General features: G+C 47.1%; 46 protein-coding genes, 1 pseudogene and 2 riboswitches (1 of these 49 running past the window's edge). Of the genes and pseudogenes, 30 read left to right on the top strand and 17 right to left on the bottom strand.

The genetic code is table 11. The annotated features are described in order from the left end of the window. Positions 1-255 carry the start of an amino acid permease gene (locus P9687_RS13570; protein WP_017550893.1) on the bottom strand. It extends 1236 nt beyond the left edge of the window, so the window shows 255 of its 1491 coding nt (coding positions 1-255); its start codon is at positions 253-255; its stop codon lies beyond the left edge, outside the window. 99 nt (positions 256-354) lie between these two features. Beyond that, a riboswitch (Lysine riboswitch) is annotated at positions 355-548 on the bottom strand. A 457-nt stretch (positions 549-1005) separates the two neighbouring features. Here P9687_RS13570 and P9687_RS13565 point away from each other — a divergent pair. The 5 genes from P9687_RS13565 to P9687_RS13545 are packed head-to-tail and all read left to right on the top strand — an operon-like array spanning position 1006 to position 5346. Further along, on the top strand, positions 1006-1548 hold the full coding sequence (locus P9687_RS13565; RefSeq protein ID WP_026684611.1) for a helix-turn-helix domain-containing protein: 543 nt from the start codon (positions 1006-1008) through the stop codon (positions 1546-1548). A 26-nt stretch (positions 1549-1574) separates the two neighbouring features. Beyond that, positions 1575-2675: an ABC transporter ATP-binding protein gene (locus P9687_RS13560; protein ID WP_017550890.1), complete on the top strand. Its 1101-nt coding sequence runs from the start codon at positions 1575-1577 to the stop codon at positions 2673-2675. After that, positions 2672-3463 (top strand): ABC transporter permease, encoded by a 792-nt coding sequence (locus P9687_RS13555; protein WP_035182646.1) that lies wholly within the window; start codon positions 2672-2674, stop codon positions 3461-3463. Before P9687_RS13560 ends, P9687_RS13555 begins: the two co-directional genes overlap by 4 nt. Before the next feature lie 3 nt (positions 3464-3466). Continuing rightward, a complete protein-coding gene (locus P9687_RS13550; RefSeq protein WP_017550888.1) occupies positions 3467-4276 on the top strand; it encodes an ABC transporter permease in 810 nt (269 codons plus the stop codon). Then, on the top strand, positions 4273-5346 hold the full coding sequence (locus P9687_RS13545; RefSeq protein ID WP_035182645.1) for an ABC transporter substrate-binding protein: 1074 nt from the start codon (positions 4273-4275) through the stop codon (positions 5344-5346). The genes P9687_RS13550 and P9687_RS13545 overlap by 4 nt, the downstream gene beginning before the upstream one ends. Before the next feature lie 1069 nt (positions 5347-6415). Here P9687_RS13545 and P9687_RS13540 read toward each other — a convergent pair. Beyond that, positions 6416-7807, bottom strand: a complete 1392-nt coding sequence (locus P9687_RS13540; RefSeq protein WP_110133763.1) for a hypothetical protein — start codon at positions 7805-7807, stop codon at positions 6416-6418. A gap of 1260 nt (positions 7808-9067) precedes the next feature. Here P9687_RS13540 and P9687_RS13535 point away from each other — a divergent pair. Beyond that, entirely contained in the window at positions 9068-10477 is a 1410-nt protein-coding gene (locus P9687_RS13535; protein WP_014096311.1) for an amino acid permease, read from the top strand. A gap of 61 nt (positions 10478-10538) precedes the next feature. Here P9687_RS13535 and P9687_RS13530 read toward each other — a convergent pair whose 3' ends face one another. From P9687_RS13530 to P9687_RS13520, 3 genes are read right to left on the bottom strand one after another with little or no spacing between them, the layout of a single operon-like run. Then, on the bottom strand, positions 10539-11258 hold the full coding sequence (locus P9687_RS13530; protein WP_014096310.1) for a LutC/YkgG family protein: 720 nt from the start codon (positions 11256-11258) through the stop codon (positions 10539-10541). Further along, positions 11255-12685 carry a LutB/LldF family L-lactate oxidation iron-sulfur protein gene (locus P9687_RS13525; protein ID WP_017550637.1) on the bottom strand — a complete coding sequence of 477 codons (1431 nt, stop codon included), beginning with the start codon at positions 12683-12685 and terminating at the stop codon, positions 11255-11257. Before P9687_RS13525 ends, P9687_RS13530 begins: the two co-directional genes overlap by 4 nt. Before the next feature lie 23 nt (positions 12686-12708). Then, positions 12709-13428: a (Fe-S)-binding protein gene (locus P9687_RS13520; RefSeq protein WP_017550636.1), complete on the bottom strand. Its 720-nt coding sequence runs from the start codon at positions 13426-13428 to the stop codon at positions 12709-12711. Between the two features lie 488 nt (positions 13429-13916). Between P9687_RS13520 and P9687_RS13515 the strand changes: the two genes are divergently transcribed. Continuing rightward, a complete protein-coding gene (locus tag P9687_RS13515) occupies positions 13917-15320 on the top strand; it encodes an amino acid permease (RefSeq protein ID WP_035189144.1) in 1404 nt (467 codons plus the stop codon). Between the two features lie 556 nt (positions 15321-15876). Here the strand turns inward: P9687_RS13515 and P9687_RS13510 are convergent. Both P9687_RS13510 and P9687_RS13505 read right to left on the bottom strand, forming a co-directional pair. Beyond that, the gene (locus tag P9687_RS13510; RefSeq protein ID WP_268810711.1) at positions 15877-16005 is read right to left on the bottom strand and encodes a hypothetical protein; all 129 of its coding nucleotides are present in this window, start codon (positions 16003-16005) and stop codon (positions 15877-15879) included. Between the two features lie 56 nt (positions 16006-16061). Further along, on the bottom strand, positions 16062-17219 hold the full coding sequence (locus P9687_RS13505) for an iron-containing alcohol dehydrogenase (RefSeq protein ID WP_017550634.1): 1158 nt from the start codon (positions 17217-17219) through the stop codon (positions 16062-16064). 270 nt (positions 17220-17489) lie between these two features. Between P9687_RS13505 and P9687_RS13500 the strand changes: the two genes are divergently transcribed. The 4 genes from P9687_RS13500 (at position 17490) to P9687_RS13485 (ending at position 22809) form a co-directional block, all read left to right on the top strand. Further along, positions 17490-18743 (top strand): ammonium transporter, encoded by a 1254-nt coding sequence (locus tag P9687_RS13500; protein ID WP_328228674.1) that lies wholly within the window; start codon positions 17490-17492, stop codon positions 18741-18743. Between the two features lie 169 nt (positions 18744-18912). Then, the gene (locus P9687_RS13495; RefSeq protein ID WP_061564837.1) at positions 18913-20514 is read left to right on the top strand and encodes an ATP-binding protein; all 1602 of its coding nucleotides are present in this window, start codon (positions 18913-18915) and stop codon (positions 20512-20514) included. Then, positions 20511-21191 (top strand): response regulator, encoded by a 681-nt coding sequence (locus tag P9687_RS13490; protein ID WP_014096293.1) that lies wholly within the window; start codon positions 20511-20513, stop codon positions 21189-21191. The genes P9687_RS13495 and P9687_RS13490 overlap by 4 nt, the downstream gene beginning before the upstream one ends. Positions 21192-21507: 316 nt before the next feature. Then, positions 21508-22809, top strand: coding sequence for a CitMHS family transporter (locus P9687_RS13485; RefSeq protein WP_035189148.1), 1302 nt, complete (start codon positions 21508-21510; stop codon positions 22807-22809). Between the two features lie 274 nt (positions 22810-23083). Here the strand turns inward: P9687_RS13485 and P9687_RS13480 are convergent, their stop codons facing one another. Next, the gene (locus P9687_RS13480) at positions 23084-24091 is read right to left on the bottom strand and encodes a glycosyltransferase family 2 protein (RefSeq protein WP_017550628.1); all 1008 of its coding nucleotides are present in this window, start codon (positions 24089-24091) and stop codon (positions 23084-23086) included. A gap of 550 nt (positions 24092-24641) precedes the next feature. Between P9687_RS13480 and helD the strand changes: the two genes are divergently transcribed. After that, positions 24642-26933 carry an RNA polymerase recycling motor HelD gene (helD, locus tag P9687_RS13475; RefSeq protein WP_328228675.1) on the top strand — a complete coding sequence of 764 codons (2292 nt, stop codon included), beginning with the start codon at positions 24642-24644 and terminating at the stop codon, positions 26931-26933. An 895-nt stretch (positions 26934-27828) separates the two neighbouring features. Here the strand turns inward: helD and P9687_RS13470 are convergent. The 5 genes and pseudogenes from P9687_RS13470 to P9687_RS13450 form a co-directional block, all read right to left on the bottom strand. Next, on the bottom strand, positions 27829-28098 hold the full coding sequence (locus P9687_RS13470) for a hypothetical protein (RefSeq protein WP_035189152.1): 270 nt from the start codon (positions 28096-28098) through the stop codon (positions 27829-27831). 23 nt (positions 28099-28121) lie between these two features. After that, positions 28122-28280, bottom strand: a pseudogene (locus P9687_RS13465) (IS200/IS605 family element RNA-guided endonuclease TnpB); the annotation flags it as partial. A 106-nt stretch (positions 28281-28386) separates the two neighbouring features. Then, positions 28387-28932, bottom strand: a complete 546-nt coding sequence (locus P9687_RS13460) for a hypothetical protein (RefSeq protein ID WP_035189154.1) — start codon at positions 28930-28932, stop codon at positions 28387-28389. Positions 28933-29221: 289 nt separating this feature from the next. Then, positions 29222-29473: a hypothetical protein gene (locus P9687_RS13455; protein WP_071452323.1), complete on the bottom strand. Its 252-nt coding sequence runs from the start codon at positions 29471-29473 to the stop codon at positions 29222-29224. Continuing rightward, positions 29463-29678, bottom strand: coding sequence for a helix-turn-helix transcriptional regulator (locus tag P9687_RS13450; protein WP_014096284.1), 216 nt, complete (start codon positions 29676-29678; stop codon positions 29463-29465). Before P9687_RS13450 ends, P9687_RS13455 begins: the two co-directional genes overlap by 11 nt. A 514-nt stretch (positions 29679-30192) precedes the next feature. Between P9687_RS13450 and P9687_RS13445 the strand changes: the two genes are divergently transcribed. From P9687_RS13445 to P9687_RS13420, 6 genes are all read left to right on the top strand, one after another. Beyond that, on the top strand, positions 30193-30753 hold the full coding sequence (locus P9687_RS13445) for a glycerol-3-phosphate responsive antiterminator (protein WP_014096283.1): 561 nt from the start codon (positions 30193-30195) through the stop codon (positions 30751-30753). A 416-nt stretch (positions 30754-31169) separates the two neighbouring features. Next, positions 31170-31970 carry an MIP/aquaporin family protein gene (locus P9687_RS13440; protein ID WP_046721341.1) on the top strand — a complete coding sequence of 267 codons (801 nt, stop codon included), beginning with the start codon at positions 31170-31172 and terminating at the stop codon, positions 31968-31970. A 12-nt stretch (positions 31971-31982) separates the two neighbouring features. Then, positions 31983-33473, top strand: coding sequence for a glycerol kinase GlpK (glpK, locus tag P9687_RS13435; protein WP_251460352.1), 1491 nt, complete (start codon positions 31983-31985; stop codon positions 33471-33473). A gap of 747 nt (positions 33474-34220) precedes the next feature. Then, positions 34221-35849 carry a glycerol-3-phosphate dehydrogenase/oxidase gene (locus tag P9687_RS13430; protein WP_035182630.1) on the top strand — a complete coding sequence of 543 codons (1629 nt, stop codon included), beginning with the start codon at positions 34221-34223 and terminating at the stop codon, positions 35847-35849. Positions 35850-36119: 270 nt separating this feature from the next. Next, positions 36120-37388, top strand: a complete 1269-nt coding sequence (gene dctA, locus P9687_RS13425; RefSeq protein WP_071452328.1) for a C4-dicarboxylate transporter DctA — start codon at positions 36120-36122, stop codon at positions 37386-37388. Positions 37389-37692: 304 nt separating this feature from the next. Then, complete coding sequence (locus P9687_RS13420; protein ID WP_081355884.1) at positions 37693-38373, top strand: Crp/Fnr family transcriptional regulator; 681 nt, start codon at positions 37693-37695, stop codon at positions 38371-38373. A 1031-nt stretch (positions 38374-39404) separates the two neighbouring features. Here P9687_RS13420 and ric read toward each other — a convergent pair. From ric to P9687_RS13405, 3 genes are all read right to left on the bottom strand, one after another. Beyond that, positions 39405-40109: an iron-sulfur cluster repair di-iron protein gene (gene ric, locus P9687_RS13415; RefSeq protein WP_014096275.1), complete on the bottom strand. Its 705-nt coding sequence runs from the start codon at positions 40107-40109 to the stop codon at positions 39405-39407. 561 nt (positions 40110-40670) lie between these two features. Next, the gene (locus P9687_RS13410) at positions 40671-41207 is read right to left on the bottom strand and encodes a YceI family protein (RefSeq protein ID WP_014096274.1); all 537 of its coding nucleotides are present in this window, start codon (positions 41205-41207) and stop codon (positions 40671-40673) included. A gap of 702 nt (positions 41208-41909) precedes the next feature. Then, positions 41910-43028 (bottom strand): NADH-dependent flavin oxidoreductase, encoded by a 1119-nt coding sequence (locus tag P9687_RS13405; protein ID WP_328228249.1) that lies wholly within the window; start codon positions 43026-43028, stop codon positions 41910-41912. A gap of 143 nt (positions 43029-43171) precedes the next feature. Between P9687_RS13405 and P9687_RS13400 the strand changes: the two genes are divergently transcribed. The 4 genes from P9687_RS13400 (at position 43172) to P9687_RS13385 (ending at position 50097) form a co-directional block, all read left to right on the top strand. Next, positions 43172-43645, top strand: a complete 474-nt coding sequence (locus P9687_RS13400) for a hypothetical protein (RefSeq protein ID WP_035189167.1) — start codon at positions 43172-43174, stop codon at positions 43643-43645. A gap of 555 nt (positions 43646-44200) precedes the next feature. Then, complete coding sequence (locus P9687_RS13395) at positions 44201-45223, top strand: HD-GYP domain-containing protein (protein ID WP_328228676.1); 1023 nt, start codon at positions 44201-44203, stop codon at positions 45221-45223. A 433-nt stretch (positions 45224-45656) separates the two neighbouring features. Beyond that, positions 45657-47039 carry a glycine--tRNA ligase gene (locus P9687_RS13390; protein WP_061577820.1) on the top strand — a complete coding sequence of 461 codons (1383 nt, stop codon included), beginning with the start codon at positions 45657-45659 and terminating at the stop codon, positions 47037-47039. A gap of 978 nt (positions 47040-48017) precedes the next feature. Further along, a riboswitch (cyclic di-AMP (ydaO/yuaA leader) is annotated at positions 48018-48167 on the top strand. Between the two features lie 109 nt (positions 48168-48276). Next, positions 48277-50097, top strand: coding sequence for an APC family permease (locus P9687_RS13385; protein WP_014096266.1), 1821 nt, complete (start codon positions 48277-48279; stop codon positions 50095-50097). 174 nt (positions 50098-50271) lie between these two features. Here P9687_RS13385 and P9687_RS13380 read toward each other — a convergent pair whose 3' ends face one another. Beyond that, positions 50272-51108, bottom strand: a complete 837-nt coding sequence (locus tag P9687_RS13380; protein WP_013858270.1) for an undecaprenyl-diphosphate phosphatase — start codon at positions 51106-51108, stop codon at positions 50272-50274. A 174-nt stretch (positions 51109-51282) separates the two neighbouring features. Between P9687_RS13380 and P9687_RS13375 the strand changes: the two genes are divergently transcribed. The 8 genes from P9687_RS13375 to P9687_RS13340 all read left to right on the top strand — a co-directional run. Next, positions 51283-51468 carry a twin-arginine translocase TatA/TatE family subunit gene (locus tag P9687_RS13375; RefSeq protein ID WP_017551739.1) on the top strand — a complete coding sequence of 62 codons (186 nt, stop codon included), beginning with the start codon at positions 51283-51285 and terminating at the stop codon, positions 51466-51468. Positions 51469-52091: 623 nt separating this feature from the next. Beyond that, entirely contained in the window at positions 52092-53117 is a 1026-nt protein-coding gene (locus P9687_RS13370; RefSeq protein ID WP_061087122.1) for an AI-2E family transporter, read from the top strand. 240 nt (positions 53118-53357) lie between these two features. Then, positions 53358-54158 (top strand): amino acid ABC transporter ATP-binding protein, encoded by an 801-nt coding sequence (locus P9687_RS13365; protein ID WP_372510097.1) that lies wholly within the window; start codon positions 53358-53360, stop codon positions 54156-54158. A gap of 57 nt (positions 54159-54215) precedes the next feature. Further along, positions 54216-54530, top strand: coding sequence for a hypothetical protein (locus P9687_RS13360; protein ID WP_061087123.1), 315 nt, complete (start codon positions 54216-54218; stop codon positions 54528-54530). Positions 54531-54837: 307 nt separating this feature from the next. Next, on the top strand, positions 54838-55653 hold the full coding sequence (locus tag P9687_RS13355) for a transporter substrate-binding domain-containing protein (RefSeq protein ID WP_014096261.1): 816 nt from the start codon (positions 54838-54840) through the stop codon (positions 55651-55653). 65 nt (positions 55654-55718) lie between these two features. Continuing rightward, positions 55719-56372, top strand: a complete 654-nt coding sequence (locus P9687_RS13350) for an amino acid ABC transporter permease (RefSeq protein WP_014096260.1) — start codon at positions 55719-55721, stop codon at positions 56370-56372. Between the two features lie 25 nt (positions 56373-56397). Next, positions 56398-57105, top strand: coding sequence for an amino acid ABC transporter permease (locus tag P9687_RS13345; protein WP_014096259.1), 708 nt, complete (start codon positions 56398-56400; stop codon positions 57103-57105). Positions 57106-57279: 174 nt separating this feature from the next. Continuing rightward, positions 57280-57671 (top strand): GntR family transcriptional regulator (locus P9687_RS13340; RefSeq protein WP_328228905.1); only part of this gene is annotated, 392 nt, incomplete at its 3' end.

Genomic DNA, 57671 nt, shown 5'->3' with positions numbered 1-57671 from the left:
CATTTCCGCAAGACTTGTCATTAAAAAGTACACCATGACGCCTATTAAGGCATAAGCGAGAAGCGCCCCGCCCGGCCCCGCGCTGTGGATTGCCCCGCCGCTTGCCAGAAAAAGCCCGGTTCCGATTGATCCGCCGAGGGAAATCATGGTCAGGTGGCGGGATTTTAATTTTCGCTTTAGTTTTGTCACTTCACCCTTTTTCGTAACGGGAACCGCTCCAGCTGTAGTGCTTTGCCCATGATAGAAGTCATCCATCCTTGATACACTCCTTTTTATATAGGAAGGAGCAGGGAATAAACAAAAATGCCGCAGTCGTGGAGACGCGGCATCAAAGCGTATACCCTCCATCAACCTTCCGAAGATAGCTCAACACATATGCGAGGGGGAATCGCATATGTGACAGTTCTGTTCCTGTTCGGAAACAGCCCCAACATGGCACCGCGGGATCCGGCACCACATTTCGGCAGCTTTTCCTTTCAACCGGAGTCTTAAACTTTACCCGTGTCTCGTCCGATTTACTCATAAAAGCTGCGACCTCTACCTCACCGGATTTGATGAGGATTTTTTTATTCAATTTGATTTACATATTATTATAGTTATGTTTTTAGGGAAAATCAATAGAAAAGGCAGCAGAACGGGGTGGCAAAAATAGGTGTTATATAAAATGGATTTCAGTTTTTACGTCAAGCCCGGCGCCAGTTTGCATGATTGACTTTTTGCAGCAGGCAACAGCGCGGCCATATTTTATATGCGGGCTTATTTTTACAAACATCTGCCTCTCTGTAAGAAAACGCCCGAGTGGGATTGTTCGTTTTCATAAACCGGCTGGAAAGGAGGGGAGCCGAGACAGCAGGGGGACAGCCATGATTTGTGTTTTTTTCAAAAAAACCTTTACATCTGCCTGCTTTTTTGTATAATACATATGAAAGTAAACTTAAAGTTTAACAAAACAAAACTTCCTTGCCTTTGAGTTTACAAATGCTAAACAAAATGGAAGGTTTTATGATGGAGATCGGGAAAAAAATTAAAAACTTAAGGTTAAAAAAAGGACTCACCCAGGAGGAACTTGGAGAGCGTACGGATTTAAGCAAAGGCTATATTTCCCAGCTTGAGCGGGATTTAAGCTCCCCTTCGATTGACACGTTTTTTAATATATTGGAAGTACTCGGCTGCACGCCGAAAGAATTTTTTGATGAAGAAGAGCGTGAACAAAAGGTCGTATACGGGGAAGAAGACCAGACCGATTATCTCGATGAAGAGCGCGGTTATAAAATCCAGTGGCTCGTCCCGGAATCGAATGAAAAGGAAATGGAACCGATCCTGCTTACGCTTGAGGAAAAAGGGGAGTTTAAAACGTTTGAACCTTCTTTATCGGAAACCTTTGCCTATGTACTGGAAGGCCGGATTGCGGTGCGGCTTGGCAAACGCCTGTACCGTGCGAAAGCCGGAGAAGCCATTTATTATCATGCATCCGATGAGCATCAGATCCTGAATGACGCGGAAGGCCGGTCCAGGCTTGTACTGGTTGCCACGGAATCGTATCTGTAAGCTGAACATAGAAGAGGAGGACAGCAATGAACAGCGATATCATCATTCGTTTTGAACATGTCACAAAACAATACGACGATGACCCTGCTATTTTGGATGACGTCAGTTTTGAAATAGAACGCGGAAAATTTTACACTCTGCTCGGACCGTCGGGTTGCGGAAAAACAACGATTTTGCGCCTGATTGCGGGATTTATTGCGCCGACAAAAGGAAATATTTACATCAATGGAAAAATCGTGAATGACGTGCCAGCCAACCGGCGCCAGGTCAATACCGTTTTCCAGGATTATGCGCTATTTCCTCATTTAAATGTGTATGAAAACGTCGCATTTGGGCTGCGCATTAAAAAAATGAAGGCAGCTGTGATTGAACAAAAAGTAAAAGAAGCCTTGAAGTTTGTGAATCTGGAAGGCTATGAAAACCGGGAAATCAGCGAAATGTCAGGCGGGCAGCGGCAGCGTGTTGCGATTGCGCGCGCGATTGTCAATGAACCGGAAGTGATTTTGCTGGACGAACCGCTTTCCGCGCTTGATTTGAAGCTAAGGACAGAGATGCAGTATGAACTGCGTGAACTGCAGCGCCGCCTTGGCATTACGTTTATTTTTGTCACGCACGACCAGGAAGAAGCGCTTGCGATGAGCGATGAAATTTTTGTCATCAATAACGGGAAAATCCAGCAGAGCGGTACGCCGACCGATATTTACGATGAACCGATCAACCGCTTTGTCGCGGACTTTATCGGCGAGTCCAATATCCTTCCGGGAAAAATGATCAAGGATTTTGTTGTGGAATTTAACGGCCGTGCGTTCGAATGCGTTGACCGCGGCTTTCATCCGAACGAGCCGGTTGAAATTGTCATCCGCCCGGAAGATTTAGAAATCACGACACCGGAAAAAGGGAACTTGAAAGTGCGGGTGGATACGCAGCTGTTCCGCGGCGTCCATTATGAAATTTGTTGCTACGATGAAGAGGGAAATGAATGGCTTGTCCACTCGACAAAAAAAGCAAAAGTCGGGGATACGATCGGCCTTTATTTTGAACCGGAAGCGATCCACGTGATGAGATTCGGCGAAACAGAAGAGGAATTCGACCGGCGCCTGGAAGCGTACGATGAGGTCCGGCCATGAAAGTAAATGCACGCACTTTTTATCTCGTTCCGTATTTGCTGTGGATCCTTCTTTTTGTAATCGCGCCGATTTTGCTCATTCTCTATTATTCTTTTTTTGATATTGAAGGGCATTTGTCGCTTGTCAACTATGAAAAATTTTTTACGCCTGTTTATTTGAAAATGGCGCTGAGCTCTTTTTGGTATGCGTTTTTGATTACGGCGTTTACGCTTTTGATTTCGTATCCGACGGCCTATCTTTTGACAAGATCGCGGCATAAGCAGCTCTGGCTCTTATTAATCATTTTGCCGACATGGATCAATTTGTTGTTAAAAGCGTATGCGTTTCTTGGGATTTTCGGCACATTCGGCCCGGCCAACTCGTTTCTTGAATGGATGGGCATTGGGCAAAAGCAGATTTTATTTACAGACTTCAGCTTTTTGTTTGTGTCTACTTATATTTTTATCCCGTTTATGATTTTGCCGATTTATAACGCGCTTGAAGAACTGAACCCGGTCTTTATGGATGCGGCGCGCGATCTTGGCGCCTCGAAATGGACCACGTTCCGCCGCGTTGTGTTTCCGCTCACGCTGGACGGTGTCAAATCAGGGTGCCAGGCTGTCTTTATTCCGTCTCTGTCACTCTTTATGATTACGCGCCTGATTGCGGGAAACCGCGTCATTACGCTCGGTACGGCAATTGAGGAGCATTTCCTTGTCACACAGGATTGGGGCATGGGGTCTACGATCGCCGTCTTTTTGATCATTGCCATGGTCGTCATTATGATTGTGACTGGCAACCGGAAGTGAGGGATGAAGTTGAAAAAAAGATGGAAATGGTCAAACTTATATCTGATATTTGTGTTTATCGTCCTTTACGCACCGATCTTTTATTTAATGTATTATTCGTTCAACAAAGCAGGGAACATGCATGAATTTAGCGGTTTTACATGGGAATGGTACAAGGAAGTGTTCCAGGACACGCGCCTTATGATCATTGTCATCAACACGCTTGTGATTGCGCTACTCGCATCCGCGATTTCAACGGTGATCGGTGTGATGGGGGCGCTCGCGATCCGGTTTGTGAAAAGAAGAAGAACGAAAAATGCGCTGCTTTCGCTCAATAATGTGCTGATCGTAAGCCCTGACGTTATTATCGGTGCATCGTTCCTGATTTTATTTACGATTGCAGGGATCAAGCTCGGGTTTACATCCGTTCTCGTTTCGCACATCGCTTTTTGCATTCCGATTGTTGTGCTGATGGTGCTGCCGAAACTGCAGGAAATGAGCCCGACTTTGATTGATGCGGCGCGCGACCTTGGGGCAAGCCAGTGGGATGTGTTGTCGAAGGTGATTCTCCCGTATATTACGCCCGGTATTTTTGCCGGTTTTTTCATGGCGCTCACGTATTCGCTCGATGATTTTGCCGTCACCTTTTTTGTCACCGGCAACGGCTATTCGACGCTTTCCGTTGAAATTTATTCGCGGGCACGCCAGGGGATTTCACTCACGATTAACGCGCTGTCAACGCTGCTCTTCTTCTTCTCTATTATCCTTGTGATCGGGTACTACCTCGTGAACCAGCGCCAGGCCCGTACGAACGGAATGGGGGTTAAAAGATGAAACAGCTGCTGCGTGTTTTTATTGCGATAATCGTTGTCGCCCTTGCCCTGCAATTTCTCGCTGGGCGCATGAACCAAACGGAAGGCTATGCAGGCGGAAATACGCTCACGATTTACAACTGGGGGGATTATATCGATCCCGCCTTGATTAAGAAATTTGAAAAGCAGACCGGCATCAAAGTCATTTATCAAACTTTCGATTCGAACGAAGCCATGATGACCAAAATTTCCCAGGGTGGTACAACGTTTGATGTTGCGGTTCCATCCGAGTATATGATCGAAAAGATGAAAAAGGAGAACTTGCTGATTCCGCTTGATCATTCGAAGCTGCCGAACTTGAAATATATCGATTCGCGCTTTATGGATTTGCCGTTTGACCCGAAAAATCAATACTCAGTGCCTTATTTCTGGGGGACGGTCGGGATTGTGTATAATTCAAGTATGCTCGGTGGCAAAAAAATTACAAGCTGGGACGACCTGTGGGATCCCGATTTGAAAAATCAGATTCTGCTTGTGGACGGCGCCCGCGAAGTGATGGGGATGGGGCTCAACAGCCTGCATTACTCGCTGAATGATACGAATGAAAAACATTTGCAGCAGGCAAAAGCAAAACTTGACCGGCTGATGCCGAATGTGAAAGCGATCGTCGGCGATGAAATCAAGATGCTACTGGCCAATGAAGAAGCTTCGCTCGGGGTTGTCTGGTCGGGGGATGCGGCTGAGATCATGTCAGAGAATAAAAAGCTGAACTATGTTGTGCCGAGCGAAGGCTCCAATCTCTGGTTCGACAACATGGTCATCCCGAAAACAGCGAAAAACGTGGATGGCGCCCTGAAGTTTATCAATTTTATGCTCGATCCGAAAAACGCCGCGCAAAACGCCGAGTATGTCGGTTATTCAACGCCGAACAAAGCGGCTCTGAAGATTTTGCCAAAATCGATTTCCGGCGACCGCCGTTTTTATCCGGATGCTGCACTCACAAAGAAACTGGAAGTATATAAAAACCTTGGCAAGAAAAAACTCGCCCGCTATAATGAGCTATTTTTGGAATTTAAAATGCATACCAAATAACGAAAGCCGTCCCGGATGCGCGGGGCGGCTTTCAAGTTGATCACGGGCGAAAATAACCGGCGGAATGTCTTTTGAAGCGGACACAGACATCACTCGGGTGGTGATTGAGATATTTTTTGGAGGTTTGAAAAGGCCAAAAGCGGCTTGGTTGGTGTTCGAAATGTCCTTTTGGGGGTTTGAAAAGGCCAAAAGCGGCTTGGTTGGTGTTCGAAATGTCTTTTTGGAGGTTACAAAAGGCCAAAAGTGGCTTGGGTAGTGGTCGAAATGTCTTTTTGGAGAGCTCAAAAAGACAAAAGGAACCCGGGCAGTGATCGAAATGTCCTTTTGGAGGGCTCAAAAGGACAAAAGGAATCCGGGTAGCGATCGAAATGTCCTTTTGGAGGGTTCAAAAGGACAAAAGTGGCTTGGGTAGTGGTCGAAATGTCTTTTTGGAGGTTTGAAAAGGACAAAAGTGGCCTGGTTGGTGTTCGGAATGTCCTTTTGGAGGCTTCAAAAGGCCAAAAGCGGCTTGGGTAGTGTTCGAAATGTCTTTTTTGAGAGTTCAAAAGGACAAAAGGAATCCGGGCAGCGATTGAAATGTCCTTTTGGAGGCTTCAAAAAGACAAAAGGACCCCGGGTAGCGATCGAAATGTCCTTTTGGAGGTTTCAAAAAGACAAAAGTGGCCTGGTTGGTGTTCAAAATGTCTTTTTGGAGGTTTCAAAAGGCCAAAAGCGGCTTGGGTAGTGTTCGAAATGTCTTTTTGGAGAGTTCAAAAGGACAAAAGGGACCCGCCCACCAATAGAAATCCTTCATCGAGATTATGAAAGACAAAAGAGAGACGGCAGCCCTCGGAAATGTCCTTCATCCCGCGCATGAAGGACAAAAGGGGATCCGCCCGCCCTCGGAAATGTCCTTGATCGCGGGCATGAAAGACAAAAGGGACCCCGCCCGCCCCCAGAAATGTCCTTCATCACAGGCATGAAAGACAAAAGGGGATCCGTCCGCCCGCAGAAATGTCCTTCATCGCAGCCATTTGGGCGACCTGCGTACTCGGCCATAAAAAAAGCAGGGTCTGGCCCCACTTTCGCCTTACGCTCTTCGCTTTTCCATATCAATATACAAATTTCGGTATGCGTTCGATTCCGCTTGCATGCCGAGTTCGTGATAAATTTTTGACAACCATTTGACCGGGGCGGGGTCGTTTTCCCGCAACTCCATTTCCCAGCTGAAACAGTCAAGCGCTCTGTCGTACTGCCCGAATTCAAAATACAATTCCCCGAGCAGGGATTGCTTGTCGGGATCGTCCGCCATTTGGTGCATTTGCTCCACTTTGCGGATGGCCGGCAAATGCCCGGCTGCTTTCTTGAACGGAAGCAGCCATTCCAGTATATAGGAAGTGTCCCGGTGCTGTAACAAATAGGAAATGCATTTTACCACGAATTTCTCTGCCTGTGCCGGATGCCCGGAAAAGAGCGGGGCAAGCCGGTTCAGTGCTTCTACATCTGTTTCACCATCATCCGGGCTCCATGATTCAAGCATCTTTTCCACTTTTTCCGCCTGTTTCGCACTCAACTGAATCTGTTCCTCAAGCATCATCGGGATCATTTTTTCCAGTTGTTTTGTCTCAATATAAAACTTAAGTAAATCCTGCTGCAGCGGTTCAAACTGCCGGATGCGGGCATAGAGATTTTCCAAAATGGCCATTTTTTCCGCCTCTTCGAAATGCGCGTCCAGCCGTTCAAGGAGCGCTTTGTAACCGGTATCGGTCGGCGACGATTCCATTTGCTCAAGGCTTAACGCGATTTCGTCCGCCCACCGGTTTTGCGCACGCAGCAGGTCGCAAAGTTTTGCAAAAGCTTCGGCATCCGGCATTTTCTCATATAAAAGTTTTTCGGCATAAAGGGGGTCTTTCCGGATCAGTTCGGGTGAATAGGATTGAAAGAGTTTGTCGTACTTAATCAGATTTAAATCGCGGGACATTTGCTTGACCCAGCTTTGCTTCGGCGCAAAATCTTTTAAAATGCGGAGGATGCGCGCGCACTGCAATAGCTGGCCATTGCGGCGGTATTCATAAAAGATGGATTGGATATATTCAAAGAGCTTCCGTTTCGGGACAAACGATTCGAAAAACGTGGCAATCCAGGCGGCTTCAAGTGGCGGGAACAGTTTCTCCATTTTGCCGGTAAGCTGGGCAAAATGAATGGTTTTAAATGAGCAACCCGGCTGGAAAAGCAAATCAATCAGCGGATGGGGAGGTTCGAGCACAATGCAGTCACGGAAAGCCTGTGCCACTTTGGACCCCCGTTTGATTTTGGTTGCGGGTATCGCGTTCAAATAATGGTCCTTGTAAAAAAACACATACCACAGGCGGCCATCATCACCGGTTGCCTCGACAAATTTGCCCTGCAAAAAAACGGCCATCCTTTCTATATCCGCGTGAACCACATGTTTGCGGTCTGTAATGGTCAATTGGGCTGCCATAAAATCCCCTCCTTGATAGTTTGATTATACCATACGAGAGCGGGATTGCGACCATCGGATATTTCGGAACAGGTTTACGATGTTGAAGGATCGCGGGCCGTTCTAAGAAAGATTTTAGACCCGGTTTTGGCTCTGAACCACAAGTAAAAGGTCCGTGGTCTCTCATCTGTGCAAAGTAAAAAAACCGCTGCATGTGGGGGAAATGCCAATTTTTAAATGAACAGGATTAAATTGCAAAACGAATTGATATGCGTTCCGGCCCCGGGTCAGCATTTCAGTACCTTCACGAAAAACTTCACGTACGTCCTTTTATTTAGGGTTTGCTGAACAAATCCGATTCTGAGTTGGTACCCAATTTGTCAACAAGATCTGTCTCAAATATAGCCTTTCTTCACATAGAACGCGTCTAAGTTAAGGAAGCGCAGAAAAAAGGAGGTCTTTCTTAACGTCTACGTGAAGGAAGCGAGGAAAAAGGAGGCCTTTCTTCACATAGAACGCGTCTAAGTTAAGGAAGCGCGAAAAAAGGAGGTCTTCCTTAACATAGAGCCTGTCTGAGTGAAGGAAGCGCAGAAAAAAGGAGGTCTTCCTTCACGTAGAGCCCGTCTAAGTTAAGGAAGCAAGCAAAAATAAAGGCCCTTCTTAACATAGAGCCCGTCTAAGTTAAGGAAGCGAGGAAAAAAGAAGGTCTTCCTTCACGTAGAGCCCGTCTAAGTGAAGGAAGCGTGGAAAAAAGACGGCCTTTCTTCACATAGAACGCGTCTAAGTTAAGGAAGCGCAGAAAAAAGGAGGTCTTCCTTCACATAGAACGCGTCTAAGTTAAGGAAGCGCGGAAAAAAGGAGGTCTTCTTTAACATAGAACCCATCTAAGTTAAGAAAGCGCGAAAAACGAAGGTCAATCTTAACATATTCTAATCATTGAAACAGCTTTCAATCACAAAGTTTTCCTATATTTTGCATTTAAAGTTTCACAAAATCCTCAGCATCCCTTGCCGATTCTGTAGGTTTTGCTTATTCAGCAAGCCCTATTTCATGTGCAAATTTTTACTCTGCCGTGTTCCATGACGAAGCAAACAAAACAGTTTCTGCAGCCGCCAAGCAGATGCAGGCATATCCGGGAAGGATGGAAAAGAACGATAAGAGTTACAATTTCTTACAATCCAAATTTTTTCTTAATTTGTTATATTTCTATATTGATAAATTTTCAATGAAAAGTATAATAGAATTATGCAATTATCCAAAAATTCTTGGGGAGGATGAGAAATGAGCATCTTTCAGACAAAAGCAATCGCAAACCTTGTAGAAGGGACCCAGGGCAAGCAAGGGCTGAAAAAAGCGCTTGGTGCACTCGATCTCACTTTGCTCGGGATCGGCGCCATTATCGGCACAGGGATATTCGTGCTGACAGGTGTGGCTGCAGCAAACTATTCCGGCCCTGCACTCGTTATTTCCTTTATCCTGTCGGGGCTCGCATGTGGATTTGCTGCCTTGTGTTATGCAGAATTTGCATCAATGGTGCCGGTTGCCGGAAGTGCTTATACTTACGGGTATGCGGCGCTGGGTGAATTTTGGGCATGGATTATCGGCTGGGATTTGATTTTGGAATACGGCCTGGCTGTTTCAACCGTTGCGATCGGCTGGTCCGGATACGCCGTGAACTTGCTTGGAAATCTCGGAGTTCATCTGCCAAAAGCGCTGACGCTTGCACCGATGGACGGTGGCATTGTCAACCTGCCGGCCATTCTCATTATCGCTCTAGTTGCCTGGCTGTTGTATTCAGGGGTCCAGCAGACATCTCGCCTGAACGGCATCATCGTAGCCATAAAAGTAGCCGTTGTCCTGCTGTTTGTGGTGCTTGCTGTCGCACATGTGAAACCGGTCAACTGGCATCCGTTTATGCCGTTCGGATTTAAAGGCGTGCTTTCGGGCGCAGCGGTTATTTTCTTTGCTTACATCGGCTTTGATGCTGTATCGACAGCTGCAGAAGAAACGCGCCGCCCGCAAAAAGACGTGCCGCGCGGAATTTTGTTCTCCTTGTTAATTTGTACCGTGTTGTATATCATCGTTTCCGCCATTTTGACAGGCGTTGTCAAATTCAGCATTTTCAGCAGGCCGGAAGCTGCTTCTGCTCCCGTTGCGTATGCATTGCAGCAAATTGGCATTCACTGGGGTGCGGCACTGGTTTCCGTTGGGGCCATTTGCGGGATTACTTCCGTATTGGTTGTTATGGCATACGGGCAGACGCGTGTATTGTTTGCCATGTCGCGTGACGGACTTTTGCCTAAAATTTTTTCAAAAGTCAGTGAAAAGAGAAAAACTCCAGCGACTTCAACTGTTTTGGTCGGAATCGTCACCGCGATCACAGCCGGGTTCCTCCCGATCAATATTGTGGCTGAGATGACCAATATTGGGACGCTTGCTGCATTTGTGATTGTATGCGTGGCAGTCATTGTGCTCCGCTATAAACGCCCGGATCTGGAACGTCCGTTTAAAACACCGCTTGCCCCGGTTATACCGGCTCTCGGTGCAATTACTTGCGGCATATTGATCGCAAGCCTACAGCCGGCAACCCTGATCCGCTTCGTTGTCTGGTTCGCAATCGGCATGGTGATCTACTTCGGATACAGCATCCGCCACAGTGAGCTGCAACAAGAAGCGAAAAAAACAGCGTAAAACCAAAAATAGATGGCCTGTTTCAACAGGTCATCTATTTTTTTGAATTTTTTGCGTTTTATTATTTATCGTTCACAACAATGTAAGCCGCTTTGACTGGCCCGTGCACGCCGACGATCAAGTTCATTTCAATGTCAGCAGAGTTGCTTGGGCCGGTAATAAAATTGATGCATGACGGGACGGTTTCCCCGTTTTTGATCTTTTCGCGGATCTGTAAGGCGGCCTGCGTCATGCGCGGGACAATCGTGCTTTTCGGTACAATCGCGATATACGTCTTCGGCAGCAGGCTGACCGACCGGCCGCGTTCTTTGCTGCTGAACAAAACCACTGTGCCGGATTCCGCCAATGTGATATCACTGAACGTAATCCCGACATTCGCTTTTTCGCACAGCGCAATATTTTTTTCGCCGATTTCGGGATCCCAGACATGGGTTTCGATTCCCATTTCCGGCCAGCCTTCCTCAATCAGCGGGGTTAAGCCGAATTCCCCGAACCGCTTGTCATTCCAAAGCGAGACAGGCCCGCCGCCGTACAGTTCTACGACTTCGTTTAATTTTCCGGGCAAAGTTTTTGCATCCGTTTCAAAAAAATCAACATGGACACTGAGCGACTGCTGGCGCAATACTTCCAGCAGTTCCTCCTGGTTTGCATTTGGCAGTACATCATATTGCGGCTTATGCTTGTAATCCGGACGGGCAACGCCGGATACAACCGGTTTGCGGCCGAGCCTGCCGGCAATATTATTTAAAAATGCATCCCGGTTTTGGATGGCTCCGTTCATTTTTTCTGCCCCCTGTCTTTCTCCCGCTTTTCAAACCAGTCACGGAAAGGTTCTTTGTTCGGCGCAGGGAAATCGCGCACATCCGTCCACGGTTTCATCGGCCCCGGTCCTTTATGGATCAAATCGTCTTTTAAAAACGGACGGACGACTTTGGAAGCCATTTTTGCCCCGGCCCCGTAAAGTCCAGGTTTTGAAGCGCCGACGCCGAACGCTTTCATCAACAGCCGTTCTGCTACCGGTGAGCGTTTTTCTTTTTCCGCGATCACTTGGCGGTGCTTAATCAAAAGCTCATGCAGCGGAATTTTCACCGGGCAGGCTTCTGTGCAGGCTCCGCAAAGCGAAGAGGCGTACGGGAGTTCTTTGTATTTGTCGTATCCGCCTAAAAGTGGGCTTAATACCGCGCCGATCGGTCCTGGGTAAATGGAGCCGTACGAATGGCCGCCGATATTCCGGTAAACCGGGCATACATTGATGCAGGCTGCACAGCGGATGCACTGCAGCACCTGTTGGAATTCCGTCCCGAGAATATCGGAACGCCCGTTGTCGACAATCACGAGGTGGAATTCTTCCGGCCCGTCGACTTCGCCTGCTTCTTTCGGGCCGGTCACAGTTGTAATATAGCTCGTCAGCCGCTGACCGACCGCGCTCCTCGTTAACAGGCTCACCAAAACTTCGAACTCTTCGTAAGTCGGGACAAGCCGTTCCATCCCCATCACAGCGATCTGTGTTTTCGGAAGGGTTGTGACCATGTCGGCATTCCCTTCATTTGTGACAAGGCCGACCGAACCGCTTTCGGCAATGGCAAAGTTACAGCCGGTAATCCCAATTTCCGCCGATAAAAATTCTTCGCGCAAAACTTTACGTGCAAACGCGGCCAGTTCCTCCGGTTTTTCCGTGCCGGTATAGCCGAGACGGTCGCGAAACACGTCGCGGATTTGATCTTTGTTTTTATGCAAAGCCGGCGCGACGATATGGGAAGGATGGTCGCCGGCCACCTGTAAAATGTACTCGCCGAGGTCGGACTCGACAACAGTGCTGCCCGCTTCCATCAGGGCTTCATTCATGCCGATTTCTTCCGTCACCATCGATTTCGATTTAATCACTTTTTTCGCGTTTTTTTTCTGCACGACTTCCTTAATATACTGGCTCGCTTCTTCAGCGGTCTGGGCAAAGAAGACATGGCCGCCGCGTTTTGATACATTTTCGCTTAATTGATATAGATAATAGTCCAGATTGTTTAAAACGTGTTGGCGAATTTCTTCACCGAGCGAACGCCATTCTTCCCAGTTTCCGAGTTCATTGGCTGCCGCCAGCCGGTTGGTTTGCAGCCGTTCCTGGGCACTGCGGACGGCACCACGCATAAAATCATCGTTGATGCCTTCTTCGACCCTGCCTTTAAATTTTTCATCACTAATCGATAAACCCATTTTTTTCACCCCTTTGCCGTTTTTTAATCTCTGCTGTTCAAAACTTCTGCAATATGCATAATTTTCATCGGTTTGCCTTTACGCGTCATCCGGCCGCCAATATTCATTAAACAGCCGCAGTCGCCGCCGATTAAAACGTCAGCACCGGTTTCTTCGACGTGCTCCACTTTTTCGTCCACCATTTGCTCGGAGATTTCGCTCATTTTCACGGAGAACGTGCCGCCGAACCCGCAGCATGACAATGCATTAGGCAGTGGCACAAATTCAAGGCCGTCCACATGTTTTAACAGTTTCATAGGCGCGTCTTTTACTCCGAGCAGGCGCGTCATATGGCATGATGGATGGTAGGTGGCCTTTGCGTGCAGGCTTGCCCCGACGTCTTCCACTTTTAATACATCCACGAGAAATTGTGTAAATTCGTATGTTTTCGCAGCGAGCGCTTTTGCTTTTGGTTCCCACACCGGGTCGCCTGCAAAAATTTCCGGGTATTCTTTAAACATGTATGCGCATGAGCCGGAAGGAGATACGACGTAATCTGCGTTTTCGAACGCTTTCATCATTTGTTTCATCGCAGGTTTTGTATCTTCCAGATAACCGCTGTTATAGGACGGCTGCCCGCAGCAAATCTGGCCTTTTGGAAGATCAACTTCACAGCCCTGCCGCTCCAGCACTTCCACCATTGCTTTCCCGACATCCGCTTTGAACATGTCGACAAGGCAAGTGATGAACAAACTCACTCTCACAATATTCACCTTCTTAAAGTATTAGGTCAATCATCAGATGACCGGATTACAGTTATTATACTCCTTATAGTGAAAACTTGGCAATGAAAGAAATATAGGTTTTAAAACTTTTGCCCTACGAAACGGCAGTTCTGATTGGTTTCCATTCCGGAATCGAAAAGTTAATTCCATTCTATATATTTATTTTAATGGAAAGATACAAATAAAACACCTGATTTACCGCTTTTTTTCGGTACGGTCGCAAACTTGGAGATCAGGTTTTACCCTGGATTGGTTAGCATTTCCTTTTCTCTCCATCCGGCAGCATTGCCTGATTGATCTTGTCCTGACATCCCCGGTTTTGGTTTGTGCACTTGTAGGCTTCCCATCAAATTCCAAATCATTGTTTTACCACATTAGTAATTTATCACTTTACCAAGATAAAGAAATGCGTTAAAATAATGACATAAAATGAAGCGAAACCAAACCAACACAGAGGGTGAACATATATGAATAAAAAATGGGGACTTTGGACTTTAACCACGTTCGTTGTCGGCAATATGGTGGGCGGCGGGGTCTTCATGCTGCCGGCTAATCTCGCAAATAAGGCAGGGGCGCTCGGTTCAACACTTGCGTGGGTGCTGACCGGCTTTGGTGTTTTGATGATTGCGCTCGTGTTCGGAAACTTGGCCATCCGGAAACCGGAACTGAAAGCAGGACCGCAAAGCTACGCACAGTCGCTTTTTAAATCGAAACAGGCAGGCCGGGTCGCCGGCTACAGCATGGCATGGGGCTACTGGGCAGCGAACTGGGCGGCAACGGCTTCCGTCATTATTTCGTTTGCGGGTTATTTAACGACATTTTTCCCGATTATGCAAAGCACGAAAATCCTGTTTACGCTCGGATCTTTCCAAATGGAGACCGGAAAATTTTTGACATTTGCTGTGTGTACAGTCATGCTTTGGGGGATTCAATCGATTCTGTCGCATAGCTTTAACAGCGGCGGAAAAATGAATCTTGTCGCGACGGTCACAAAAGTACTCGGCTTTATGATGTTTATCGTCATTACCGTTTTTGCATTCGATGCCGCGAACTTCGGCAATGCGAAAGCTTTTACCGATGCGGACGGCCACGCTGTTTCTCTCTTCGGGCAAATTAACGGCGGCGCCATCTCCACATTGTGGGCGTTTATCGGCATAGAATCGGCAGTAATGCTGTCAAATCGCGCGAAATCACAAAAAGATGTGAAAAAGGCAACGCTTCTTGGCCTGTTGATCTCGATCCTGATTTATGTCGGCATTACCCTGCTGACAATGGGCGCTTTGTCGCAGGCTGAACTGCGCGTTTCACATAAGCCGCTTGTCGATGCGCTCGGTCAGGTGCTCGGTGCAAACGGCCAGTATATTTTAGCCACACTGGCGCTCATTTCCTTGTTCGGTTCAACTGTCGGTTGGATTATCGTCAGCTCCGAAGTGCCGTACCAAGCGGCAAAGGCCGGCCTTTTTCCGGCATTTTTCGGGAAAACGAACAGAAAAGGATCACCGTCCCGTTCGCTATTGGTAACAAATATCATGACGCAAATCTTTTTATTCTCCACTGTGTCGGACACCATTTCGGAAGCGTATGATTTTGCCATTGTCGTGGCAACACTGGCTTATTTGATCCCGTATCTTGTATCGGTTATTTACCAGTTGAAGCTGGTGGCAGCCGGTGAAACTTATACGTCGCTAGGCGCTCGCACAACAGACGGTATCATTACCGGTATTGCGCTAGTGTATTCGGTATGGGTCATCATTACCGGCACTGCCGATTTAAAAACGTTCTTCCTCGGCATCGGGCTGTTTGTCATCGGCCTGGTTTTATACCCGGTTTTGATGCGGGAAAATAAAGTATATAAAGAGGTGCTGGAGTAACTGCGACCCGTTGGGAAAACTGCTTCCTGACGGGGCTCCTTTGCTTAGGCTAGTCACCCGGCCACAGCTACGGCGAGATGACTCAGAAGTGGAGGCGGGTTGTAACCCCATTTCTTAGGTTCCTTTCTTGGCCGGTTTCCAACGGTCCGCCACTATGACCAGTTGATTCAAGTGGAGGCGGGTTGTAACCCCGTTTCGCAGTCTCCGTTCTTGTGCCGGTTTCCAAGGGATCGACACTATGGCGAGATGATTCAGAGGTGGAGGCGGATTGTAACCCCATTTCGATTCTTGTGCCAGTTTCCAATGGTCGGTCCGCCGCTATGGCGAGATGATTCGGACGGAGACGGGTTGTAACCCCCATTTCGCAGTCTCCGTTCTTGTGCCGGTTTCCAACGGTCCGCCACTATGACCAGTTGATTCAAGTGGAGGTGGGTTGTAACCCCATTTCGATTCTTGTGCCAGTTTCCAATGGGCTGCCACTATGCCCGAGATGATTCGGACGGAGACGGGTTCAACCCCCATTTCGATTCTTGTACCGGATTCCAATGGATCTACACTATGGCCAGATGATTGGAACAGAGGCGGTTTTCAATCCCCGTTTCGCAGTCTCCATTCTTGTGCCGATTTTCAACGGTCCGCTATGGTCAGATGGTTCGGAAGCGGAGGCGGGTTTTAATCCTCTCATTTCGCAGGCTCCCATCAAAAAGAAAAGGATGCCCTATAAAGGACATCCTTTTCTTTTTACAAACTCATCTTCAAAATTTCCCGCACATCTTCCTTGCCCAGTTTTTTAAAGTTGCCGATCGGGCCGAATGGCAAAGCTTTTTCTGCCATGACGTCGAGCTTGTCATCGCCGATATTGTAATCTGCAAGCCGGCTTGGCGCGCCGATTTCGTTAAAGAAAGCGCGGACTGCATCAATGCCAGCAAGTGCAATTTCCTCATCCGTTTTCCCTGCAGGATCCACGCCCCATACCTCAACGGCAAACCGTTTGAAACGCGGGATATTTTCTTTATAGACGTACTTCATCCAGTTCGGGAAGATGATCGCAAGCCCGCCGCCGTGCGGGATATCGTAAACAGCGCTGACGGCGTGCTCGATCGAGTGCGTTGCCCAGTCGGTTTCCACGCCGGTCGCAAGCAGGCCGTTGAGCGCAAAAGTGGAGCTCAGCATTAAGTTTGCGCGCGCATCATAGTCCTCAAGGTTTTGCAGCACTTTACGCGCATTTTCGATCACTGTTTTCATAATCGTTTCTGCAAAACCGGTTTGCAGCGGAATTTCTTTTGTATGCGAAAAATATTGCTCAAATACGTGCGAGAGCGTATCCGAAATGCCGTAAACAGTCTGGTTACGCGGCACGGTAAACGTATTTTCCGGGTCTAAAATCGAGAACGTCGGGAAAGTCATGCTTGCTCCGTGTTTTTGTTGCGTTTCCCAGTTCGTAATCACCGAGCCTTTATTCATCTCTGAACCCGTCGCAGCCAGCGTCAGCACAGTGCCAAGCGGCAGCGCTTTTTCCACTTTCGCCTTTCTTTCGTAAAAATCCCATACATCGCCGTCATACAGGGCACCGCCTGCGATTGCTTTCGAACAGTCGATGACGCTGCCGCCGCCGACAGCAAGAATCCAGTCGAGTTCATTTTCGCGGATCAGGGAGATGCCTTTTTTAACGGTGGACAGGCGCGGATTCGGTTCAACGCCCGCAAGTTCGCGCACATGGCAGCCTTTCTTCTCAAAAATTGCCTGCAATTTGTCATACAAGCCGGAACGTTTGATGCTGCCGCCGCCATATACAAGCAAGATCCGTTTTCCGAGCTGGTCGATTTTTTCATCGAGCTTTTCGAGCTGCCCTTTTCCGAAAATCAGTTCAGTCGGGTTGTAAAACGTAAACGGGTTCATCCAATTCCCTTCTTTCTTTGGAGTTTTACAGACAGATTGTACCACATTTTAGGATGCGCCAATCATTTTAAAAGCTTGCATGAGGAAAACAGTCCTTTTCGTTTAAAATTTGAAAGCGCGTTCTGACCGGTATGTAAGAAAACCTGACAACAAATATAAAAATTTTAAAAAAATTAACGAAAAAGTATTGAAAAAATGGCTGACATCACATATGATAATTTATATAACAAAGATGCGTTATAAAATCTAACATCAGAAAGGAAGAGGCAAATGGTTCCTGCAGATTCGGTCTTTATGTTTGTATCGACGGCGCTTGTTTGGGTCATGACACCTGCGATTGCGCTGTTTTACGGGGGGATGGTGAAAAGCAAAAACGTTTTAAGCACCGCGATGTACAGCTTCGGTTCGCTTGGGATTGTATCGGTATTATGGATTCTTGTTGGTTATTCGCTGGCGTTTTCAACCGGCGGCAACGCGATTCTCGGCGATTTAAGCTGGGCGGGGCTGCACGATGTCACGTTTAAACCGAATGCAGATTACAGTGCGACGATTCCGCATAACTTATTCATGATGTTCCAAATGACGTTTGCGGTTTTAACCATTGCCATTATTTCAGGCGGTTTTGTCGGACGGATGCGGTTTTCGGCATACTTGATTTTCATTTCCTTATGGTGCGTGCTCGTCTATGCGCCTGTTGCCCACTGGGTATGGGGCGTTGGCGGCTGGATCCGCAACCTTGGCGCACTCGACTTTGCAGGCGGCAATGTGGTTCATATTTCTTCCGGCGTGGCGGCCCTCATCCTCGCGCTTGTGCTCGGAAAACGGAAAGAATCCGAGACCGGACGGCATAACTTAATGCTTGTCCTGATCGGCGGCAGTCTCCTTTGGCTCGGGTGGTTCGGATTTAACGTTGGAAGTGCCTTATCGTTAAATGAAGTTGCTATGTATGCTTTCATCAATACCAATACTGCGGCGGCTTGCGGGTTAATCGGCTGGGCCGCGGTGGAATGGATTGTCAATAAAAAGCCGACATTGTCAGGCGCGATCTCGGGCGGCATTGCAGGGCTTGTAGCGATCACGCCGGCAGCCGGGTTTGTAACGCCAATGGCTTCGATCCTGATCGGCCTGGTTGGCGGCATCGTCTGCTTCTGGGACGTCACGTATTTGAAATCGAAACTCGGCTATGATGATACGCTGGATGCATTCGGCATTCACGGCATCGGTGGCACATGGGGCGGCATTGCAACCGGCCTGTTCGCCTCTAAAGCGGTCAATTCTGCTGGCGCGAACGGTTTGTTCTACGGTGATCCGTCGCTCGTCTGGAAACAGCTCGTCGCCATTGTGTCCACCTATATTTTCGTTGGTATTGTCTCCTTTATTATCATCAAAGCGATCCAATTGTTTATGCCGATCCGTGTTGATGAAGAAGCGGAAAAAAGAGGTCTTGATATTACGTTGCACGGCGAACATGCTTACGGCCAGCCGTACGAAGATGCGGTTTACGAACAGGCTGCAGCAAAATAATAGAAGAAAAGAGCAGGTATATCCGCTTTTTCCAGGCTGCCGGGACATTCCCGGCGGCTTTTATTTTGCTTGGATTGGGAACGCGGTTTAGCACATCATGCCGTTTTCGCCGCAACATTTCCAAAAATCATGTAAAATGGAGATAAATCCTGTTTGGCGGGGGATGGGGATGCGTAAAAGAAAGGTTTCATTGCAGACAAAAATACTGGGGCTTGTGCTGCTTCTGTCTTTTTTGATCATCGGTGCGCTTTCCGGTTATTTTATGGTGCTGGAGCAACGCCAAATCGAACAACAGGAAGGGCGCCTAGCGTTAAATATTGCCAAAACGGTGGCGGCCATGCCGGCTGTTGTGAATGCTTTCCAAAGCAAAGATCCGTCCAAAACGATTCAGCCGCTTGCGGAAAAAATCCGCAAAGAAACCGGCGCCGAGTTTATCGTTGTCGGCAACAGGGAAGGGATCCGCTACTCCCATCCACTCCCGGGTCGGATTGGCAAAAAGATGGTCGGCGGTGACAATGAACGGGCTATTTTGAAAGGGGAATCCTATATCTCAAGCGCAAAAGGATCACTTGGCCCGTCATTAAGAGGGAAAACACCGGTACGCGACCGGAACGGAAACATTATTGGCATTGTATCGGTCGGGTTCATGTTAAGTGATGTGAACCGGCAGACCAACATGCACATGATGAAAGTGGCTGGAGTCGCGTTGCTTGCTTTTTTCGGGGCCATCATCGGAAGCGTGCTGCTTGCCCGGGATATCCGTAAAGACACAATGGGGCTTGAACCGTTCGAAATCGCGTCGCTTTATAAAGAAAAGCGGGCCATTTTACATGCGGTTAAAGAAGGGATTATTGCTGTGGATCGGGAAGGGTTTGTCACTACCATGAACCAGCCGGCGAAAAAAATGCTGCACATTGACGGATCGGTCAGGCGTACAAAGATTGACAAGCTGATACCGCCTTCCATTTTTTACGCCGTGTTAAAATCCGGCAAGCCGCAAATGGACCGGGAAATGGTATGGAAAGACCGGACGCTCATTGTAAACAGTACCCCGATTCTGAATGAACGAGGGAAAGTGCAGGGGGTGGTTGCTTCTTTTCGCGACCGTTCGGAAATTGAACGAATGGCCAATACATTGAGCGAAGTCCGCCAGTACTCGGAAGATTTGCGGGCCCAGTCCCATGAATACGCAAATAAGCTGCATGTCCTTTCCGGGTTGCTTCAGCTTGGAGCTTATGAAGACGCAATTGAATTTATCCGGGAAGAGACGGCATCTTTGAAAAACCAGCACGCCCGTGTTTTTGAGAAGATAAAAGACATGAAAGTTCAGGCGGTTTTGCTCGGCAAACTTGGCAAAGCATCCGAAAAAAAGATTCATTTTGATATTGATCCGAACAGTTCTTTAGAAAGGTTGCCAAAGCAAATCGATGTGATGCGGCTGATTGTCATGCTTGGCAATCTGCTCGACAATGCTTTTGAAGCAGCAGGGAAAACCGATCACCCGACTGTCTTGTTTTTTGCGACAGATATGGGGGATGACATTGTATTTGAAATCAGCGATAACGGGCCTGGCATGGAAGAAGCGGTCCTCGCACATATATTTGAAAGGGGTTTTTCAACAAAAACAAAAGAAACGAACAGAGGGTTTGGCTTATCCAATGCCGCTCATGCTGTGTCCGAACTCGGGGGTTTTATCGAAGTCCACAGCCACCCCGGGGAAGGAACGGTTTTTACGGTTTATTTGCCGAAAAGGGAGGGTGTCGACAGTTGAAAACAATAAAAGCGGTGATCGCCGAGGATGATTTCCGCGTGGCGCTTGTCCATGAAAAATTTCTGGCGGAGTTCCCTTGTTTCGAAGTGGTTGGCAAAGCCTTGAATGCAAAAGAAACGCTGGCGCTTGTGGAGGAAAAGTCTCCGGATTTTTTGCTTCTGGATGTATATTTTCCCGACCGGCTCGGTGTTGATCTACTTCCTGACCTGCGGGCATTGTCGCCGCATCTCGATATTATGATGATTACAGCCGCTGCGGAAAAGGATTTTATCGAAAAGGCGCTTCATTATGGGGTGGAACACTATTTAATCAAGCCGGTTTCACTTAAGCAGTTTAAGGAGGCGGTCGAAAAGTATCTGGATAAAAAGCGCCTCCTGGAAACAGCGGGTACGGTGGATCAGGCCTGGGTTGATTCGCTGTTCGGGTCGCCACGCCGGGAAGCGGGGACGCAGGAAACGGAGCTGCCGAAAGGAATTGATGCGATTACGCTGAGCAAAGTAAAAGCAGTGCTAATTCCGGACCAGGGGCAGTCCGCCGAACAGGTCGCTGAAAAAATCGGCGCCTCCCGGACAACCGCCCGCCGCTATTTGGAATACCTGGTTTCCATCCGGACGTGCAGAGCAGAAGTCGAATACGGCATCGTCGGCAGGCCGGAGCGGAAATATTATCTTGTTTAAACGCCTGTACGGCAGGTTGTGAAAACGAGGGTTACAAAAAATGGAAATCGGGTTTTCCATAAGTGTTGGGACCGTGACGGGATACTGGGGAGTACTGGGTACGTGTTGCTCTTGCACGAGGCTCACCGACCATTAGATCGGCCGGCTTCGTTAGCGAGTACTGGGCACATGTTGCTTTTGCACCCTTCCCCCTTTTCTGTTCGTGAACAAAATGAACAAAATAGTCAAAATAGATTTTATACCAAATATGTTGAAAACGCTTACAATGGTTGGTTCATTGGGTAAACTGAAAGAAATGAACGAAGGGGTGGCTGTTTTGTTGGCGTTCATGGGTTTTTTGATGATTATTGTTTTCATGTTTTTGATCATGACGAAGCGGCTTTCCGCCATGATTGCGTTGATGTTGGTGCCGGTCATTTTTGCGGTTATCGGCGGGTTTTGGAAAGGAATCGGGAAGATGGCGATCGAGGGGGTTACAAGCGTCGCGCCGACCGGCATTATGATTTTATTTGCCATTCTTTATTTTGGACTCATGATCGACGCGGGGTTATTTGACCCGGTGATCTCGCAAATATTAAAACTCGTAAAAGGGGATCCGCTCAAAATTGCGATCGGGACAGCGGTTTTAGCCGTTTTGGTATCGCTTGACGGGGACGGCACGACCACCTATATGATTACTATATCCGCGATGCTGCCGCTTTACCAGCGGATCGGCATGAAACCGCTCGTGCTTGCGGGCATTGCCGTTTCCGGATCGGGCGTGATGAACCTGCTGCCATGGGGAGGCCCGACAGCCAGGGCAATGAGCGCGCTCGGCCTCGAGACGTCAGATCTGTTCACGCCGGTGATTCCGTCTATGATCGGCGGCTTGCTATTTGTCTTTCTCCTTGCTTTTTATCTCGGGCGTAAAGAAAGAAAACGGCTGGGGATCATCAGCTCAGAAAATGAAGCAATTTTGGAACAGGCTGCAGCAGTTGCAGTCGGTGAGGGGAATGAATTAAAGCGCCCGAAACTCATTTGGTTCAACGGCCTTTTGACGATTGCGCTGCTTGTTGGGCTCATTATGGAAGTGCTGCCGACAGCGGTTTTGTTTATGCTCGGTTTTGCCATTGCGGCGATGGTCAACTATCCGAATATGGATGTCCAGAAAGAAAGGGTTGCAGCCTATGCTGGAAATGCGATGTCGGTTGTGGGGATGATTTTTGCAGCCGGGATTTTTACAGGCATTTTGTCCGGGACAAAAATGGTTGATGCAATGGCAAACACATTGATTACCCACGTTCCAGCAGCCTGGGGACCGCATTTTGCCGTCATCACGGCAGTCATCAGTGCACCGTTTACCTTTTTCATGTCCAATGATGCATTTTATTACGGCGTTCTCCCGCTCGTTGCAAAAGCAGCAGCAGCGTACGGCATTAGTGCGGAGGCAATTGGCAGGGCATCATTGCTCGGGCTTCCGGTCCATTTGCTGAGCCCGCTCGTCCCATCCACCTATCTGCTGGTCGGCATGGTCGGTGCCGAGTTTGGTGATTTGCAACGTGCTTTCTTAAAATGGGCGTGCGTATCGGCACTCGTTATGATCATTGTGGCATTGGTGATTGGCGTGATTCCATTTTGAAGCAGGAAAAGCGAAAGGATGATGTGTGCCTTTCGCTTTTTTGCACTTGAGGGAGCCTAGGTTTGGTTCCGGTTCTTACAGGCTGGTCTGTGATTTTCGCGGCTCTTTTCGTAAAATGACCTGAAAGAAAAGAAGCCCGTGTTTACGCGTTCACCGAGGTGATTTGCTGCATACGAAAACACGGCTTCCCAAAAAAGCGAGATAGAAGGAAGCGGCGGGGTGGAACAAGCCAACCACTGCTTCTGATACGACGTAAAAAGCGACAACAGGCTTGTCAATTAATCCTTTTTGCCGAATCCTGCTGTGTCCGCAACAATTGCTGGCTGATTGTCTCCTGCTGTGCATCCTGCGCAATCGTGTAGCGCGGACGCCTTTTTGTTTCCTGGTAAATTTTACCGATATACTCGCCGATTAACCCCATACTCATTAACATAAAGCCGCCTAAAAACCAAATGGAGATGATAATCGAAGCCCAGCCGTCATCCGCATGGCCGGAAATTTTTACAAAAAGTGCATACAAGCCGGCGATGGTGCTTGATAAAAAAGTAAACAAACCGACAAGGGTAATAAAGTGAATCGGCACCACACTAAAAGAAGTAAGGCCGTCAAAGGCAAACGCCAGCATTTTTTTGAGCGGATACTTGCTCTCGCCGGCTGCCCGTTCTTTCCGGTCGTAAAGCACTTCGGCCGTTTGCAAGCCGATTAACGGCACCACACCGCGCAAAAATAAATTTTGCTCAGGGAAGCGGGAAAGCTCCTCCAGCGCACGCTTACTCATCAGCCGGTAATCCGCATGATTGTATACGAGATCAACGCCGAGTTTTTTCATTGCCCGGTAATACCCCTGGGCAGTCGCTCTTTTAAAAAAGGTATCTTTCTCCCGCTTTTTCCGCACGCCGTACACAATGTCACAGCCGTCGTGAAACTTCAATAGAAATTCGCGCATAACCGAGATGTCATCCTGCAAATCAGCATCGATGGAAATGACACAGTCAGCCTCTTCTTTTGCTGTTTCGAGCCCGGCAAGCAGCGCTTTTTGGTGCCCGAAATTGCGCGAAAGCTTCAATCCTTTGACAAGCCGGTTTTTCCTTACAATTTCCTCGATCATCGTCCATGTCTGGTCACGGCTGCCGTCATCGACAAACAAAATACTGCTTTTCGGGCTGATCAGGCCTTCGTTCATCAAGGAATACACCATTTCCGTCAGCTGGCGTTCCGTTTCGTATAAAACAGCTTCTTCGTTGTAACAGGGAACGACAATGGTCAGTACTGGATTTTCCACGTTAGCAACCTCCAACAAACAGTATTACGGATAGGTTTTGCCAGCGTGCATCACTTTATGCTTGAAAAAGGGAAATGAAGAAAAAGAATGGCAAGATGAGAGATTATGCGGTCTTCTCTATAAAATAACTTAAGTTTTTACATCAACCCCGAGCACCCATTTGGCATGAGTACTACTTTTTGTGGCAGGCAACAGAACGGAAAAAAACATGGAATGGCAAAAGAGAACAGACCAGACATTGGAAAATCAGGTGGAAACGTGGTATACTAAGATGCGGAGTGCAACGGATGGGGAATATATATTTTACCATCTTAATTATATCATCTCCTCATCCCATTGTCAAATTTATTGGCTTGCGGTGCTACATTTTTCCCTACTGGTTGGGATGCCGGGGTATACCGCTTCATGCCATATAAAATGAACTTATGTTTTGACATCAAGCCAATTTGCATGATGACTACTTTTACAGCAGGCAACAGAGCTAAGATAGTTTGTTCATTTTTTTAAGAAAAATTTTCTATACTCTTACTGTCAGGAAGGGGCCGGTTCTATGCCACACGATGAAGAATGGTTAAAGGAACAAAAACGCGTTGATGATACAATTGAAAAAATGAAGCACGAAAAGGATACACTGCTCTCCAAAGTAAGGGCTGTCCGCGGCGAGGCACAGGAAATCCGCAATACGTTCTGGGAAGACGTAACGGTGAACCTCGATGAGCCGGATGATGTCGTAGAAACATCGGCGAGCGTCCGCCAGCAGGCAGAACTCCTTGCTGAACGCGAACGAAGCTATGGGCATATGGAAAAAGATGTGAAAAAACTTGATCGCCTCATTTATTCTCCATATTTTGCCCGCGTCGATTTTCATGAAGAAGGGGAACCTTCCGAGCCCATTTACATCGGCATTGCTTCCTACCGGGATGAGGATGAGTATCTCGTTTACGATTGGCGTGCGCCAATTTCCAGTATTTATTATGACGGAGTGCCCGGCCCGGTTTCGTACCAGGCGCCGGACGGCAGGCGCGAAGGCATCATGGATTTGAAACGGCAGTTTTTAATCCGGCGTGGCCATATTGAAGCGATGTTTGATACCGGTGTCTCGATTGGCGATGAAATGTTGCAGGAAATGCTTGGAGCAAATGCAAATACCCATATGAAAAATATTGTGGCGACGATTCAGAAAGAACAGAACCGGATTATCCGTGGTGTTTCCAGCAATCTTCTGTTCGTGCAAGGGGCCGCCGGAAGCGGAAAAACATCGGTTGCCCTGCAGCGGATTGCGTATTTGCTGTACCGTTACCGCGATTCGCTCCATTCCGAGCAAATGGTTTTATTTTCGCCGAACCAGCTATTTAATCATTATGTGTCAAAAGTGCTCCCGGAGCTCGGGGAAAACAATATGCAGCAGACGACTTTCCTGGAATTTGCCCAGGCACGTGCCGGCAAAAAGCTAAAAGTCGAAAGCCTGCTCGAACAAATGGAAGAAGCGCTCGAAGGCAAAGCCGAAAATAGGAAAGAAGCACAAATCAAAGGCAGCCTTGCCTTTTTCCATGCAGTTCGGGATTATGTGGAAAAACTTTTAAACGGCGGCATCCTTTTCCGCGATATCCGTTTTAAAGGCGAGACGATCGTGGCAAAGGAAAAAATTGCTGAGATGTTTTATGCCTATGATAAAAGTTACTCGCTGTCGAACCGGTTTCAGCTTGTCAGCAAAAAGCTGCTGAAAGAACTGGAACAGATTGCAAAAGAAGAGCGGAAAAAGCCATGGGTGGAAGAAGAAATGGAACTGCTCGGGACGGAAGCTTTCCTTGCCGCTCATCAATATGCCGAGCGCAAATCGCGCAAGAGCAATGATGCGTTCAGCGAGTCCAATTATGAGAAAGAATTTCTGGCGCGTAAAATTGTCAACCGCCGCTTCAGCTCGATCCGAAAACAAATTAAAACGTTTCATTATCTCCATATCCGTGCCCAGTATCTGGACTTTTTACGGCGCGCACCAGAATTTGTTCCCGGTGCGGAAGAACGGCTTGATGTAAAAACGCGCGCCGCTTTCCGTGATGGCTGGTTGCCCTATGAAGATACCGTGCCGTTTTTGTATCTCTTTGACCTTTTGACAGGCAAAGCTACGAGCAGTTCGATCAAATATGTGTTTATTGATGAAATCCAGGATTATTCGCCGGTCCAGCTTGCCTATTTGCGCTATTTGTTCCCGTACAGCAAGTTTACGATGCTCGGTGACTTGAACCAGTCCATATTCGGCACAAGCGGCCGTTCGCAGATGGAGCTGATTAAGGAAATTTTCGGTGAAGAAAAAGCGCAGGTCGTATACTTGACGAAAAGCTACCGTTCGACTGCCCAGATCACCCGCTTTACGAAAGAAATTTTAGCGGGCGGGGAGAAGATTGAATGGTTTGAACGCGAAGGCGATTTGCCGGTTGTTGCGGTGGCCCGCGGCAAGGAAGAAGCTTTGGCAAAAGTTGTACGGTTTGCGAAAAAGTACGCAAAAGATAGCAATACCGTTGCGATCATCGGCAAGTCACGGAAACAGTGTGCCGAAGCGTATGAAACATTGCGGGAAGAACTGGATCTGACCTTTATTGAAAAAGAATACAGCGATCTTCCGGAAGGCATCATCCTGATCCCGTCTTATCTTGCGAAGGGGCTGGAATTTGACAGCGTCATCGTGCTCGATGCTTCCGCGTCTGTGTATAAAGATGAAGCAGAACGCACCCTGCTATATACAGTCGGGACGCGGGCAATGCACCACCTTGCCCTTGTCAGCAACGGTCCGGTGACCCCGCTTTTAGATAAAGTGCCCGAGACGCTATACGTAAAGGAATAAGAAACAGGATAACAACGGCCGGCTGCCAAACGCATCAGCCGGCCGTGATCTTTTCCAGTAAGTAAATCGGAACCCACGTTCTATCATGTTTGCGATGCGGAAGCAAATGGCGGGGACCTTTCCACCTGTTTTACGGCTTTCAAAGGGGGGGCTTGTTTTTTTTTTAAAATCAGTGATGGTGTGGCGAAACAGACATCCTTGTTCGCGAAATTTAGCAGGAGTTTTGGGATGGGGTGCAGAAACATTAGAAAAAAGGAAATACCTTTTATATAGGGGGAACTTATGGAAAAGTTTATTAAAATATGGAGGAGTACTTATATTTGGCTTTTGATCTTTCTACCGGTTCTTTTATTCGCAACTTTCGATCATGTCCATATTTCTTTTTTCATCTTAGCCTTTTATTTCTTTGTTCACCTTATCATAGAATTTTATAAAAAAGTTGCAGCCAGGCAAAAAATTGGCACTGTCTGCTTGATCTTGATTTTTCTTTATTTTAGCTTTGTTTATTGAGACCACCAAGGCAGTTGCCCGGGGGATTTCGTGTATGGAGTCACAGCCACAAAACTTTGACATCTATAGACCGGGTAACGGCTTTTGTTATCGACGGTTCTCTTTACGCTCGAAACCTTAGTAAATCTGTTGAACTTCTGGCTAAAGTATTCCCATCACTGCTTTATGGGAGATTCCAAATACTGACAAGGAATTGAATAGACAGCTCTTCATTTATACCTGTTGACTCTGTTTTAATGTGCTCTGCCTAAAAGGAAAACGGATCCCAATCTGGATAAACGCACTTTCGGTTTCAAACACCAGCAAGCGCCCTCCAACCTCGTGGTTTGCGATGCTAATAAAAAAGCGACATGGTTTTGGCCATGTTGCTTTTTAATTCAGTTCGCTATGGTTGATTCCAAAAAAATGTAGTAACGATGACCGGCACAATAACAGCAATCATTAGAACAGCAAGATTCCCGATAATGCTAATTACTTTCATGAAGCCGCCACCTTTGCTACTAAAGGCAAGAATTAATCCAATAATAGGGAACACAGTTAAAATGATGATTGTTATTTGCCCAGGAAATAAGTCCACACCTCCATAAATAGAAATTAAATAAACCAATGCCAAAAAAATGAAGAGCACAAAGGATATTCCTTCGTATTTTTTCACAAAATTTTCTCCCTTTTTTAATATTAGCAGGCGATCCCCGCCATTCCTACGGTTAGAAGCCTTATGACTTCATTTTTAAGATTGATTCTTGCGTTTAAATCTCGGTTTGTATGGCGGGAATGGCAATTCGAGCATTCCCATTCCCGTACTGCCAGGTTTTTAACGTCTTTATTTTGGTAGCTTGTAGCATAACCGAAGTTGGAAACTAGGAAAATTTAGGATACAGCTACTTGGTCCATATTGAACGGAATTTTAGAGGCGTGACGAATATATCACACCTCATATTTTTCAATCATTTTTAAATTTATCAAGCAGAATATGAGATCCATTCATTGGATGATCGTGGATCGTAATAAAGTAATGCTGATCAGAATATATTTTCCGCTCTTTAGGCCCCTCATCAAAGATAATTTCCAAAAAAATATCGCCATCATATTTTTTGTTATTTGCAGCTAATTTCTCGTAAACATAGGGTACCCATACTTCTCCCTGCAATTCTAAGCTTCGATATCCGATTTCCCCAAACCAACAATTAAAAGTCCTTCGCAACAACCGATAATTCCTTTCACCATAATCGTTTTTGGAAAATAAACCTCGAAAATCAAATTTTTCCGCTAGCCAATATTGAATATCTTCTTCCTGTATATCAGAGCGCAAACATTCCCTCCATATTTCTTTACCCTTTTCTAAAAAAGACTTCCTATCAATAAAACCTTCGCTTTCAAGAGGCAGATAGGGAAACTTATTACCTTCATTTTCCAAATTGGTATAAGCGTTATGAATATAGATTAAAAAATTAAAGTTATAATTAATGACATCTCCTACGTTGATCACAATATTACCCTTTTCTGTATGGTGTTGGGGCACCGATACTTCAGCATTGGATACGATCCCAATTTTATAAGCTAAAGGTATCACCGCTTATCTTTTACTATTTTCTTTTGGATATAACCAGCCTGACAATTAAGTAACCGGGTTCTTATTTTTTTCTGGATAGATAGCTGGTAAGAGTAAAACCACCAAGCAATAGAATGCATAGAGCTAAGATCATATTCTCAATTGAAACAGACTTTATACCAAGTACAGCCATTACTCCTAAAGCAGCTATTACAAAAATCATAATCTAAAAAAGAAATATTCTGTTATATTTTTTTCTATTTTCGATAGTACGTTCATCTTCTACTACCTCATCATCGTCCTCTTGTTTTTTTAAATCCCTATTATATTCCCAGACTCCAAAGATTGCAATTACATCACCAACAAGTGACCAAATTGGGAAGGGATGCTCAAATATAGCAACAAATATATTAATTACAATTACAGTAGCAATACATAACCAAATATTTAGTGGCTTTCTTTTATAATTAGACGGCACTGTCTTCACCCTCCTCTAAAAAGAATATTTCTTCTACATTTTTGCCGAAAAACTTAGCAATTTTAAGCGCAAGCTCAAGACTGGGATTATAACGGTGATTTTCAATCGTAATGACTGTTTGCCGCGTAATTTTTAATTCTTTTGCAAGCTGTTCTTGCGTTATCCCGATTTCTTTTCTTAGTAACTTAATGTTGTTTTTAACCATAGCTGAGTAGCTCCTGATATGTATAAGTTTAAATGATTTTTCCTTTCCTCAATAAAGTAAGAGTATCTTTACAACCAGTATATCCGGTTTATTCAAAAATGTAAACATATTTTTACGTAAAAACATCTTTACATCAATGTCTTTACCGTTTTTGTTTGAAAACTCAATTTTGGGGATGCAAAATTACCTATAAAAAAAACCTATTTCAAAATATGTTGCTTTTAAAACCCGATCCTATACAATATACACGTGGAAAATGGCCTAAACTGAATAAAAAGAGAGCTGGCTTTTATGCAACCAAATGAGCCACTTGGTCTGATTCATATGCCCTTAGCTGCGCGAAACATTCACTCATCTTTTTCACGATGACAGCAGAAAATGAAAAATTCCCGGGGACAGTCCCCTCAAAAGACACGATTCACACACAGCCGGGAAAATCTTGACATATACACAATGCGTACCGGCCCATCGTACGTGGTAAACTAAATTTGCATAAACATAAGGAGGAGAAAAAATGGCCTTTTCTCAAAGAATTCTTCCGGCTTCTGTCAACATGAAGGAGTTTGAAAGGTTTTTAAAAAGTGATTATGAAATCGGGATTTTTCTGGAGCTTCACATTTCACAGCTCAAATATGTCGCGGCAATGGCAAAGGCGGAAGGCAAAAAAATGATTTACCATGTGGACTTGATCCAGGGCTTGAAGAGTGATGATTACGCAACGGAATATTTATGCCAGGAGTATCAACCTTTCGGGCTAATTTCCACGAAAGCCAATGTCATACAAAAAGCAAAGCAAAAGGGAGTCGTGTCGATCCAAAGAATGTTCCTGATTGATTCGCATGCGCTTGAGAAAAGTTACAAATTAATTGAACGGACGAAACCTGATTATATTGAAGTTTTGCCGGGAATCGCGCCATGGATGATCACCGAAGTAAAAGAACGGCTTGGCATTCCAATTTTTGCAGGCGGGTTGATCCGTACGCGGGAAGATGTGGAAAAAGCATTGAAAGCCGGAGCGGAAGGCATCACTACCTCGGACACGGAATTGTGGGAAGCCTTTTTGGAAAAGAAATAAAGATAAGCGGCTGTTCCGGGCGGCCGCAGTGGTTTTTTTGCATGGGACGGCACCCGGGTGTACAGCGGGCATATTGACAAGCCGACTCCTAACCAGAAGTGGAAGCGATGTGAAACATTCTCCCATTGGAGCCGAATGCAGCCCAGCGGAATCCTAAGTCTGCTGGCAAGGATGTCCGCTTCTTTCAACAAAATCTGGAAAAATCCGGTATATATTTTTTGTGAACATGGATTGACAAAATTTAAAGTAAGCGTTATCATCATACATAAGTTAATAAACTTGGCAGGAGAACAAAGAGATCCACTCCATTCGCAACAAATTTGCGGGCGTCGTGGGTTTTTTTGTTCTTTTTTTGATGAAAGGGACCGGATTATTGCCGGATCAGCTTTTAATTCATTCGAAATGGAGGAAGGGCTATGAATTCATATTTAGCAGAATTGGTTGGCACAGCCATCCTGATTATTTTTGGTGGCGGTGTTTGTGCCAATGTCAATTTGAAAAAGTCATTTGCCTACCAGAGCGGCTGGATTGTCATTTCGTTCGGGTGGGGACTTGGCGTCGCCATGGCGGCTTATGCAGTCGGAAAATACAGCGGTGCCCACTTAAATCCCGCACTTACCGTCGGGCTTGCATTTAACGGGGATTTTCCATGGTCGAAAGTGGCCGGGTATATTTTGGCGCAAATGGTCGGAGCCATGATCGGCGCTGCCGTCGTATTTTTTCACTTTTTGCCGCACTGGAAGGAGACGGACGATCCGGGAGCCAAACTTGGCGTATTTTCGACCGGGCCGGCCATTCCAAACTATTTTGCGAATCTTATCAGTGAAATGATTGGGACCTTTGTTCTTGTGCTCGGTGTTCTTACGATCGGGGCAAATAAGTTTACAGACGGGCTGAACCCGTTCATCGTTGGCATGCTGATTGTAGCGATCGGGGTTTCACTTGGCGGGACGACGGGTTATGCGATCAACCCTGCCCGCGACCTTGGCCCGAGAATTGCCCATTTTCTGCTCCCGATTGCAGGGAAAGGGCCTTCGAATTGGGGTTATGCGTGGGTGCCGGTTGCCGGTCCGTTGCTCGGGGGTTCTCTCGGGGGCGTTTTTTACCGGGCTGTGTTTAAAAATGATTGGACGCCCGCGTTTTGGTGTGTTTTGCTAACGTGTTTACTTGTATTATTGATAGTATGGATGATAGAAAACAAGAAAAAGAGAGCGTAAGGAGGAAACGGGATGGAGAAATTTATTTTATCCATTGACCAGGGGACAACAAGTTCAAGAGCTATTCTTTTTAACCAAAAAGGGGAAATTGTGCATACAGCCCAGCAGGAATTTCATCAGTATTTTCCACAGCCTGGCTGGGTGGAACATAATGCGAATGAAGTGTGGGCATCGGTGCTCGCGGTTACGACGACCGTTTTAACAGAAGCAGATGTAGAGCCGAAGCAGATTGCCGCGATTGGGATTACCAACCAGCGTGAGACAACGGTCGTCTGGGATAAAAAGACGGGTCATCCGATTTACAATGCGATTGTCTGGCAGTCGCGGCAGACAGCGGATATTTGCGCTGACTTAAAAGAAAAAGGCTATGCTGATATGGTCCGTGAAAAAACAGGGCTCCTCATCGACCCGTATTTCAGCGGGACAAAAATCAAATGGATCCTTGACCATGTTGACGGAGCAAGAGAACGCGCTGAAAAAGGCGAGCTCCTGTTTGGCACAATCGACACTTGGCTGATCTGGAAATTTTCAGGCGGCAAAGCCCATGTTACCGATTATTCAAACGCGTCCCGGACACTTTTGTACAATATTTACGATTTGAAATGGGATCCCGAGCTGCTTGAAATGCTGGACGTTCCTGCTGCGATGCTCCCGGAAGTGAAGCCTTCCTCCCATGTTTATGCACGGACTGCGCCGTACCATTTCTTCGGTGAGGAAATTCCGATTGCAGGCGTGGCGGGCGACCAGCAGGCAGCGCTGTTCGGGCAGGCTTGCTATGAAGAAGGGATGGCGAAAAATACGTACGGCACCGGTTGCTTTATGCTGATGAATACCGGCGAAAAAGCTGTTTCTTCCAAGCATGGCTTGCTGACGACGCTCGCATGGGGTATTGATGGAAAAGTCGAGTATGCCCTTGAAGGCAGCATCTTTGTGGCAGGGTCAGCGATTCAATGGCTGCGTGACGGGATGCGCATGATCAAAGACAGCGCTCAAAGTGAATCGTATGCAGAGCGGGTTGATTCAACAGATGGTGTGTATGTCGTGCCGGCATTTGTCGGGCTTGGGACACCGTACTGGGAAAGCGATGTGCGCGGCTCGGTGTTCGGGCTGACACGGGGCACCACGAAAGAACATTTTATCCGGGCCACGCTTGAATCGCTCGCCTATCAGACGAAAGATGTGCTTGCTGCAATGGAGGCAGATTCCGGACTGCCGCTTAAAACATTGCGTGCGGACGGCGGCGCAGTGAAAAACAATTTTCTCATGCAGTTCCAAAGCGACATGTTAGGCGTGCCGGTTGAGCGCCCGGTTGTGAGCGAGACCACTGCACTTGGCGCCGCATACTTGGCGGGGCTTGCGGTCGGTTACTGGGAATCGCGTGAAGAAATTGCCCGCCAGTGGAAAGTGGAACGCAAATTTGAACCGTCACTCGCGGAAAAAGAACGCGAAGCCTTATATGACGGATGGAAAAAAGCAATCCGTGCAACCATTGCCTTTAAATAGATTTGCAGATTGCTGCAGGCAGCGCGGTAATCTGGCTTAGCCTGCGACCAAATTGGGCAGTCATACGGAAGTGGGCATGCAGTAGGCAACGTGGTTTATCTGGGTTAACCTGCGACCCAAATTGAGCAGCTGTACGGAACCGGGCATGTAGTAGGCAACACGGGTAATCTGGCTTACCCTGCGACCGAACTGGGCAGCCATACGGAAGCGGGTATGCAGTAGGCAACGTGGTTTATGTGGCTTACCCTGCGCTAGCATTGCTGTTGCAGGCGGCCCCTGCTTTTAAAAAGCTTGCAGGGATACCATGGCAATAACACCTTGGATTCTGGGTAGCTGCAATACTAGCAGGCAACTAATAGTTTTGCGTAAGCTTTTACGTAGCCAGCTATTGCGTTGTTATCGCTCATCGTTCTGGCGCCATTGCGTCTATGTTTTAGCCGCAATACTAGCAGGCAATCAATAGTTTTGCGCCAGCTTAACCTGTGAGTTGATGTGGCCAGCTATTGCTATTCGGGCGGCGTTGCCTTCCATGTTTTTCCGGCGCTGCCTTATCTAACGGGGCAACGGCAAGAAACGGGGATTACTACATTTTCCCGGTGCATAACAGCTGAAAATCAGCGGAAGGTCTGTTATAATAAAAACAAGTTCATAAAATGTCAAGAGATGCAGAGAGACCTGGCTTGTTTTATGGGAGTTTTCCATAATGCATGGTTCAGGTCTCTTTTTATTTTATAGGAGGGGACAAAAATGGAATTTTCAGGAAAAGAGCGTGGGGCAGTTTTACAAAACATGAAGGATAAAACGTTCGATCTGCTTGTGATCGGTGGCGGCATTACAGGGGCCGGCATTGCGCTTGACGCAGTGTCGCGCGGCATGTCTGTAGCGCTTGTCGAGATGCAGGATTTCGCGGCGGGCACATCAAGCCGGTCAACCAAACTTGTCCACGGGGGCCTGCGGTACTTGAAACAATTTGAAGTAAAAATGGTGGCGGAAGTCGGAAAAGAGCGCGCCATCGTTTATGAAAACGGCCCGCATGTGACAACGCCGGAATGGATGCTGCTGCCGTTCCATAAGGGCGGGACGTTCGGCGCATTTACAACGAATATCGGCTTGCGGCTGTACGACTTTTTAGCCGGCGTGAAAAAAACGGAACGCCGGAAAATGCTGTCGGCTTCGGAAACCTTAAACAAGGAACCGCTGATCAAAAAAGATGGGCTGAAAGGCGGCGGTTATTATGTCGAATACCGGACGGACGACGCGCGGCTGACCATTGAAGTGATGAAAGCAGCAGTCGCACACGGGGCGCTGGCTGTCAACTATACAAAAGCGGAAGAGTATTTATATGAAAACGGCCGCATCTCGGGGGCCACTGTTCGTGACCAGATCAGCGGGGAAACCGTAAACGTGCGGGCGAAAATGGTCGTCAATGCGACCGGGCCGTGGAGTGACAAAATGCGCAATAAAGACGGGAAAGGGAGCAAAAGCCTCCGCCTCACAAAGGGCGTGCATATTGTGTTTGACCAAAGTATCTTTCCGCTCCGGCAGGCCGTGTATTTTGATACGCCGGACGGCCGCATGGTGTTTGCCATTCCGCGCGGCGACAAAACGTACGTCGGCACAACGGATACATTTTACGACAAAGACCCGATTCACCCGAAACCGCTCCCGAAAGATATTGATTACTTATTAAAAGCGATCCACTTTATGTTTCCAAAAGTCAAAGTGACAGCCCGTGATGTCGAATCAAGCTGGGCCGGCGTCCGTCCATTGATTTACGAAGAAGGAAAAGACGCCTCCGAAATTTCGCGTAAAGATGAAATTTGGGAATCCGACAGCGGCCTCGTGACAATCGCAGGCGGCAAACTGACCGGTTACCGGAAAATGGCGGAAACGGTTGTAGATCTTGTAGCACGCAGGCTTGGCGGCAATTTTCAGCCGTGCCAAACGAAGCACTTGCCGATTTCCGGCGGTGATGTGGGCGGCTCTGAAAATTTGCCGGCGTTTGTCAAAGCAAAAACAAAAGAAGGCGAAGCAAGCGGCCTGTCTGCGGAAGCAAGCCGGGCGATTGCGGAAAAATACGGCACGAACGCGGATCACGTATATGCATATGCGAAAAGCTGGAAAGACGACTATCCGCTACCGCGAGAAGTGTACGCCGTATTGAAATATGCAGTGGAACAAGAAATGGTGGTAAAACCGGTCGATTTCTTCATTCGCCGTACCGGTGCCCTTTTCTTCGATATCAACTGGGTCCGCAAATGGAAAGAGCCGGTTATAACATGGATGGCCGCTGAATTTTCCTGGGATGAAGAGACAGAACAGGCGTACAGGAAAGAATTGGAAGAAGCATTGCGGGAAGCGGTCCCGGAAGTGTAAACTTGTTCCGGGAAAGAGCACAGACCCTGGTTGCGAAAAAGGATTGGTTGACTATTCATATTGGAAGCATACGTCTCAGCGTTCTTGCAAAGACAGCTGGAAAAAGGCAGCGGGCACTGTTCCGCTGCTTTTTTGCGCTTTGCTTGCACCGATATTTTTTAAAAGCAAAATTTTTTTAATATAAAAATAGTGAAAACAGGATAAACCTGTACTATAATAGAAATATAGTTCGTGACACTAAAATGTAAGCGCAAACAGAGGGGATGACAAATGAGGATCAACTTTCGGAATCTTACAGTACAAGTCATTATCGGCATCATTCTGGGGATTATTGTAGGGCTTGTTTCACCTAAATTCGGCGCGGAACTGAATATTCTCGCGCAATGGTTTATTAAACTGATCAAAATGCTCGTCCCGCCGATTATCTTCTTTACGGTCATTATCGGGATCGGCGGCATGGGAGATTTGAAAAAAGTCGGTCGGATCGGCGGCAAGGCGCTTATCTATTTTGAAGTCGTCAGCACGGTTGCGCTCGCCATCGGTCTGATTATCGTGAATTTGATCCAGCCCGGCCATGGCATAGATACAAGCCATGCGAAAACAAGCCAGGTTTCACAATTCGTCACGCAGGCAAAAGACAGCGAACACGGTTTCATCGGTTTTATTTCCGGCATTATTCCGGAAAGCATCGCCGGGGCTTTTGTCAAGGGAGATCTTTTACCAATTTTATTTTTTGCGGTACTGTTCGGGGTTGCTGCCGCATCCCTCGGGGAGAGGGCAAAACCGGTTATCCGCTTTTTTGAAGATATGACGGAAGTTTTCTTTAAAATTGTCGGTATTGTCATGAAAGTGTCACCGATCGCTGCATTCGGGGCAATGGCCTATACAGTCGGCCAGTTTGGCGCAAGCTCGCTGATCAATCTCGGCGAATTAATGGGGTCTGTCTACCTGACAATGATCATTTTTATCGTGCTTGTCCTCGGTGGGATTGCAAAAGCGTTCGGTTTCAACATTTTCAAGTTCATCGCTTATATAAAGGAAGAACTTTTACTCGTGCTCGGGACTTCTTCATCGGAATCGGCGATGCCTTCCCTGATGAGAAAACTCGAAAACTTTGGTTGCTCAAAATCCGTTGTCGGCCTTGTCGTTCCAACCGGATACTCGTTTAACCTTGACGGCACCGCCATCTATTTGTCGATGGCATCCATTTTCATTGCGCAGGCGTATAATGTGCACCTGACGATCGGGCACCAAATTATGCTGCTGCTGATTTTAATGCTGACATCGAAAGGGGCGGCCGGCGTGACCGGTTCCGGTTTCATTACCCTTGCTGCGACTTTGTCTGCGTTCCCGGTTATCCCGGTTGCAGGGATTGCGCTGTTGATCGGCGTGGACCGGTTCATGTCTGAATCACGCGCGCTCACAAATATTATCGGGAATGCCGTCGCGACGGTCGTCATCTCCAAAACGGAAAAAGAATTTGACAAAAATGAAGCACTGGAAACGGCTGCCCATCCTACAGAATCGATTCCTTCTTAATAAGAGGCGCTCCGATTGGGGCCCTCTTCTTTTTTAACATTGGCTTTGGAGAATACGCGGGGTAATTGAGAGATAGTTGCACTTTATTGAAGGAAGGATAAGAGGCGTTCCGAGGGGGGACACTCTTATTTTTTTAACATTGACTTTGACTTTGGGCGGTGTGCTTATTTTTGTGTACAATAGGGTGTGTTGAGGGATTTGTCCAGCAGGCCGCCTGCAGCTACGTAATGATATCTATGAAATTTGGAGAATACCGAGTAATTGAGGGATAATTGCACTTTATTGAAGAAGGGAAGTGAGCGCTTTGGAAAACCTGCGTAAAATGCCGCTTTTTAAAGGACTCGGGGACGCGGATCTGGCTGTGATCGCCGATATATCTGTTAAAAAGCATGCAGAAAAGGATGCGCATATTTTTTTCCAGGGGGACCCGCAGGAAGCCGTTTATTTTATTGAAAGCGGGGAAGTGAAAATTTACCGCACCGATGCGAACGGCAAAGAGCAAGTTGTCACACTGCTTCGCGATGGCGACATGTTCCCGCATGTTGGTTTTTTCCGTAAAATAAGCTACCCGGCGAATGCGATGGCGGTTGTAGACACGAATCTCGTTGCGATCCGGATTACTGATTTTGAAAACGTGTTGCTCAACAATCCGCAGCTGACCATGACTTTATACGGTGTGATGAGTGATGAAATCCTTGACTTGCAGGACCGGCTCGAAGCCCAGATTTTAAACAACGCTTACGAGCAAGTAGTCAAACTTTTTCTGCGCCTCACCCGCACACATGGCGTTCAGGAAAAAGACGGGTTTGTCCTCGTGAAAACCCCGCTCAACAACTCCGACCTCGCCAACATGATCGGCGTCACCCGTGAAACGGTCAGCCGCACGATCCGCCAGCTTAAAGAAAAAAACCTCATCCTCCCGCAGGAAAAAGGCACATACCTCATTCACCAGGAAAAACTGACGGAGGAACTGCTCAGGGTATAAAGATTTTCCCGCCGGTAAGAATTAAAGCAAAGAAAGACAAGGGGGCGTCGTGGGAGCGAAATGTCTTTCATCGGGGTGATGAAGGACAAAAGTAAAGTGCCCGTGCAGCGAAATGTCTTTCATCGAGGTGATGAAGGACAAAAGAGGAGCGCCCGGGTCAGCGAAATGTCTTTCATCGGGGTGATGAAGGACAAAAGAGAGGCGTTCGGGCAGCGAAATGTCTTTCATCGGGGTGATGAAGGACAAAAGAGAGGCGTCCAGGCAGCGAAATGTCTTTCATTGGGGTGATGAAGGACAAAAGAGGGGCGTCCGGGCAGTGAAATGTTCTTCATCAGAGCTATGAAAGACAAAAGTGAAGTGCCCGCGCAGCGAATTGTCTTTCATCAAGGTGATGAAAGACAAAAGGGGGTTGCCCACGCAGCAAAATGTCTTTCATCGGAGTTATGAAAGACAAAAGAGAGCTGGAATCCGAGCAAATTGTCCTTTTGGGGGATTCAAAAAGACAAAAGAAAGCCGGACCCGGGGTGAATTGTCCTTTTGGAGGTCTCAAAAAGACAAAAGAAAGCTGGGATCCGGGCAAATTGTCTTTTTGGGGGATTCAAAAAGACAAAAGAGAGCTGGAATCCGAGCAAATTGTCCTTTTGGAGGTCTCAAAAAGACAAAAGAAAGCCGGACCCGGGGCAAATTGTCCTTTTGAAGGTCTCAAAAAGACAAAAGAGAGCTGGGATCCGTACAAATTGTCCTTTTGAAGGTCTCAAAAAGACAAAAGAGAGCTGGAATCCGGGCAAACTGTCCTTTTGGAGGTTTCAAAAAGACAAAAGAAAGCCGGACCCGGGGCAAATTGTCCTTTTGGGGGGTTCAAAAAGACAAAAGAGAGCTGGAATCCGAGCAAACTGTTCTTTTGGAGGTCTCAAAACGACAAAAGAGGAACGCACGCGCAACGAGTTGTCTTTCCCCGGGGCCAGGAAAGAAAAATAAAAAGCAAACCGCCCCTTTTTAAAAGGCTGCCTGGGAGGACAGCCTTTTAAAAGTCAAACGGCTTCTTCGAGCAACCGCTTAAATAGAATATTATTCTCCAGGTGAATGTGCTGGAATGTATCATTTTCAAAATTTTCAAGGCGGTGGTATACGAGCTGGAATGTACGGCATGCCCCTTCCGGCAACGTATAGTCATTCGTAATTTCGCGGAGCCGGTGCAAAATTTCCCCGACAGCAGCATGTTCTGTTTCAAGATCGGTCAAACCGGCTGTCGCGGCTTTCAGGTTAGCGGCAGTTGGAAGGCTTTCGTATGCACGAATGGCCGGGAATTGTTCGGTATCTTCTTTTTCAGTATGCTCCAGCAGTTCTGTTTTTAATTGGTTAAACAGTTTATGCACTTCGATGAGATGCGGGTGGTTGCCGCCGTGGACACGCATCACTTTTGTTACATACGGGCTCAAGTTTGGCAGTTCCTCGCGCAAAAACGCGTGATGGGTGGCCTGAATATAGTTGACAATTTCCGTATAGCCCGCTTCATTCCAATTTTGCTCAGTGCCTTTTCCGGCATATTGGCCATAAAGGTTGCAAATAGCATCAAGTAGTTCATCTGCTGATAGGTTGCGCTTTTCCGCAGCTTCTTTCACAGACACATTGCCGCCGCAACAAAAATCGATACGATTTGCTTTAAACAGATCCGCCGCTTTTGGGAATAAGGTTACGATTTCCCCGACAGTCTGGCTCGTTGTAAAACGTTCCATCGAATTCACTCCTCCATTTCATTGCTGCCTTCATCATAAACCATCAGCACCTGCTTATTTGTGATGCACATCACAGCAATTGAGGAAAGTTCTTATTTATGTTAAGGAAGCGCGAAAAAACGAAGGCCTTCCTTCATATAGAGTGCGTTTACATTAAGGAAGCGTGGAAAAAAGAAAGCCTTTCTTCACATAGAGTGCGTCTATGTTAAGGAAGCGTGGAAAAACGAAGGTCTTCCTTCACCTAGAGTGCGTCTATGTTAAGGAAGCGCGGAAAAAAGACGGTCTTCCTTCACCTAGAGTGCGTCTATGTTAAGGAAGCGTGAAAAAAAGACGGCCTTCCTTCACCTAGAACCCGTCTACGTTAAGGAAACACAAAAAAAAGACTTCCTTTCTTCACATAGGGCGCGTCTATGTTAAGGAAGCACGCAAAAATGAAGTCCTTTCTTCACCTAGAGTCCGGCTATGTTATTTATATAGAAAAAAAGCATCCCAAAACCTTGGCCATAAGAAGCATGATCTGCCCAAAGAAAAAAGCGCCAATCTAAATTGGCGCCTCCGCAATTATTCCGCTTTGCTTGCTTCTAATTCCACCGTAAATTTGATTTCATCGCCAACGAGGACACCGCCTGTTTCAAGGGCTGCGTTCCAAGTAAGGCCGTAATTGCTCCGTTTTACGGTCCCTTCTGCACTAAAGCCGGCTGTTTCCGCGCCGCTCATCGGGTTTTTCGAAATCCCTTCAAATGTGACTTTAAATGTTTCTTCTTTTGTCACGCCATGAATCGTTAAATCACCGGTAACGTTATAATCATTGTCCCCTGCCTTTGTAACCGACTTGGAAACAAATGTAATATTCGGATATTGTTCAACATCTAAGAAATCTGCAGAACGAAGATGATTATCGCGGTCATCATTTTTCGTATGAATGCTGCTGGCATCAACAATAAAAGAAACTTTTGCATCCGTTAAATCTTGGGGATCAGCTTCGATTTCGGCTTCGAATTTTTGAAAAGACCCTTTTACTTTTGAAATCATCATATGTTTTACTGTGAAATCAATGGTGCTATGTGCATAGTCAACTGCCCATTTTGTTTTTGTCATCCTAAATTCCTCCTGTTTTTAAAACTTACTTTTCGTAACTTAGTTTAATATTGTAAGTGAAAAAAGTCAAGAAAACCGAACCCATTTTTTTAAAAGGGTTCGGTTTCTAAATCTGCAGGTAGGCAGAACCCTGCATGTTAACAGTGTTTTTGCACTTTCTTTCGCAGTATAGTGGTTCTTACACCAGGCAGAATCCTGCATGTTAACGGTGTTTGCGGGAACCAATCCGGGTACGCCGTAAGTCGCGCAAAAGCCGCGTGCTGAAAACCCGCATCAATGCGTGCCAGTCAATAACTGGAGAAGGCAGGTAATCCCAGCCCAAAAATTGCATGCCAACTTATATATAATGATGCCCATTCCATCGCATCTATATACTCCGGCTTTAGCTCTAGGCCAGATTGGACAGGTGCAGCCATTCATTCCTTGACCATTACATATGCTTCAATTCAGTTGTCAACCGAGCTTCGCGGCGCAGCCATTCATTCCTTGGTCATTACATATGCTTCAATTCGATCGCCAACCGAGCTCCGCGGCAAAGCCATTCATTTCTTGACAATTGCGTATGCTCAATTCGATCGCCAACCGAGCTTCGCGGCAAAGCCATTCATTCCTTGGCCATTACGTAAACTTCAATTCGTGTATCAACCGAGCCTCGCAAGCGCAGCCATTCATTCTTTGACAATGCCGTGCAACATGCAGATGTCATTCTGCAAACGGGAACCAGCCCGGCGTTGAGATGATCATCTTCCACAGCGGTTCCGGAATAACGAGCCGTTCGCGGTCGTCTTTTCTTAACGCGGTTTGAATTGCATCCTCCTGGCCGGCTTTAATTTTTTCCACCCAATGCGGCTCCATGACAAGCTCACGGCCGAGGGCAATAAGCGGTACATCGGTTTCCATTGCCTTCAAAACCTCGTCTCCTGTGTGCAGGGAGCCGACGCCGATCAAAGGCACGCGGCCTGCGACATGTTCCACGATCTGTTCCATGCGCGGACGGCCGGGTTCACCGCCGCGGCGGGCTTTAGACCAGAAGTGCTGCAGGGAAATATGCACATAGTCGAGCTCTTTTTCCATCAGCGCATCCAAAAGCGCGAACGTGTCATCCATCGTAATCCCCGGTTCGTACGGTTCTTCCGGGGATAAGCGGTATCCGACTAAAAACGGCCGGTCCGCATATTCCGTCACCGTTTTTTTCACAGCATCGACGACAGCAAGCGGGAATGCAAGCCGTTTTTCCAGACTGCCGCCCCACTCGTCTTCACGCCGGTTCGTATAAGGGGAGAAAAATTGCTGAATCAGATAGCCGTTTGCGCCGTGAATTTCAACGCCATCAAAACCAGCTTCGATCACGCGGCGTGTTGCTTCGCCGAATGCTTTCACAATTTCAGCGGTTTCTTCTCCCGTCAACGCGCGTGCATGGACGCTGCCGTCTGACGAATCTGTTTCACTTGCGCTCACAACATCCCCGCCCGGCACGAGTTCAGCCGGGCATTCGCGGCCACCATGGTGGATTTGCACAACCGCTTTTGCACCGTTTTGCTGAATCGTTTGTGCTAGTTTTTTCATGCTCTCAACCATTTCGTCTGTATGCGCGCCAGGTTGCCCGGTAAACGCTTTGCCGTTTTCCGTAACATTGGCACATGCCGTCACGACCATCCCCGGCCCTTTGGCACGTTCTTCATAATAACGCAGCTCGGCAGCGGAAATCGTGCCGTCATCATTCGAGGAATAATGGGTCATCGGCGCCATCACGATGCGGTTTTCCGCCCTGACGCCGCTTTTAAACGTAATGGGTTCAAACAGTTTATCGTATTTGCTCATGGTCATGCTCCTTTCCTGGTTGCTTTCGCTTTTTTATTATGTTCCAATCTGTAAAAAAACGAAAATGAAAAGCACCGATCAAACCATGCAGGCATATCATATAGGAAAGTATTTTTTACATCATGAATTGGGAGACGTGAATGATGAGTGATGTCCTTTTACTGCTTCAAATGGTGGCAAAAAGGTTGAGTATCCTTTCGTTGATTACAGCGGTATTGCTGTTGTTGTCCCATTTATGGCTGTACGCTGTATTCACGTTCATCATAATGGGCGGGCTGATTTGCGTTGACAGGATCATCAGTGAAAAAGGCAATTCACGGGCAGCGGAAAACCAGCGCTATTATACTTTGATCGTTGTGACAGATGAAGATTGGCATGAAGAAGAGCATGTGCCGTTTCTTGAAATGGATCATGTCTCCTTAGAGCTGCATTATCAATATGAAGATATCCGTCGCATCAATCCGTTGATCCAGCTGCAGGCGTTTCCCGGATTTGTTCTCGTCGAAACGGATGATACAAAAAGAATAGAGGAATCGTTGCAAAACCCGGCGCTCGTTACAGGAAACTATGCGGAAGTCATCCGTTTTCTGAAACAGGAAAGCGCGGCGGAAAGCTGAAAAAGAAACAGGAATCCAAGCAAAGCCTGATCCCCCGTTTGTCTCGAAAATTGCGTGGGAGCAGTCTTTTTCCGAAACAGGAAGTGTGACGGGAAAGCTAAAATAGATGCGGGAATCCAAGTAAAGCAAAGCCGATGCCCGTTTGTCTCGAAAATTGCGTGGGAGCGGTCTGTTTTCTGAAACAGAAAGCGCGGCGGGAAGCTGAAAAAACTGAATATCAAGCAACCATGCAAAGCCCGATGTCTGTCCGGAGAGGATTTTGTTTTTTGAAGTAGGAAACCCGCGCCAAAAATTGAAGTAGAACGGGATATTGCGTGGGCTTGATCTTCTGAAACGCGGGAAAGTACGAGAAATTTGAAATGAGGTGGAAATTCAAAAAAGCAAAGTTGCTCCCCGTTTGAGAATTGTGCGGAGATGGTCCGTTGTTTGAAGTCGAAAATCATGGCAGGCAGCGGAACATAAATGAACTTTTTAAGAAAAATCGGAAAGGCTCCTTTTCACTAACATTTCCTGTGTTAAAATGTAAAAAAAGTACGTTCAAGGGGAGCTTTTTCAATGGTGTTTCAAAAAGGGGAAAAGTTAGAAGAAGATTTGTACTCCAATAGCGGTGTCCTGTTGCTGCGGAAAGGGACGTTTCTTACAGAAAGGCTCGCTGCCATTTTAAATAAATATGAAGTCCTGCGCGATCCGGAATTGGACGGCAGGCGCATTGCCACCGAAGTGCCCGGGATCTTCCATGACCTATTATATGAGAGTATTTACCATGAAATGGAAGAACTCCAGCGCATCATTCAAGTGAAAACAACCCTTTGTGATGCAGAAGTGGAGAGTATGGAAAAAAATTTTCGCAAGTTTTACAAAGAAGTGTTTACGACCCGGACGTCTATTTTGGAACTAATGGAGCATTTCTCTGCTGACGAATATTTGTTCAAACACTGTATCCATGTCGGGCTGATCGCTGCTAATATTGGGAAAATTTTGAAGTTGCATCCCGAAAAGCAAAGCCTACTGGCGCAAATGGGGCTTTTCCACGATATTGGCAAGTTCACCATTGACCCGCAAATTCTCAATAAACCGGGAAGACTAACAGATGCAGAGTTTGCCTTGATCAAGAAGCATCCGGAAGCGGGTTACCGGCTGCTTGAGAAAACATCGCTCGACCCGATGATTTTAAAAGGGACCCTAATGCACCATGAACGGCTGGACGGCTCAGGCTATCCGGATGGCAGGAAAACCATTCCTTTTCTTGTCAGAATTTTATCGGTGGCGGATACGTTTGACGCCATTTGTTCCAACCGCGCATACCGCAGGAGGCAGCCGGTGTTTTTTGCAATTGACGAGTTAATGGCGGACGCCGATGCTGGCCGGCTCGATCGGGAAATTGTCCTCCCGTTTGCCAACTTTCTGATGGAAAATTACCGGAAACAGCCGATTACACTGCGTAACGGGGTGAAAGGGAGCATTCTCCGGATTCATCCGCTTCATCCAAACCAGCCTGTTCTTAAAGTCGAAGGTTATCCGGTTTTAAACCTGATGGAACAAAACCTGACCTTGTTTCAAATTGCCAATCCCTATTAACCGGGGATTCTTATGTACGTACCCAATGTAAAAAAGACAAAGCGTATCTTTATGGAGACGAAGAGCGAAGGGTGAGACAAAACGCCACAATAACGGATTACAACATTCATACCCAAGCCGGGCATTGACTTGTCCTGCCCGGTTTTGGTATAGTATTTCTATTCAAATAGCGACGATGAAGGATCAATAGTAGCCGGAACTTTTCCTTTTAAAGCGAGCCGGGGGCGGTGGAAGCTCGGCAAGGAACCCGGTGAAACGGCAGTCCGGAGTTTTTTTCATGGAAAGTGGGTGCGAAAATTTCGCATCAACTGGGGTGGAACCGCGGGAATTCAAGCTCTCGTCCCCAGGCTGTTGCCTGGAGCCGGGAGCTTTTTATATGGAAACATTCCCGTCCCCAGGGGAAACCATTTCAATGAAAAAAGGAGAGATGACAATGAGCGTCACGATGGATCAAATCGTCTCGCACGCGAAACACCGCGGGTTTATTTTCCCGGGTTCGGAAATTTACGGAGGACTTGCCAACACTTGGGATTATGGCCCGCTCGGCGTCGAATTCAAAAACAACGTCAAAAAAGCCTGGTGGAAAAAATTCATCCAGGAGTCGCCGTACAATGTCGGCCTTGATGCTGCCATTCTGATGAACCCGCGCACATGGGAAGCAAGCGGCCACCTCGGCAATTTTAATGACCCGATGATCGACTGCAAACACTGTAAAGCCCGGCACCGTGCCGACAAACTGATCGAAAATGCCCTGCATGAAAAAGGGATCGACATGATTGTTGACGGCCTGCCGTTTGAAAAAATGGAAGCGCTGATTAAAGAGCATGACATCGCCTGCCCGGATTGCGGCAGCAAAGACTGGACCGGCATCCGCCAGTTTAATCTGATGTTCAAAACGTACCAGGGTGTAACCGAAGACAGCACGAATGAATTGTATTTGCGCCCGGAAACCGCACAAGGCATTTTTGTCAATTTTAAAAATGTACAACGGACAATGCGTAAAAAATTGCCGTTCGGGATTGCCCAAATCGGAAAAAGTTTCCGGAACGAAATCACCCCGGGGAACTTCATTTTCCGTACGCGCGAATTCGAGCAGATGGAACTTGAATTTTTCTGCAGGCCGGGCGAAGAGCTCAAATGGTTTGACTACTGGAAACAGTATGCGCGCGAATTTTTGCTGAATCTCGGCATGAGGGAAGAAAACTTGCGGCTGCGCGACCATGAAAAAGAAGAACTATCCCACTACTCGAACGCGACCACCGACTTTGAATACAACTTCCCGTTCGGCTGGGGCGAACTGTGGGGCATAGCCTCCCGTACTGATTACGACCTGAAACGCCATATGGAATATTCCGGCGAGGATTTCACTTATCTTGACCAGGAAACGAATGAACGCTTTGTTCCGTACTGCATTGAGCCGTCGCTCGGGGCGGACCGTGTAGCGCTGGCATTTCTGATTGACTCTTATGCAGAAGAGACACTTGAAGACGGCACAAGCCGCACGGTCATGCACCTGCACCCTGCCCTTGCGCCATACAAAGCCGCGGTTTTGCCGCTGTCGAAAAAATTATCGGATGAAGCACGCGACATTTTTGCGGATTTGTCGAAAACGTTTATGGTTGACTTTGACGAAACCGGGTCGATCGGCAAGCGATACCGCCGCCAGGACGAAATCGGCACGCCGTTTTGCATCACATACGACTTCGATTCGCGCGACGACCATATGGTGACCGTCCGCGACCGTGACACAATGGAGCAAACCCGTGTGCCAATCACGGAACTTAAAGCCTTTTTGGAAGAAAAAATTAAGTTTTAAAAAAAAGCCCGCAGCTTGCGGGTTTTTTTCTTTGGTGGTGCGCCAGGTCAGCCATAAGCAAATCTATCCTGATCGTAATGGATTTTGGCGTTTGGAACGCCTAATTAGACCATAATTAGACATTTTTAACGGGTTTTACGCTTGGATTTGTCCAATTAGAACGCCTAACTAGACATTTTCAACGGGTTTTCGCCTAATTTGTCTAATTGGATGCGGCGTGTTTTGTCCTTTTGACAGGTTCAAAGGGACATTTCATTCCCGGATGCGGCATGTTTTGTCCTTTTGACAGGTTCAAAAGGACATTTCGGGCCCGGATGCAGCTCGTTTTGTCTTTTTGACGGCTTCAAAAGGACATTTCGGGCCCGGATGCAACTCCTTTTGTCCTTTTGACAGGTTCAAAAGGACATTTCATTCCCGGATGCGGCACGTTTTGTCCTTTTGACAGGTTCAAAAGGACATTTCGTTACCTGATGCAGCTCGTTTTGTCTTTTTGACGGCTTCAAAAGGACATTTTGGGCCCGGATGCAATTCCTTTTGTCCTTTTGACAGGTTCAAAAGGACATTTCATTCCCGGATGCGGCACGTTTTGTCCTTTTGACAGGTTCAAAAGGACATTTCGGGCCCGAATGGAGCTCCTAATTAGACAATTCCACCGGGTTCGCACCTCTTTTGGTCTTATGTTTCCAATTGATCCGCCTGCCCCAAGAGGCCATCTTTTCATCCCCAGGTTTTACCTTCCTAACTCTGTTTATCTCTTTACTCCGGATTTGCCGAAAAACCTTGCTTTTTGCATGCTTTAGGCACATTCGGATATTCTACAAAAGAAGCATGATCGAAAATTAGGTACTGTGAATAAAGACAGTTTGCCCGGGGATATGGCGGGTAAAGATGGACATACCGAAACGCAATTGCGAAATAGTCTTTACAAACCATGGTAACGGGAGTAAGATAGGATGTCGTATGAAAAATTTGTGTTTCATAACTGAACCGCTTAATCCGGAAACGGAACGGGGGAACCAGGTTGGCGGCCGCGCGCCGCTTTGGGGTGAAGCCTTTTTTTAAAAAGGCAGGGCCACTCTTATGCCCGAACCCGACAGCTAACCCCGTCAGCGTTATAAGAGAGGATGTGAAACTGTGATCGGGCAATAGACCACAGGGGAGATAAATTCTCTTTGTGGTTTTTCTTATTTTTGGGGAAGCATTTTTGAAACACTGCAGATAAAAGGAGACAATTCAAATGTTCACCACGATAAAACGATTGTTAATTGGGAGACCGCTGCGTTCAAATGAACTCGAAGGCCAGAAGCTGACCAAGTTAAAAGCACTGGCCATTCTGTCATCCGACGCACTTTCATCTGTTGCATACGGGCCTGAACAGGTGCTGATTGTACTTGCCACAGTGGGGACGCTGGCATTTTGGTATTCTATTCCAATTACAGTCGGCATTTTAATTTTATTGGCTGCACTTATTTTATCTTATCGCCAGGTCATTTACTCTTATCCGCAAGGCGGCGGGGCATACCTTGTCTCGAAAGAAAATCTCGGCGTCACCCCCGGCCTTCTTGCAGGCGGATCCTTGCTGGTGGACTACATTTTAACGGTGGCCGTTTCCGTCTCAGCCGGAACAGATGCCATTACTTCCGCGTTTCAGAGCTTGCATCCGTACAGTGTGCAGATTGCGGTTTTTCTCGTTCTGATCATTACGATTTTGAATTTGCGCGGGCTGACGGAATCAGCCAATGTGCTCGCATACCCGGTTTACCTGTTCGTATTTGCATTGATTGTCATCATTGTTGTCGGTTTATTTAAAACCGTAACGGGGCAAGTTCCGCAAAACCTGCATCCGCATATCGGTACGCCGGTCGCCGGCATTTCACTGTTTCTTTTGCTAAAAGCTTTCTCATCCGGCTGTTCGGCATTGACAGGGGTCGAAGCCATTTCCAACGCGATCCCGAACTTTCGCGACCCGGCACCGAGAAACGCAGCCCGCACGCTTGCCATGATGGGTATCATTCTGGCATCGCTTTTAGCGGGCATCAGTTTTCTCGCATACTGGCTCGGCATTGCGCCGAAAGAAACAGAAACCGTTGTATCGCAAATGGCACACCGGACACTTGGCAACGGTGTTTTGTACTATTTCGTCCAGGCAACTACGGCTTTAATTCTCGTGCTTGCTGCGAACACCGGATTCTCTGCGTTCCCGCAGCTCGCTTTTAACTTGGCGAGGGACAAATTTATGCCGCGCATGTTCACGATCCGCGGTGACCGGCTTGGTTACTCAAACGGAATTATTTTTCTCGGCGTTGCTTCCATGATTTTAATTGTCGCATTCCAGGGCAATACCGAGCGCCTCATTCCGTTGTACGCAGTCGGCGTGTTCATTCCGTTTACCCTTGCGCAATGCGGCATGATTGTGAAATGGGTCACTCAAAGACCGAGAGGCTGGGCCGGCAAAATGTCGGTCAACTTTGTCGGTGCCATTATTACATTTAGCGTCCTTGCGATTTTATTCATTACGAAATTCACGCAAGTATGGCCGGTTTTGATTTTCCTGCCGATCGTCATGTTTATTTTCCGGAAAGTGAACCGGCATTACGAGGCGGTCGGCGAGCAGTTGCGGATTAAAGGGGTGTTTCAGGAAGAAATCCACTCCAATGTGATCATTGTCCCGGTGGCCGGCATTACAACGGTCGTGGAACGGACGATTAATTATGCAAAATCGCTCTCGGATCAGGTCATAGCCGTTTATGTCGCTTTTGACCATGAAGACGAGAAGAGAATGGAAGAAAAATGGAAAGAGTGGGACTGTGGTGTCCGCCTTGTCACCCTGCACTCGTCTTACCGGAGCATTGTCCAGCCGCTTGCCAAATTTTTGGAAATTATCCAGCGGAAAGCAAAAGAAAACAAGTACCAGGTCATGGTACTCATTCCACAGTTCATTCCGAAAAAACGCTGGCAAAACATTTTGCACAACCAGTCCGCGCTCCTCATCCGGATGCGCCTTCTCTGGGAAAAAGACGTTGTCGTTGCAACAATGCCCTACCATTTTAAAAAATAACAAATCTGGATGCACCATTTTCACTGCAATACGGCTGTATCAAAAAAGGCTGCCCGCCACGCGTTCGGCAGCCTTTTTTGATGAGCAGAACAAATTACCGTAGACGCTTCGTTCAACATCAAACGCGGCAAAAGCCAAAATAAAAAAGCCGCGCAACGCCGCGCAGCCAAAATCTTATCGGTTCCAAATCAAAAGAAGCAAAACAATCGCCAAAAGGATGCGGTATATCGCAAACGGGACCAGCTTTACCTTGTTGATCAGTGCGAGGAAAAACTTGATCGCGATTAAGGCGAAAATAAACGCGCTGATGAATCCGGTAATAAAGAACGGAATCGTCTCAGGTGTTACGGCACCCCAATGCTTTACAAGCGAAAGAAAGCTCGCGCCAAACATGATCGGCACGGCCATAATAAACGTAAAGTCCGCTGCCGCACGGTGACTCATGCCAAGCAAGACGCCGCCTGAAATCGTGGAGCCGGAACGTGAAAAACCCGGCCACAGGGCAAGACATTGAAAAAGCCCAACCACAAACGCCTGTCTATATGTAATCTGGTCGACCGTCTCCGTCTTCGGCCGACGTGGGCGCGTGAGATCCGCTACAATCATCAAAATGGCTCCAACCACCAGGGCAACAAGTACCGTATTCACCGAAAACAGATGGGCATCAATATAGTCTTCAAACAAAAAGCCGAGCACAGCCGCCGGAACGAGCCCGGTAATCACATGCGTCAATCTCAGCCGTTCACCGTACATCTGCTCTCTCGTAATATTTTTTTTCAGGCCAAGCAAATTTAAAAATCTGTCCCAAAAAACCACAACCATCGCCATAATGGACCCAAGCTGGATCACCACTTTAAATACATTTGCCGCTTCAGTGCCATAAAGATGATTCGATTTCAAAATCAAGTCATCCACAATAATCATATGGCCCGTCGAAGAAACCGGGGCAAACTCTGTCAGCCCCTCCACAAGGCCGAGAATGGCGGCCACAAACAAATTCCACAAATGCAAAAACGTCACCTCCAGACTACATTATTCTACCATGGACACCGGCCAAAACGAATAAATTTTTTACGAACCCCGCCATGCTTAATCAGAAAATAAATTGAATTCAAGTGATTATAAGTTGAAAATGTTTACAATACACTATAAGATAAAGATAAAGAAGCCCGGGGAGGGGAAAAAATGCCTGGAAATCTCAGCTTTGGCGAAGTTCTCATTATTCTTGTTGTTGCCCTATTAATTTTCGGCCCGTCGAAACTCCCGCAGCTTGGAAGGGCAGCCGGCCAAACATTGCGCGAATTCAAAAAAGGCGTGCGTGACGCCATTGACGAAGAAGAAAAGCCGCAAGTGAAAAAAAGTAAATCATAACCATAGGCCGCTGTAAAACGCAGCGGCCCATTTTTTGCATGCACCCCGCCATTTTCCGAACGCTTTTCATGGTAAAACACCGAAAGACGACCGCCCTGACACCTTCACGAGCCGTCGTGTAAAAATACGACCAGCATACTGCCACTTTTCATCTCATTGCCAGTGCTGCAAAAAATGTCTGATCCTTTTTGCGAAAAACGCAGCAGCCAGTTTTTTATTCGCGCTGCCGTCATCCGAACATTTTTCACGGTAAAACACCGAAAGACGACCGCCCTGACACCTTCACGGGCCGAAAATGCAGCCGTAACGCCCTGTCCCCGGGGACGGATTCAATTTTCCTGATCGTGCTATATAAGTTGAACCAAACATTAGTTGCCAGAAGCAATGTCTATCCTGATCGTAATTGATTTTGACGCGAAAAACTTAAGTTCTTTTTATATAGCAGCAGGAACGGAGGGCTCCCCATGGGCTGATTCATCTGTATGGTTTATTTCCTTTTATGGCAGGAAAAAATTTTACACATCCCTCGCCGGCTAAATTACTTGAACCGGCTATAAATGTGTTAAGATAAGGGTAAACAGAAAAATGGTTCCTTTGAATCCGGAGGGGGTAATAACAATACGATGGAAGACCGGCTGTTTTCATTATTTCAAAAACGGGGGGTCAGAAGGGTTCTTATCTTTGTGCTGATCACACTTATCCTGTATTTTCTGCGCAGCATGATGGACCTGATGCTGCTCACCTTTATTTTTTCCTATCTTGTCAACAGACTGCAAAAAATTGTGACAAGATGGTTTCCGATCAAACGCAGACTGGCTGTTTTGATCGTGTACATTTTAATTCTCGGTGGCCTCATACTCGGCGTGATCAAATATTTTCCGATCCTGGTCAATGAAATTACCCAGCTTGTTATGCAGATTTCCGATTTTTACACAAAACCTCAGCACAATGAAGTACTGAATTATATTGTGAAAAACATCCAGGAAAAGAAAATTGTCGACTACGCACAAAAAGGCGTTTCTATCCTGTTCGATTATTTTACAAGCATCAGCAAAGTCAGCATCCAGGTCTTCATGGCCATTATCCTGAGTTTGTTTTTCCTGCTTGAAAAAGAGCGGATCATCCGTTTTACAAAACAGTTTAAAAAGAGCAAACTTGCAGCGTTTTACGATGAAATCGAGTATTTCGGTGTCAAATTTGTAGGGACATTCGGGAAAGTGATCGAGGCCCAGTTCATTATCGCCGTTGTGAATTCCGTTCTTACTACGATCGGTCTCTGGATTCTCGGCTTTCCGCAGTTATTCGGGCTCGCCATTCTCATTTTTGCTCTCGGCCTTATCCCGGTCGCCGGCGTTTTCATCTCGCTCATTCCGCTCTGTATCATCGCTTACAGCATCGGTGGCGGAATGAAAGTACTGTATGTCCTCATTTTGATTGTCATCGTGCATGCCGTGGAAGCCTATGTGCTGAATCCGCAGCTGATGTCCTCAAAAACGAATATGCCTGTTTTTTACACTTTTCTCATTTTAATTTTTTGTGAGCATTTTTTCGGTCTGTGGGGGCTCATTCTTGGTATTCCCATTGTGATGTTCTTCCTTGATGTTCTTGAAGTTACCGGCCAAAGTACGGAGCCAAAGAAAAAAACATAATGTGTACAATACACCAGCCGTTCCAAAAGAGGTAAGCATTTTGGAACGGCTTTTTTCACAGATGAATTCCTTGCTAAACGCTTTCTGACATTGAATTCTCACCAGACTTTAGTCCTAGAGACCGCTTGGGTTTTTAATATTTTAAAAAAATAACTCTTCCCGGAAAATCCATCTTAAAAAACAGAAAAATACCTTCAATAAAAATATTGATGTTATCTGAATAGATTGATATACTCTAAAATAGGGAGTAATGGAAGGTTTCTAAATACTGGAAGCGCACACCAAAAAGATGAGCAGCCGGGAGGTGATGATGTGATTTCATTCCGTCATGTCAACAAATACTATGGTGATTTTCACGTTTTAAAAGATATTAACCTTGAAGTAAAAGAAGGGGAAGTCGTCGTTGTGATCGGGCCTTCCGGATCAGGGAAGAGTACAATGCTCCGCTGCATCAACCGTCTGGAAGACATCACGGACGGCGAGCTCTTCGTCCGCAATATGAAAGTCAATGACAAAAAAACCGATATCAACGATCTTCGCAAAAACATCGGCATGGTCTTCCAGCACTTCAATTTGTATCCGCATAGAACTGTCTTGCAAAATATCACGCTGGCGCCGATCAAAGTGCTGGGCCAAAGTAAGGAAGAAGCGGAAAAAAAGGCGATGCACTACTTGGAAAGGGTGGGCATTCCGGATAAAGCAAACGCCTACCCGTCACAGTTATCAGGCGGCCAGCAGCAACGTGTCGCAATTGCCAGGGGGCTGGCAATGGAGCCGGACATTATGCTGTTTGACGAACCGACATCTGCCTTGGATCCCGAGATGATCGGAGAAGTGCTCGACGTTATGAAAGCACTCGCAAAAGACGGTATGACGATGGTAGTTGTCACGCACGAAATGGGCTTTGCCCGCGAAGTGGCGGACCGCGTCCTTTTCATGGACCAGGGGAGAATCATTGAGGACAATACGCCGGAAGACTTTTTCAAAAACCCGCGTGAAGAACGCGCCCGCACCTTTTTAAACCGTGTGCTGAACCATTAACCACAGGCCATGGTACATACACTTGCAAAACATGTGTATCCGGGCAGGATGCTAAAAATGGAAGCAAACGACCGCGGCTATTGGGTACACGCATGTCGGCCGTCGATCGCCGGAAAGCCGGCTACGAATGGTGGCCAAACATCCTGCATCACGCCCGGGCAGGATGCTAAAAATCGGGTGCAAACCATACGCGGTTATCAGGTCCATACATGGCGGCATCAATCGCCGGAAAGCCGGTTACGATGGCGGCCAAACACCCTGCATCACGCCCGGGCAGGATGCCAGAAATCGGAAGCAAACGATCCGCGGCTATCGGGTGCACGCATGGCGGCATCACTGCCGGAAAGCCGTTTTCTCGTGGCGGCCAAATAACCTGTACCACGCGGGTCAGGATGCCAAAAAATGAAAGCAAACGATCCGCGGCTATCGGGTACACGTACGGTGGCCGTCAATCGCCGGGAAAGCCGGTTCCAGTCGCAGTCATAAACCATTTGCATCTGCATATACATTCATATCCGGGGATGGTGCGCAATCATGGCCATAAGCCAAGGAATGGTAGGTGCCGGCCCGCGGGAATACCGTGCTACTCAAAGCAGTACCAGCATAAAACATTTATCATTGGGGACTTCCGCAAAGCGCTTGCTTTCGCGGTGACCATAAATAAAAAAGGGGGATTCAAATGGGAAAGGTCAAAAAATGGTTAGCAGCAGGATTGGTTTTCATTTTGGCAGCAGCACTGGTTGCAGGCTGCGGCAAATCAAAATCGACAGGCGGATCCGGTTCTGCAAGCGATGATCCGATCAAAAAAATCGAAGACAGAGGGAAATTGGTCGTTGGAGTCAAATATGATACATATCTATTTGGCTACAAAGACCCTAAAACCGGAAATGTGGAAGGCTTTGATGTAGACATTGCCAAAGCGATTTCCAAGAAAATTTTCGGTGACAAAGTCAAAGTCGAACTGAAAGAAGTCACATCGAAAACCCGGATTCCAATGCTGCAAAACGGCGATGTTGACATGGTTGTCGCTACCATGACGATTTCGCCGGATCGTAAAAAAGTGGTCGACTTCTCGGATGTTTATTTTGACGCCGGCCAGTCGCTCCTTGTGAAAAAAGGAAGCAAGATTAAGAGCGTCAAAGACTTGACGAAAGGCACAAAAGTCTTGACGGTAAAAGGTGCGACATCTGGTGACAACGTCAGAAAAGCCGCTCCGGATACAACCGTGTTAGAGTATGAAAACTATCAAGAAGCATTCACGGCTTTAAAATCCGGCAAAGGCGATGCACTGACAACCGACAACTCGATTCTGTACGGCATGGCCGCCCAAGACTCGAACTACCAGGTTGTAGGTGGCACTTTCACGAAAGAACCGTACGGCATTGCCATGAAAAAAGGCAATACGAAACTCGTAAAAGCCGTCAACAAAGCTTTGAAAGAACTGAAAGACAGCGGGGAATACGACAAAATCAAAAACAAATGGATCAAAGAATAAGGATAAGGGGTGGGCAAAATCGCCCATCCCTTTCTCCTGATTAAACCGCAAAGGAGTGAAACAGCGTGCTTGATTTTTCCATCCTCACCGACAATATCGACTTATACATGAAAGGTTTTGTCAATACGATTAAAATCAGCATCATCGGCCTTGTCGCCAGTTTCATTCTCGGCAACCTCATTGCCGTGTTCAGGCTGGCCCCTGTGAAACTGCTGAATTTTATCGGCGCAGTCTACGTTGAAGTCATCCGCAATATTCCGTTAATCCTGACCGGTTTCTTTTTCTATAACGGGCTCAGCTATTTTCATATTAATTTAAGCGGCTTTATCGCGGGCACCATTGCGCTCTCCATTTACACCGCCGCTTTTATTGCGGAAGCCGTACGTGCCGGCATTCAATCGGTGGACAAAGGTCAGCTTGAAGCCGCACGGTCAACTGGTCTGACATATACCCAGGCGATGCGTTACGTCGTCCTTCCGCAGGCGATCAAAATCGTCATTCCGCCGATCGGCAACCAATTCCTGAACCTGGTCAAAAACTCTTCGATCCTCGGTGTTTTTGCGGGACTCGACCTCATGTACTACGCCGATCTCATTCATGAAAAAACATGGATCACTTTTGATACGTATATTTTCGTCGGCATGTTTTATCTCATTCTGACGATCCCGCTCAGCCTGCTTGTCAACTATCTTGAACGCCGGCTGGCCAGAAGCAGTTGAATCATATTTAAAGGAGGGAAATGCGATGGATTTTGCCGGAGCTTATTCAAGTGGAAACCTGGCGTATTTGCTGAAGGGTTTTGCGGTGACATTGGAAGTGGCTTTTGTTGCAATCGTGTTGAGTTTTCTCATCGGCTGTATTCTCGGCATCTTGCGTTACGCCAAAATTCCAATTTTATCGCCAATCGTGGCACTTGTTGTGGAAATCACCCGGAACTTGCCACTGATTTTGATTATTTTCTTTACATATTTTGCCTTGCCTGAAGTCGGCATGAAAATGAGCGTCACGGCAGCAGCCATTTCGGCGCTGACGGTGTTCGAATCCGCGATGATTGCTGAAATTGTGCGCGGCGGCCTGAACGCCATCCCGAAAGGCCAGATCGAAGCTGCCCGTTCATCCGGCTTGAAATATATCCAAACCTTGTGGTACATCATCCTGCCGCAAGCTTTGAAAAAAATGATCCCGCCGCTTGTGAGCCAGTTCATCTCGCTTTTAAAAGATACGTCGCTTGCGATCATCATTGCACTGCCGGAACTGTTACACAATGCAAAAGGGATTTACAACGGGGAAGGCGGATCAAAATACATCATCCCGATTCTGCTCATGGCAGCTTTCATGTATTTTGTTGTCAACTACTTGCTTTCGATTCTCGCGCGCCGGCTCGAAAAGCGCCTCGACCCGGACCGTTCCGCTGCCAAACAGCTTGTGAACACAACAGAAAATTTGCTCTAGGGGAACCTGTCCTGAGGTTCCTTTTTTTTGCGCAGCTTTTCTCATGATAGAGATGTTTGCGATTGCTGATTTTCATTCGCAAAGTTGCAAAATAAATCAAATCCCCATTGCTTTTTTGTGCTAACTGTTATACAATATATATAACAAATAACCCAAATAAAAGAGATGATGTTCATGCTCATGAAAATCGACCTTGAATCGGATGTCCCTATTTACCAACAGCTGCATAACAGCATCATGGAAGGGATTGCGTCAAAAGAGCTGGCACCGGGCGATTCGCTTCCATCGGTAAGGGCGATGGCATCCGATCTCGGCGTCAACATGCACACGGTCAATAAAGCCTACCAAATCTTGAAGCAGGAAGGCTTTATCCAGATCCACCGGCAAAAAGGGGTTGTCATCCAGCCTGACCAGATGCCCCCGGCCGATGAACCATATCTTGAAAGCCTTACGGGAAAACTGCGCCCGCTCATCAGTGAAGCGATCTGCCGCGGCCTGGACGAAAAGCAATTTTTAAAAATATGCGAAAAGCTATACAACGACATTCAAAAGTCCTACGGTGTGAT

The organism is Weizmannia sp. CD-2023 (genome assembly GCF_036225245.1).
GTDB lineage: Bacteria > Bacillota > Bacilli > Bacillales > Bacillaceae_C > Weizmannia > Weizmannia faecalis.
This window is presented reverse-complemented; position numbering and strand designations above follow the sequence as displayed.

Coding starts and splice junctions, on each gene's coding strand:
- P9687_RS13400 (WP_035189167.1), top strand. CDS start 43,172: ATGAGTGATGTCCTTTTACTGCTTCAAATGGTGGCAAAAAGGTTGAGT.
- ric (WP_014096275.1), bottom strand. CDS start 40,109: ATGGAACGTTTTACAACGAGCCAGACTGTCGGGGAAATCGTAACCTTA.
- P9687_RS13445 (WP_014096283.1), top strand. CDS start 30,193: ATGGCCTTTTCTCAAAGAATTCTTCCGGCTTCTGTCAACATGAAGGAG.
- P9687_RS13355 (WP_014096261.1), top strand. CDS start 54,838: ATGGGAAAGGTCAAAAAATGGTTAGCAGCAGGATTGGTTTTCATTTTG.
- P9687_RS13450 (WP_014096284.1), bottom strand. CDS start 29,678: ATGGTTAAAAACAACATTAAGTTACTAAGAAAAGAAATCGGGATAACG.
- P9687_RS13535 (WP_014096311.1), top strand. CDS start 9,068: ATGAGCATCTTTCAGACAAAAGCAATCGCAAACCTTGTAGAAGGGACC.
- P9687_RS13495 (WP_061564837.1), top strand. CDS start 18,913: ATGCGTAAAAGAAAGGTTTCATTGCAGACAAAAATACTGGGGCTTGTG.
- P9687_RS13505 (WP_017550634.1), bottom strand. CDS start 17,219: ATGAACCCGTTTACGTTTTACAACCCGACTGAACTGATTTTCGGAAAA.
- P9687_RS13565 (WP_026684611.1), top strand. CDS start 1,006: ATGGAGATCGGGAAAAAAATTAAAAACTTAAGGTTAAAAAAAGGACTC.
- P9687_RS13430 (WP_035182630.1), top strand. CDS start 34,221: ATGGAATTTTCAGGAAAAGAGCGTGGGGCAGTTTTACAAAACATGAAG.
- P9687_RS13395 (WP_328228676.1), top strand. CDS start 44,201: ATGGTGTTTCAAAAAGGGGAAAAGTTAGAAGAAGATTTGTACTCCAAT.
- P9687_RS13385 (WP_014096266.1), top strand. CDS start 48,277: ATGTTCACCACGATAAAACGATTGTTAATTGGGAGACCGCTGCGTTCA.
- P9687_RS13530 (WP_014096310.1), bottom strand. CDS start 11,258: ATGAACGGAGCCATCCAAAACCGGGATGCATTTTTAAATAATATTGCC.
- glpK (WP_251460352.1), top strand. CDS start 31,983: ATGGAGAAATTTATTTTATCCATTGACCAGGGGACAACAAGTTCAAGA.
- P9687_RS13360 (WP_061087123.1), top strand. CDS start 54,216: ATGGAAGCAAACGACCGCGGCTATTGGGTACACGCATGTCGGCCGTCG.
- P9687_RS13370 (WP_061087122.1), top strand. CDS start 52,092: ATGGAAGACCGGCTGTTTTCATTATTTCAAAAACGGGGGGTCAGAAGG.
- P9687_RS13405 (WP_328228249.1), bottom strand. CDS start 43,028: ATGAGCAAATACGATAAACTGTTTGAACCCATTACGTTTAAAAGCGGC.
- P9687_RS13345 (WP_014096259.1), top strand. CDS start 56,398: ATGGATTTTGCCGGAGCTTATTCAAGTGGAAACCTGGCGTATTTGCTG.
- P9687_RS13510 (WP_268810711.1), bottom strand. CDS start 16,005: ATGAGAGGATTAAAACCCGCCTCCGCTTCCGAACCATCTGACCATAGC.
- P9687_RS13545 (WP_035182645.1), top strand. CDS start 4,273: ATGAAACAGCTGCTGCGTGTTTTTATTGCGATAATCGTTGTCGCCCTT.
- P9687_RS13410 (WP_014096274.1), bottom strand. CDS start 41,207: ATGACAAAAACAAAATGGGCAGTTGACTATGCACATAGCACCATTGAT.
- dctA (WP_071452328.1), top strand. CDS start 36,120: ATGAGGATCAACTTTCGGAATCTTACAGTACAAGTCATTATCGGCATC.
- P9687_RS13500 (WP_328228674.1), top strand. CDS start 17,490: ATGGTTCCTGCAGATTCGGTCTTTATGTTTGTATCGACGGCGCTTGTT.
- P9687_RS13390 (WP_061577820.1), top strand. CDS start 45,657: ATGAGCGTCACGATGGATCAAATCGTCTCGCACGCGAAACACCGCGGG.
- P9687_RS13375 (WP_017551739.1), top strand. CDS start 51,283: ATGCCTGGAAATCTCAGCTTTGGCGAAGTTCTCATTATTCTTGTTGTT.
- P9687_RS13555 (WP_035182646.1), top strand. CDS start 2,672: ATGAAAGTAAATGCACGCACTTTTTATCTCGTTCCGTATTTGCTGTGG.
- P9687_RS13550 (WP_017550888.1), top strand. CDS start 3,467: ATGAAGTTGAAAAAAAGATGGAAATGGTCAAACTTATATCTGATATTT.
- P9687_RS13440 (WP_046721341.1), top strand. CDS start 31,170: ATGAATTCATATTTAGCAGAATTGGTTGGCACAGCCATCCTGATTATT.
- P9687_RS13540 (WP_110133763.1), bottom strand. CDS start 7,807: ATGGCAGCCCAATTGACCATTACAGACCGCAAACATGTGGTTCACGCG.
- P9687_RS13525 (WP_017550637.1), bottom strand. CDS start 12,685: ATGGGTTTATCGATTAGTGATGAAAAATTTAAAGGCAGGGTCGAAGAA.
- P9687_RS13560 (WP_017550890.1), top strand. CDS start 1,575: ATGAACAGCGATATCATCATTCGTTTTGAACATGTCACAAAACAATAC.
- helD (WP_328228675.1), top strand. CDS start 24,642: ATGCCACACGATGAAGAATGGTTAAAGGAACAAAAACGCGTTGATGAT.
- P9687_RS13515 (WP_035189144.1), top strand. CDS start 13,917: ATGAATAAAAAATGGGGACTTTGGACTTTAACCACGTTCGTTGTCGGC.